This is a genomic window from Salipiger sp. PrR003 (assembly GCF_010500785.1).
Classification (GTDB): domain Bacteria; phylum Pseudomonadota; class Alphaproteobacteria; order Rhodobacterales; family Rhodobacteraceae; genus Salipiger; species Salipiger pacificus_A.
The window spans coordinates 110,383-152,590 of sequence record NZ_JAAGOV010000027.1 but is presented as its reverse complement, the minus strand read 5'-3'; the positions used below and the strand labels follow the sequence as shown (position 1 = coordinate 152,590).

39 protein-coding genes (1 of these 39 cut by a window edge) are annotated in these 42,208 nt (G+C 65.0%); 9 read left to right on the top strand and 30 right to left on the bottom strand.

The features are described 5' to 3' along the window. Positions 1–126 precede the first annotated feature (126 nt). From G0D83_RS05250 to paaN, 11 genes are all read right to left on the bottom strand, one after another. Positions 127–891, bottom strand: coding sequence for an HpcH/HpaI aldolase/citrate lyase family protein (locus G0D83_RS05250; RefSeq protein WP_164190245.1), 765 nt, complete (start codon positions 889–891; stop codon positions 127–129). Between the two features lie 23 nt (positions 892–914). Then, positions 915–2,771 (bottom strand): TRAP transporter permease, encoded by a 1,857-nt coding sequence (locus tag G0D83_RS05245; protein ID WP_370457164.1) that lies wholly within the window; start codon positions 2,769–2,771, stop codon positions 915–917. 146 nt (positions 2,772–2,917) lie between these two features. After that, positions 2,918–3,886, bottom strand: coding sequence for a TAXI family TRAP transporter solute-binding subunit (locus G0D83_RS05240; protein WP_164190240.1), 969 nt, complete (start codon positions 3,884–3,886; stop codon positions 2,918–2,920). A 111-nt stretch (positions 3,887–3,997) separates the two neighbouring features. Continuing rightward, complete coding sequence (locus G0D83_RS05235) at positions 3,998–4,978, bottom strand: LacI family DNA-binding transcriptional regulator (RefSeq protein ID WP_164190238.1); 981 nt, start codon at positions 4,976–4,978, stop codon at positions 3,998–4,000. A gap of 197 nt (positions 4,979–5,175) precedes the next feature. After that, positions 5,176–7,107: a 3-hydroxyacyl-CoA dehydrogenase NAD-binding domain-containing protein gene (locus tag G0D83_RS05230; protein WP_164190235.1), complete on the bottom strand. Its 1,932-nt coding sequence runs from the start codon at positions 7,105–7,107 to the stop codon at positions 5,176–5,178. 3 nt (positions 7,108–7,110) lie between these two features. Further along, positions 7,111–7,812, bottom strand: a complete 702-nt coding sequence (locus G0D83_RS05225; protein ID WP_108970683.1) for an ABC transporter ATP-binding protein — start codon at positions 7,810–7,812, stop codon at positions 7,111–7,113. After that, a complete protein-coding gene (locus G0D83_RS05220) occupies positions 7,799–8,584 on the bottom strand; it encodes an ABC transporter ATP-binding protein (protein ID WP_164190233.1) in 786 nt (261 codons plus the stop codon). Before G0D83_RS05220 ends, G0D83_RS05225 begins: the two co-directional genes overlap by 14 nt. Then, positions 8,581–9,537: a branched-chain amino acid ABC transporter permease gene (locus G0D83_RS05215; RefSeq protein WP_164190231.1), complete on the bottom strand. Its 957-nt coding sequence runs from the start codon at positions 9,535–9,537 to the stop codon at positions 8,581–8,583. Before G0D83_RS05215 ends, G0D83_RS05220 begins: the two co-directional genes overlap by 4 nt. Further along, positions 9,537–10,409 (bottom strand): branched-chain amino acid ABC transporter permease, encoded by an 873-nt coding sequence (locus G0D83_RS05210; RefSeq protein WP_008887693.1) that lies wholly within the window; start codon positions 10,407–10,409, stop codon positions 9,537–9,539. Before G0D83_RS05210 ends, G0D83_RS05215 begins: the two co-directional genes overlap by 1 nt. A gap of 66 nt (positions 10,410–10,475) precedes the next feature. Continuing rightward, the gene (locus tag G0D83_RS05205) at positions 10,476–11,624 is read right to left on the bottom strand and encodes an ABC transporter substrate-binding protein (protein ID WP_164190229.1); all 1,149 of its coding nucleotides are present in this window, start codon (positions 11,622–11,624) and stop codon (positions 10,476–10,478) included. 59 nt (positions 11,625–11,683) lie between these two features. Continuing rightward, entirely contained in the window at positions 11,684–13,330 is a 1,647-nt protein-coding gene (paaN, locus tag G0D83_RS05200) for a phenylacetic acid degradation protein PaaN (RefSeq protein WP_164190227.1), read from the bottom strand. Between the two features lie 97 nt (positions 13,331–13,427). Here paaN and paaG point away from each other — a divergent pair, with 97 nt between their 5' ends. The 4 genes from paaG to G0D83_RS05180 all read left to right on the top strand — a co-directional run bounded on the left by paaG (position 13,428) and on the right by G0D83_RS05180 (position 16,703). Further along, the gene (gene paaG / locus G0D83_RS05195) at positions 13,428–14,222 is read left to right on the top strand and encodes a 2-(1,2-epoxy-1,2-dihydrophenyl)acetyl-CoA isomerase PaaG (RefSeq protein ID WP_164190218.1); all 795 of its coding nucleotides are present in this window, start codon (positions 13,428–13,430) and stop codon (positions 14,220–14,222) included. Positions 14,223–14,243: 21 nt separating this feature from the next. Then, complete coding sequence (gene paaI, locus G0D83_RS05190) at positions 14,244–14,684, top strand: hydroxyphenylacetyl-CoA thioesterase PaaI (RefSeq protein ID WP_108970784.1); 441 nt, start codon at positions 14,244–14,246, stop codon at positions 14,682–14,684. 21 nt (positions 14,685–14,705) lie between these two features. Beyond that, on the top strand, positions 14,706–16,013 hold the full coding sequence (gene paaK, locus G0D83_RS05185; protein ID WP_164190209.1) for a phenylacetate--CoA ligase PaaK: 1,308 nt from the start codon (positions 14,706–14,708) through the stop codon (positions 16,011–16,013). A gap of 90 nt (positions 16,014–16,103) precedes the next feature. Continuing rightward, entirely contained in the window at positions 16,104–16,703 is a 600-nt protein-coding gene (locus tag G0D83_RS05180) for a TetR/AcrR family transcriptional regulator (protein WP_108970691.1), read from the top strand. Here the strand turns inward: G0D83_RS05180 and G0D83_RS05175 are convergent. From G0D83_RS05175 to G0D83_RS05125, 11 genes are all read right to left on the bottom strand, one after another. After that, positions 16,687–17,304 carry a transferase hexapeptide repeat family protein gene (locus G0D83_RS05175; protein WP_164190199.1) on the bottom strand — a complete coding sequence of 206 codons (618 nt, stop codon included), beginning with the start codon at positions 17,302–17,304 and terminating at the stop codon, positions 16,687–16,689. The genes G0D83_RS05180 and G0D83_RS05175 overlap by 17 nt on opposite strands. Before the next feature lie 2 nt (positions 17,305–17,306). Continuing rightward, the gene (gene paaZ / locus G0D83_RS05170; protein WP_164190197.1) at positions 17,307–19,376 is read right to left on the bottom strand and encodes a phenylacetic acid degradation bifunctional protein PaaZ; all 2,070 of its coding nucleotides are present in this window, start codon (positions 19,374–19,376) and stop codon (positions 17,307–17,309) included. A 17-nt stretch (positions 19,377–19,393) separates the two neighbouring features. Further along, positions 19,394–20,146 (bottom strand): Phenylacetic acid catabolic protein, encoded by a 753-nt coding sequence (locus G0D83_RS05165; protein WP_164190188.1) that lies wholly within the window; start codon positions 20,144–20,146, stop codon positions 19,394–19,396. Next, a complete protein-coding gene (gene paaE, locus G0D83_RS05160) occupies positions 20,136–21,212 on the bottom strand; it encodes a 1,2-phenylacetyl-CoA epoxidase subunit PaaE (protein ID WP_164190186.1) in 1,077 nt (358 codons plus the stop codon). Before paaE ends, G0D83_RS05165 begins: the two co-directional genes overlap by 11 nt. A gap of 66 nt (positions 21,213–21,278) precedes the next feature. Continuing rightward, positions 21,279–21,800: a 1,2-phenylacetyl-CoA epoxidase subunit PaaD gene (paaD, locus tag G0D83_RS05155; protein ID WP_164190177.1), complete on the bottom strand. Its 522-nt coding sequence runs from the start codon at positions 21,798–21,800 to the stop codon at positions 21,279–21,281. 4 nt (positions 21,801–21,804) lie between these two features. Next, positions 21,805–22,659, bottom strand: a complete 855-nt coding sequence (gene paaC / locus G0D83_RS05150) for a 1,2-phenylacetyl-CoA epoxidase subunit PaaC (protein ID WP_164190168.1) — start codon at positions 22,657–22,659, stop codon at positions 21,805–21,807. Next, the gene (gene paaB / locus G0D83_RS05145; protein WP_092428283.1) at positions 22,659–22,946 is read right to left on the bottom strand and encodes a 1,2-phenylacetyl-CoA epoxidase subunit PaaB; all 288 of its coding nucleotides are present in this window, start codon (positions 22,944–22,946) and stop codon (positions 22,659–22,661) included. The genes paaC and paaB overlap by 1 nt, the downstream gene beginning before the upstream one ends. 25 nt (positions 22,947–22,971) lie before the next feature. Continuing rightward, complete coding sequence (gene paaA / locus G0D83_RS05140; RefSeq protein WP_164190166.1) at positions 22,972–23,970, bottom strand: 1,2-phenylacetyl-CoA epoxidase subunit PaaA; 999 nt, start codon at positions 23,968–23,970, stop codon at positions 22,972–22,974. 21 nt (positions 23,971–23,991) lie between these two features. Continuing rightward, positions 23,992–25,197 (bottom strand): 3-oxoadipyl-CoA thiolase, encoded by a 1,206-nt coding sequence (gene pcaF / locus G0D83_RS05135; protein ID WP_164190164.1) that lies wholly within the window; start codon positions 25,195–25,197, stop codon positions 23,992–23,994. A gap of 139 nt (positions 25,198–25,336) precedes the next feature. Continuing rightward, on the bottom strand, positions 25,337–26,233 hold the full coding sequence (locus G0D83_RS05130; protein WP_164190161.1) for a PaaX family transcriptional regulator C-terminal domain-containing protein: 897 nt from the start codon (positions 26,231–26,233) through the stop codon (positions 25,337–25,339). Between the two features lie 68 nt (positions 26,234–26,301). Then, entirely contained in the window at positions 26,302–29,763 is a 3,462-nt protein-coding gene (locus tag G0D83_RS05125; RefSeq protein ID WP_164190159.1) for an indolepyruvate ferredoxin oxidoreductase family protein, read from the bottom strand. A 143-nt stretch (positions 29,764–29,906) separates the two neighbouring features. On the opposite strand from G0D83_RS05125, the gene G0D83_RS05120 reads away from it, so the two are divergent. From G0D83_RS05120 to G0D83_RS05100, 5 genes are all read left to right on the top strand, one after another. Beyond that, positions 29,907–30,368: an Lrp/AsnC family transcriptional regulator gene (locus G0D83_RS05120; RefSeq protein ID WP_164190157.1), complete on the top strand. Its 462-nt coding sequence runs from the start codon at positions 29,907–29,909 to the stop codon at positions 30,366–30,368. Positions 30,369–30,728: 360 nt separating this feature from the next. Continuing rightward, positions 30,729–31,052: a PRC-barrel domain-containing protein gene (locus G0D83_RS05115; RefSeq protein WP_164190155.1), complete on the top strand. Its 324-nt coding sequence runs from the start codon at positions 30,729–30,731 to the stop codon at positions 31,050–31,052. A gap of 168 nt (positions 31,053–31,220) precedes the next feature. Then, positions 31,221–31,754 carry a lipocalin family protein gene (locus tag G0D83_RS05110; RefSeq protein WP_203594878.1) on the top strand — a complete coding sequence of 178 codons (534 nt, stop codon included), beginning with the start codon at positions 31,221–31,223 and terminating at the stop codon, positions 31,752–31,754. Between the two features lie 444 nt (positions 31,755–32,198). Next, positions 32,199–32,864, top strand: coding sequence for a TrkA family potassium uptake protein (locus tag G0D83_RS05105; protein WP_164190153.1), 666 nt, complete (start codon positions 32,199–32,201; stop codon positions 32,862–32,864). Positions 32,865–32,903: 39 nt separating this feature from the next. Further along, positions 32,904–34,211, top strand: coding sequence for a TrkH family potassium uptake protein (locus tag G0D83_RS05100; RefSeq protein WP_164190151.1), 1,308 nt, complete (start codon positions 32,904–32,906; stop codon positions 34,209–34,211). A gap of 61 nt (positions 34,212–34,272) precedes the next feature. On the opposite strand, the gene G0D83_RS32450 is transcribed toward G0D83_RS05100, so the two are convergent. The 8 genes from G0D83_RS32450 to G0D83_RS05065 all read right to left on the bottom strand — a co-directional run. Next, positions 34,273–34,407, bottom strand: a complete 135-nt coding sequence (locus G0D83_RS32450) for a hypothetical protein (RefSeq protein WP_255455825.1) — start codon at positions 34,405–34,407, stop codon at positions 34,273–34,275. A gap of 76 nt (positions 34,408–34,483) precedes the next feature. Next, positions 34,484–35,557: an ABC transporter ATP-binding protein gene (locus tag G0D83_RS05095; RefSeq protein ID WP_164190149.1), complete on the bottom strand. Its 1,074-nt coding sequence runs from the start codon at positions 35,555–35,557 to the stop codon at positions 34,484–34,486. Between the two features lie 3 nt (positions 35,558–35,560). Further along, on the bottom strand, positions 35,561–36,403 hold the full coding sequence (locus G0D83_RS05090; protein ID WP_108970708.1) for a carbohydrate ABC transporter permease: 843 nt from the start codon (positions 36,401–36,403) through the stop codon (positions 35,561–35,563). After that, on the bottom strand, positions 36,400–37,293 hold the full coding sequence (locus G0D83_RS05085; RefSeq protein ID WP_108970709.1) for a carbohydrate ABC transporter permease: 894 nt from the start codon (positions 37,291–37,293) through the stop codon (positions 36,400–36,402). Before G0D83_RS05085 ends, G0D83_RS05090 begins: the two co-directional genes overlap by 4 nt. A 67-nt stretch (positions 37,294–37,360) precedes the next feature. Beyond that, entirely contained in the window at positions 37,361–38,620 is a 1,260-nt protein-coding gene (locus tag G0D83_RS05080; RefSeq protein WP_164190147.1) for an extracellular solute-binding protein, read from the bottom strand. A 109-nt stretch (positions 38,621–38,729) separates the two neighbouring features. Further along, positions 38,730–40,238, bottom strand: coding sequence for an alpha-N-arabinofuranosidase (locus G0D83_RS05075; RefSeq protein ID WP_164190144.1), 1,509 nt, complete (start codon positions 40,236–40,238; stop codon positions 38,730–38,732). A gap of 96 nt (positions 40,239–40,334) precedes the next feature. Then, on the bottom strand, positions 40,335–41,255 hold the full coding sequence (locus G0D83_RS05070; RefSeq protein WP_108970712.1) for a transcriptional regulator: 921 nt from the start codon (positions 41,253–41,255) through the stop codon (positions 40,335–40,337). Positions 41,256–41,531: 276 nt separating this feature from the next. Further along, positions 41,532–42,208, bottom strand: the 3' portion of a protein-coding gene (locus G0D83_RS05065) for a LacI family DNA-binding transcriptional regulator (protein ID WP_164190142.1). Its footprint extends 346 nt past the window's final position; the window shows 677 of its 1,023 coding nt (coding positions 347–1,023); its start codon lies beyond the right edge, outside the window; the stop codon is at positions 41,532–41,534.

Below are 42,208 nucleotides of genomic sequence, written 5' to 3'. Positions count from 1 at the left end.
ACGATCGCCCGGGTCTTGGCGTCGTCCTGCCGGCGGTCATCATCGGATTTTCCGCGCTTGAGGTATTCGATGGTCATTGCGGATTGCTCCTGTCGGATGGATTGGGGAGAAAAAGAGCCGGCAAGGTCAGGGCTCGAAGCTCTGACGGAACGCCTTGGTCAGCGCGGCGCCGCCGCCCTGGATGAGGGTGTGCTCGGAGCCCACGACAAAGAACGAGCCGCCTGCGTTTCGGTGGCCCTCCAGATCTTCGCTGGGGGCGCAGTAGAGCCCCGTGGCGGCACCCTCGACCGCGAGGATCCTTCGGGTCATCTCGGCGACCTCCGGGGCAAAGAAATTGTCGAGCCCGTGCGAAACCGCCAGGTCCGCACGACCGATGAACAGGGCATCCACCCCCTCGACCGCGGCAATGCCGGCGTGATTGACCACGCCGTCCGGATCCTCGATCTGGCAGATCAGGGCGAGTTCGTTCCGGGCCTTTCCGAGATGCTCGGCCAACGGCCGCCCGGCATATTCCGCGGCGCGGGTGGTGCCGGCAAAACCGCGCCCACCCGGACCGTAGGCCACCGACTTCGCCAGCGCCTCCGCCTGCTGGACGGTTTCCACATGCGGCACCATCACACCCGCCGCCCCGGCGTCGAGCACGCTGAGCACCCAATCGGGTGTCGCCACTGGCACGCGCACGACGATCGGACATCCGAGAGCCCGGCCGGCCATCACCATCGTGTCGGTGCTGCCCCGATCAAAGGGCGCATGTTCGGCGTCGACCACGAGGAAGTCGAAGCCCGCACGCGCCATGACCTCGATGATGATCGGATGCGGCGTCTTGATGAAAGCACCCACAAGCGGCTCGCGCCCGGTGAGGCGTGCCCTGAAGTCTGCATTGGTCGTCATCGTCTGAACTCCTTTTGCCATGGTCACGCGGGCTGCGGTTCGCCGGTCTCATGCGACAGGGTGATCTTGCGCGAGCTCAGGACCAGCGCGCCAAAGAGCAGTGCGCCACCCAGCGTGGCCCACCAGGGCGACATCAGCGCGAGGATCGCCGGCAGCACCCAGAGCAGACGTGACACTGCACCCCAGGGAAGCCGGGCCCCGCCCAGAAGATGCGCCGTCGACAGGACGAAGACGGCACCCGAGATCACGGCGCGGGCAATGCCTTCGGCCCCGCCGCCGCCCAGCATGCCGGGATAGGCGATGAACAGCATCGGCAAGGCATAGGCGGTGGCGCCGAGCCGCAGCGTCTGGCCGGCGACCTTCATCCAGGGCGCCTGCGCGATTGTGGCGGCGACGAAGACGCCAAGGCAGACCGGCGGGGTGATCACCGACAGCGCCGCGTAGTAGAGGACGAACATGTGCACGACCAGCGGGTCGATCCCCTGCTGGATCAGCGCCGGCGCAAACACCGCGGCGACCATCACGTAGGCGGCGGAGGTCGGAAGCCCCATGCCCGCGATCAAGCAGACCACCGCCATCAGGCCGGCAATCAGCCAGAGCTGCCCCTGCCCGACGCTCAGCACCGCCGCGGTCACCGCGACGCCGAATCCGGTGAGGTTGATCATCGCCACAAAGACCTGCGCGCCGACCAGAAGGATGCCCACGATGACCACGCCCTTGCCGCCAGCTTCCAAGGCGCGAAGGATGATGCCGAGTACGGCACGCGGATCCTCGCCCTTGCTGATGCGTGCCACGAGCACTGCGATCAGCATGGCAATCATCCCGTAACAGGCGGTCAGCTCGACCGAGTTTCCGTTGATCACCCCGAAGGACAGGCCGAGCAGCCCGGCGACGATCGGCGCGAGCCGCGCGAAGCTCATGGCACCGCGCCAGTCCGGAAGCGTGTCGTCGGTGACCGGCCGGAACCCCTGGCGCAGCGCGATGACGTGCACGGTGCTGTAGATGCCGAGGTAGAAGAGCAGCGCCGGCACCACGCCCGCAAGGGCGATCGACCAGTAGTTCAGCCCGACGAGCTCGGCCATGACGAAGGCGGCGGTTCCCATGATCGGCGGCGCAAGCTGGCCGCCCGTGGATGCGATCGCCTCGACCGCACCCGCATAGGCAGGCGGGTATTTCAGGCGCTTCATCAGGGGGATGGTGAAGTTGCCGGTGGTCGCGACATTGGCCACGGTCGATCCGTTGATCGCGCCGAAGAAGCCCGAAGCAAAGGTCGCGATTTTCGCCGCACCGCCCGGCCGCGAGCCGCCGAGGCGTGCGGAGAGGTCGAAGAAGGTCTCGCCCGCGCCGGTGTGAAGCAGGATCGCCCCGAAGAGCACGAAGGCTGCCAGGGTCGTCGACGCCACGTTGACCAGCATGCCCCACAGGCCGCGGTCCGACAGGAAGATGATCTCGGTCAGATAGCCGGTATCGAAACCGCGGTGCCCGAACTGCCCGGGGATGAGATAACCGAAGAACGCATACCCGACCGAGATGAGCACGATCAGCGGAAACACCCAGTTGGAGGTGCGCCGCGCCAGTTCCAGGACGCAGAGCAAGGTGCCGAACCCCATCAGCTTGTCCCAGCTGGTGGCCCAGGGAAGATCGGTCATGATGTCCTGGTAGTTGCCGATGATGTAGCACCCCGAGACGGTGACCACGGCGACGATCGCGGCGTCGATGAACATTCCGAGCGGGCGCCAGCGGCTGCCCTCAAAGAGCGGATGCATCAGCACGGCCAGCGCACTGATCGTCATGACGAAGAGCGCCCTCTGGACCAGAGACTCAAACGGTCCGTTGAACGATGTGTAGAAGACGAACGCACCGAGAAGAACGGCAAGCACGGCAATCGCCGTCTGTCGCAGCCTGGTCGGGAACGGGGGAGCGTCGGAGGGAACGGTCATCGCGGCACCTTCGCGGAATGAGGGGGGGGACCGGGCAGCCTCGAGCTGCACCGGTCACAGGACACATGGTTGCCTCGGGCGAGCCCTTACTTCAGGCGCTCGGGCACGGTCAGGCCGATTTCCTCGTAGTAGCGGATCGCGCCGGGGTGCAGCGGGCTGGTCGCGTATTGGAGCGTCAGCTCCGGCAGATTCAGCCCCTTGACCGCCGGGAAGGCCGCGGCCTGCTCGTCCATGTTCTCCATCACCGCCTTGGTGATGTCATAGGCGGTTTGCTCGTCCATGTCGGGCCGAGCGGAGACGCCGATCATGAACCCCCAGGCCGTGTAGGGCCCGGAGTTTTCCATCTTGCCGCCCGGCATCTCGACGATCGAGAGTTCCGGCAGCGACTCGCGGATCTGGGCTTCTTGTGCGTCGTCGATCCCCAGGACCTGCAGCGGGGTGAAGGCAGCGATATCGGTTGTGAGCGCGTCGAAGCTGGTGCCCACCGCGCTTTTCACGAAGCCCTCCGAACGGTCATCCTTGATGGCATTGGCCTGTTCGCCATTGGTGCCGCGGACCCAATCCGGGGTGATCCCCAAGAGGTCGAACACCTCCTGCGAGGTCGCCTCGGTCGAGGAACCGCGCATGCCCGGGCCGAACTTCTGCCCGTCGAGCCCGGCAAGCTCGGTGATGCCGGAATCGCGGCGGACCACGACATTCTGCGGCGCCAGAGAATAGGCCCAGAGAAGTTTCGACTCGACCGGCCGCCCCTCAAAGGACTTCACACCGTTGTAGGCCTGGTAGAGCGTCGAGGTGGTGATCAAGCCGATGTCGAGCTGCGAGCGGGCCATCCGCTTGAGGTTGTCGACCGTCGCACCTGTCTCGACCACCGAGGCCTGATAGGTGTCAGGGAAGCTGGCGTTCACGATCTGCGACAACGAGGCGAAATAGGCGTAATGCGCGCTTTGCGAATTGGTTGCCCCGAAGGCAAGACGAGTTTCGGCCCAGGCAGGCGCCGTGGTGGTGAGGGCGGACAGCGAAAGGATCGCCGTCGCCGCCAGGCAACGGAATTTCATGGATTCTCCTCCCAAAGAATTCTGAGTCACCCACGAACGGGTGCTGGGAAAGGAGTAGCCACAGAACTGGAACGCTATGCAACTCTTGCCATAAAATATGAAATTATTTCACTATCCGCTTTCGCGCACCTGCAACTCGCCGGGCAGGATTCGGATGTCGCCAATCTCTTCGGACCCATCTGAGGCGAGAATGATGTCCACGGCCTGGTCGAGCATCCTGCGCAGCGGTTGACGCACCGTGGTCAGACGGTAGGATTCCCATGCGGCCATCGGGATATCGTCGAACCCCACCACCGCCAGGTCGTCGGGGACCGAAGCGCCGGCGATCCGTGCAGCGTCGAGCACCGCGATGGCCATGATGTCATTTGCACAGAAGACGGCATCTGGCAGCGGTCGCCGTGCCAGCATTTCCTGCGCCGCAGCATAGGCGCGACGGTAGTCGAACCCCCCGTCCAACTGCTGCGCGAAGACGCGACCTGCATCCTCCAGTCGGTCGCGGAAACCGCGCATTCGTTCGAGATGCGTGGATGTGTCCCGCCGCCCTCCCATGAAGGCGATGCGCTGACGGCCCCCCGTCAGGAAACGCTCCGCGACCTGCTGCGCGCCGCCGTAATTGTCGCAGCAGACCGCCATCATCCGACTGTCCGTTTGGACGCGATTCAGCAGCACCGCTGGAATGCCATTTTGCCGGCAGGCCCGCGCGAGCCCAGACGTCAGGGTCGAATTGGCCAGAATGACGCCCTCGGTCCGAAAGTCGAGAACCTGCCGAATGGCGGTGTCTACATCCTCGGCCGAGGGGACCACATGCACGATCGCTTTCAGCCCGCGTTCGGGCAAGAGCCGCGTCATCTCGTCCACGGCAATCGGGTAGAACGGATTTTGCATCTCGCTCACCACCATGGCGATCGTGTCGGTCGCCTGTGTCGCGCGCACCTGGTCGACCTTGCTGACGTAGCCCAGTCGCGCGGCGACCGCGAAGATTGCCTTGCGCTTGTCCTCGGATATCGGGGCATTGCCCCGATATGCCCGCGACACGGCGGATACGGAAACGCCGGCTTCCGTCGCGACGTCTTTTGCTGTGATCTTTGTCATGCCTGCGGTATAAACATATTTTCACGATAAGTGAAAAAGTTTCACTTTAGACAGACTTCCTTATTCCCCGGATCTGGCCCTTTCTTTCGACAGACAAAAGAGGCGCAGCCCGAGTCCTGCTTCGGCGCAGGCAGTCCCGGAAATCCCAATGCGGTCAAGCCGGCGAGCGCCAAGGACGCGCTACCGCCGGGCATACTCTAAGATGCACCTGTCGCGAACATCGGCCCGCCCTTCCAGCGCGGAAAGCCGTAGCCGTGTACCTCGACCAGGTCGATGTCCTGCGGGGTCTGCGCGATGCCCTCTTGCAGGATCGCCTGGCCTTCCGCCGCCATTGCGCCGACGAGCCGCTCGGCGATCTCGGTACGCGGGAGATCGAGCGATCCAACGGTCCACCCGGAGAGCAGCTCCGTCACCGCGGCGGAGGGCTGCGGTGTCCGGTCACCCTCGGCGTAGTCGTACCAGCCGCCTGCCGTCTTCTGGCCCTTGCGCCCGGCCCGCACGAGTATGTCGCCCAGCGTCTCGGGCACCTCCTGCCCCGCCGCCCGTGCGCCCTCACGCTGCAGGAAGGCGATGTCCAGACCGCCCAGATCCTGCGCCTCGAAAGGCCCCATGCGGAAGCCGTAGTCCCGCATCGCCGCGTCGATCTCGGCGATCGGCACACCCTGGATGACCAGCGCCTCGGCCTCGGCACGGTAGCGCTTGAGAACACGATTGCCGATGAAGCCCTCGCAGATGCCCGCCCGCACCGGCACCTTGTTCAGCGCCCGCCCGAGCGCGAAGCCGGTGGCCACCACGTCGGGCGCGGTGTCCGGCGTCGGCACGATCTCGAGCAGCTTCATGATGTGGGCCGGGCTGAAAAAATGCAGCCCGATGAAGCGCTCGGGGTTCGGCAGCCCCTCGGCGATGGCACGCGGATCGAGGTACGAGGTGTTGGTCGCCAGCACCGCATCGCTCCGGCAGACGCGGCCGAGTTCGGCGAAGACGGCGCGCTTTACGCCGATCTCCTCGAACACCGCCTCGATCACCAGATCGACCTGCGCCAACTCGGCATAGTCGGTGCTGCCGCGAACGCCGGCCATCCGCTCGGCCCGGCCCTCTTCGGTGAGCTTGCCGCGCTTGACCGCGCCGTCGAAAATCTTGCCCACGTTGTCGAGACCCCGCGCCACTGCCTCGGCATCGCGCTCAATGAGGATGATCTCCATCCCCGCCTCGCGGCATGCCCCGGCGATGCCAGCGCCCATGGTGCCGCCGCCAATGACGCCGACCGTCCTGAACGGGCGCGGCTCGACGCCCTTGAGCGCGGCGGGTTTCGGCGCGGCGCGCTCGGCGAAGAAGACATGCCGCAGCGCCGCCGCCTCTTCCGAGCCGCGCAGGTCCAGGAAGGTCTCGCGCTCATGCGCCATGGCCTCGGCGAAGCCGTTCTCGGTGGCGAAGCGTAGGCTGTCCAGCGCGCGCAGCGGCGCTTGATGCCCGGCCTTGGAGGCGGACTTGAGGGCCGCCTGCCAGAATTCTTCCGGCATCTGGTCCAGCGGGCGTTTTGACGCCGGCACCGGCAGGTCCGCCCCCAACGCCTTGCGGGCGAAGGCCACCGCGTCGCTTTCCAGATCGCTCACCACCGCGTCGATGAGCCCCGCCTTCAGCGCCCTGCCGGCGGACATCGGACGCCCGCCCGTCACCAGACCCACCGCCGCCTCGACGCCGGCTAGGCGAGGTGTACGCACCGTGCCCGAAGCGCCGGGTATGACGCCGAGCGTGACTTCGGGCAGCCCCACCTTGGCGCTTTCGACGGCGACACGGAACCGGCAGCCCATGGCGATCTCGAACCCACCGCCGAGCGCCGCGCCGTGGATCGCCGCGACCCAGGGCTTTTCCGCCGCCTCGATCCTGTCCACCACGTCGGGCAGATGCGGCTCGACCGGCGGCTTGCCGAACTCGCGCACGTCCGCCCCGGCGAGGAAGGTCCGCCCGGCGCAGATCAGCACCACGGCCTTCACCTCGGGGTCGGCGTCGAGGTGGCCCACCATCTCGTAGAGCCCCTTGCGCACGGCCTCGGAGATCGCGTTCACCGGCGGGTTGTCGAGGGTGACGACGGCGATCTCGCCGTCGCGGCGGACAGTCAGGAGTGTCATGGTTCAGAGTCCCAGATAGGCTTCACGGATGCGCGGGTCGGCGATGAGATCGGGCGCGGCACCGGTCATGGTGATCCGCCCGGTTTCCATCACGTAGCCGCGGTCGGCGATCTTGAGCGCGCCATAGGCGTTCTGCTCGACCAGCAGCACCGTCACGTCGCGCTCCTTGAGAGATTTCACCACCTCGAAAATCTGCGCCACCAGAAGCGGCGCCAGACCCATCGAGGGCTCGTCGAGCAGCAGGCAATGCGGCCGGCCCATCAGTGCGCGGGCGATGGCCAGCATCTGCTGCTGCCCGCCCGAGAGCCCGCCCGCCGCGAGGTTGCGCTTTTCCTTGAGGATCGGGAACATGGCAAAGGCGTCGGCCATGTCGCGGTCCACCCGCTCGTCGGTGAAGAGGAAGGCGCCGAGGCGCAGGTTCTCCTCGACCGTGAGATTGGTGAAGATCTGCCGGCCCTCGGGCGACTGCGCCAGCCCCCGCTTCAGTCGCTTGTGGGCGGGCACCGAGGCGAAACTCTCGCCGCGGAAGACGATGGAGCCGTCGCTCACCGGCTGGGTGCCCGAGAGGCACTTCAGCAGCGTGGTCTTGCCGGCGCCGTTGGCGCCCACCACGGTCACGATCTCGCCCGAGCTGACCTCGAGGTCGAGCCCGTGCAACACCTCGATGCGCCCGTAGCGCGAGCGCAGCCCCTCAACCGTCAGCATGGGCAGGCTCCTCCTCTTCGGTGCCGAGATAGGCGGCGATCACCGCCGGGTCACGCGACACGGTGGCCGGGTCGCCCTCGGCGATCTTCTCGCCGTGGTCCAGCACCACGATGTGGTTCGAGATCCGCATCACCAGCTTCATGTCGTGCTCGACCAGCAGAATGGCGATGCCCGAGGCCGCGAGCTCGGCGATGAGGTGGTCGATCTCCTCGGTCTCGACGGCGTTGCAGCCTGCCGCCGGTTCATCCAGCAGCAGGATCTTCGGGTTCAGCGCCAGCGCGCGGGCGATCTCCAGCCGCTTCAAAGCGCCGTAGCTGAGGTTTCCGGCGATCTGCTCGGCGGCCTTGTCGAGCCGTACCCGCTCCAGCAGCTTGCGCGCCCCTGCCCGCGCCTGGGCCGCACGCCGCTTCATGCCGGGCAGCGAGAGCAGGTCGGCCCAGACCGAGCCGCGCTCTGAAAGGTGGTACCCCGCCAGCACGTTGTCGAGCACCGTCATCTCCTGGAAGATCTGCAGGTTCTGGAAAGTGCGCGACAGGCCCATCTCGGCCAGCCGGTTGGGGACCACCCCGGTCACCTCGATCCCGTTCAGCGAGACCGAGCCGCGCCCGGGCTGGTAGACGCCCGAGATCATGTTGAAAAGCGTCGTCTTGCCCGCCCCGTTCGGCCCGATGACCGAGACGATCTCGCCGGGCGCGACCTTGAAGCTCACGTCGTTGACCGCCTTCAGCCCGCCGAAGCTGATGCCGAGGCCCTGTACGTCCAGAAGGCTCATTCGTCCCTCCCCTTCAGGCGCCGCGCGATCGAGGGCAGAAGCCCCTGCGGCAGGAAGATCATCACCAGCACCATGACAAGGCCCAGTACCAGCTGCTCGTATTCGGCAAATACCGTCAGCACCTGCGGCAGCAGTGTCAGGATCGCCGCGCCGAAGGTGGCGCCCAGCACCGAGCCGACGCCGCCGAGCACCGCCATGGTGACCATCTCGACCGAGTGCATGAAGCCCGCCACGTCCGGCGTGATGTAGCCGTTCTGCAGGGCCAGCAGCGAGCCCGCGACCGAGGCGTAGACCGCCGAGATCACGAAGGCGCGCAGTTTCTGGCGCGGCACGTCGACGCCGACGGTCGCGGCCGCCACTTCCGAGCCGTGCAGCGCCCGCATGGCGCGGCCCGAGGGGCTGTCGAAGAGGTTCAGCGCCAGCCACGCCCCGACAAGCAGTACCACGCCGCAGACCATGTACCAGAACTCGCCGCCCGAAAGCCGCCAGCCCATGTCGCGCAGCAGGTCGCGCAGACCCAGATCGGCGACATTCATGCCGTCCGGCCCCCCGGTCAGCGCCCGCTCGTTGGTCAGCACCATCGACACGAGGATACCGAAGCCCAGCGTCGCCACCGCAAGGTAGTAGCCCTTGAGCCGCAGGATCGGCTTGCCGATCAGCGCCGCCATCACGCCCGAGACCACCGCGCCCAGCACCAGTGCCAGCGCCGGATGCAGCCCGAGGTGCTCGGGCGCCAGTGCACAGGCATAGGCGCCGATCCCGGCGAAGCCCGCGTGCCCGAGGCTGATCTGCCCTGCATAGCCGATCAGGATCACCAGCCCGACCACCGACAGCGCGTTTACGAAGATCAGCGCACCGACGCGGTAGTAGTAGCCCGAGGGGAAGAACAGCGGCAGCAGCGCGATGAGCAGCGCCAGCACGCCGAGTGAAATCCATTTGTTGCGTCCGGTCATCACACGCGCTCCGTCGATTTGCTGCCGAAGAGGCCCTGCGGCATCACGAAGAGCACACCGAGGATGACGATGAAGGCCACCGCCTCCTTGTACTGCGAACTGAGATAGCCCGCAGTCAGCGCCTCGAAACAGCCGAGCAGCAGCCCGCCCACCAGCGCGCCCTTGGGGTTGCCCATCCCGCCCAGCATGGCGGCGGCAAAGCCCTTGAGCGCCAGCGCGACGCCCACGTCGTAGCCGACCAGCGTGATCGGGGTGACCAGCACGCCCGCGAAGGCACCGATGGCCGCCGAAAGCCCGAACGAGAGCGTCATCACCCAGCCGGTGTTGATCCCGACGAGCTGCGCCGCGACGCGGTTGTTTGCGGTGGCGAGCACCGCCTTGCCGGTCAGCGTGCGGGTGAAGAAGATCCAGAGACCCACGAAGACCGCCAGCGCGCCGCCGATCACCCACAGGCTCTGCGGCAGGATCGTCGCGCCCAGAACGTGGATCGGATCATCGCCAGAGAAGGACGGGAAGCGGTGCAGCTGCTTGTCGAAGACCAGCTGCGTCGCGCCGCGGATCACGATGGACGCGCCGATGGTGATGATGATGAGCGAGACCACGGGCGCGCCGCGCGCCGGCTCGATGGCCAGCTTGTTGAGCGCCACGCCGATGGCCGAGGTCACGAGGATCGCGAGCAGCGCCGCCAGCGGCAGCGGCAGCCCTGCCTCGAAGGCGAAGACGGTGATCATCCCGCCCAGCATGACGAATTCGCCCTGGGCGAAGTTCACCACGTCGGAGGCGTTGTAGATGATGGTGAATCCCAGCGCCACGAGCGCGTAGACGGCGCCCACGGTCAGACCGGAGAACAGGAATTGCAGCAGGGCGTCCATCGGGGCTCCCAAGGCTTTGGCGGATTGGGGTGCGGCTCCGGGCGCGAGGCCCGGAGCCGAAGCGGGTTACTCGACGGGCAGCCAGTCGCCGTCCATGATCTCCAGCATCCGGAAGGCGCTGAGATCGAGGCCGAGGTGATCCTCGGGCGAGAAGCTGTAGGTGCCGGTGGTGCCAACGAGGCCGTCGGTCGCCTCAAGCGCATCGCGGATCGCCTGCGGATCCTCGCTGTCACCGGCGCGGGTGATGGCATCGACGATCAGCGCAAAGGCATCATGCGCATAGCCGCCGAAGGTCGAGACCTCCTGGTCGTACCTGGCCTTGTAGGCCTCGGTGTAGGTGGTCACCACCTCGTATTGCGCGTCATCTTCGGCCAGCTTGTCGGCGATCAGCAGCGCGGTCCCCGGCAGGCGCAGCCCCTCGGCGGCCTCGGCCCCGGCAAGCTCGATGAAGGCGTCAGAGGCAACCCCGTGGCTCTGGTAGAGCGGGATCTCGAAGCCGAGTTGCGCGACGTTGCGGGTGACAATCGCCGGGCCCTGGCCGAAGCCCGGGTTCAGCACCGCCTGCACGCCGCCCGTATTGCGGATGCGAGTGAGCTGCGGAGTCATGTCGGCGTCCTGCGGGCCGTAGGTTTCGTCGGCGAGGATTTCGATGCCGTGCTCGCCCGCGACCTCCTTGCACTGCGCCTGCATCGACGCGCCGAAGCCGTCGGTGCCCGAGATCATGCCGATCTTGGTGATGCCCTGCGCCTGCATGTCGGTGAAGATCTTCTCGCAGGCCATGCGGTCGGTGTGCGGGGTCTTGAAGACATACTCGCGCACCGGGTCGATGATCGAGATCGCGCCGGCCAGCGAGATGAAGGGAATGCCTTCGTCCTCGGCCACCGACAGGATCGACATGGTGGTGCCGGTGGTCGACCCGCCGATGATCGCGACGACCTCGTCATCCTCGACGAGGCGGGTCGCGAAGGTGCGCGCCTTGTTGGGATCGCCGCCGTCGTCGTAGAGCGTGAGGGCGATCTCCTCCCCATTAATCCCCCCTTCCTCGTTCAGCTGCTCGACCAGCATCTCGATGGTCTTGGCCTCGGGGTCGCCGAGGAAGGCCGCGGGGCCGGTGGCCGAGACGCTGACGCCGAGACGGATCTCGGCCTGCGCGGCGCCGGCGAGGACGCCGAGAGCGGCGAAGGTGGCAAGCGCGGTGGTGGTCTTGGACATCATGGTAACTCCTCCCAGATTGGTGTCCGTCGAAAGTCGGGTGCCGGGCTCCGGTCAGGCGCTCAGGCCGCCTTGGGCCAGCGGATCATCACGCGCCGGAAGCGGGGCGCGACGAAGGCGGCGTCGGTCAGGCTGGCATTGCCCGCCGGGTTCGCCCCGGTGACGTGAAAGTCGGAGAAGGCCGCCGACTGGTTCACGTAGATATTGCCGGTGAGATTCACCGAAAGGTTCACGCCGGCCCGTGCAAAGGCCTTCGCCGCCCGTCTGATAAGCGCCTCATCTGTCGCGTAGAGCGCCGCGGTGATCGCGCCCTTGCTGCGGGCGATCCCTGCGGCGCGGGCGATGGCATCCTCGGCGCCATCGCAGGGCACGAGGAACGAGACCGGGCCGAAGCACTCGTCGTTCTGCGGACCCTCGGCGCCTTCGACCGCGACCATGAGTGGTGTGGCGCTGCGGCCATGGCCGGTTTCGGCGCTGTCGCGGATGACCCGGCCTGCGCCGCGGGCGGTCTCGATGCGCTGCAACGTGTTGGGATTGACGATGGTGCCGCAGATCCCGGCGGCGCGCGCCGGATCGGAGAGCAGCGCGTCGATCGCCTGCTTGATCCCCGCGGCGACCTCGTCAAAGCTCTTGAGGCCCTGATCGGTCTCGATCCCGCCGCGCGGAACATAAAGGTTCTGCGGCGAGGTGCACATCTGTCCCGAATAGAGCGACAGCGAGAAGGCGAGGTTGGCGCACATCCCGGAGAAATCATCCGTGCCGGTGATGGTGACCGAGTTGACCCCGGCCTCCTCGGTGAACAGCATCGCTTGGCTGTGCGCGCGGATCCAGTCGGCAAAGGCGGTGGACCCGGTGTAGTCGATCAGCGCCACTTTCTCGTGCGCCGCCAGATCCTTGGTGATCTGGGCCTCCGGCGCGTCGGCGGCCAGCAGCACGGCGTCCTGCGGCAGCCCGATCTCGGCGAAGACCTCGCGCAGCACGCGCACGGTCAGCGCCAGTGGCAGGATGGCACGCGGGTGCGGCTTGACGATCACCGGGTTGCCGGTGGCGAGGCTGGCAAAAATTCCCGGGTAGCCGTTCCAGGTCGGAAAGGTGTTGCAGCCCACGGTGAGCGCGATGCCGCGCGGCACCAGCGACCAGTGCTTCTCGATCACCAGCGGCGCATGCTTGCCCTGCGGCTTTTCCCAGACCGCGTCGCGGGCGCTGCGGGTCAGCTCGGAATAGGCCATTGCCAGCGCCTCGAGCCCGCGATCCTGCGCGTGCGGCCCGCCCGCCTGGAAAGCCATGGCAAAGGCCTGGCCGGTGGTGTGCATGGTGGCGTGGCCGAGCAGGAAGCTCATCTTGTTGAGCCGCACCAAGGCCTCGAGCAGAGCCCCGACCCGCGCCTCGACCGTGGCCTCGGCGAACGCGGGCGCGGCAGCCTCGGCGGCGGCGAGCAGCGCCTCGGGCGCGGCGGCGGGATAGCGGATGCCAAGCTCGGGGCCCCAGGGAGAAACCTCGGACCCGACGCGCCCGTCCTCGGGATGGCCGGGCAGATGGAAGGCGGCGCCCAGCAGGCGAGCATAGGACGATTCGCCCTTTGCCTTCGCGGTTTCGCCGTAGATCTTCCCGCTCGGGACCTCGGGGAACGGGGTCCAGAATTCGCGCGTTTCCAGCGCCTTCAGGGCACTTTCCAGCAGCGGTTTATGGCGGGTGAACAGGTCTGTCATGGCTCCTCCCAAAGCTTGACCAGTATCATTGACCGTCCGGTCGGTTTATGCAACAGTAAATCTCACAGGCCCCGTGGAGGGGGGCTGGGAGGATCACATGACCACATCGCAAACCGTGCTGGCGGAGCTGGAGTCCGGCGTTCTGAAGCTGACGCTCAACCGCCCGGAAAAGCTCAACTCCTTCAACGAGGAGATGCACCTTGCCCTGCGCGCTCAAATCCAGCGGGCGCATGATGACGACGCGATTCGCGCCGTGCTGCTCACCGGTGCAGGGCGCGGCTTCTGCGCCGGGCAGGACCTCGGCGACCGCGACCCGCGCAAGGGCGGCCCCAAGCCGGACCTCGGCCAGACCATCGAGGCCTTCTACAACCCCACCCTCCGGCTCATCCGGGCGCTGGAAAAGCCGGTGATCTGCGCGGTGAACGGCGTGGCGGCGGGCGCCGGGGCCAATATCGCCTTTGCGTGCGACATCGTGCTTGCAGCGAAATCGGCGAAGTTCATTCAGGCCTTTTCCAAGATCGGGCTAATCCCCGACGCGGGCGGCAGCTGGTCGCTGCCCCGCATTCTCGGCGAGCCGCGCGCCAAGGCGCTGACCATGACCGCCGAGCCGCTGATGGCCGAGACCGCCGCCGATTGGGGGCTGATCTGGAAGGCGCTCGACGACGAGGCCCTGATCCCCGAGGCCGAGGCGCTGGCGGCAAAACTGGCCGCCGGGCCGACGCTGGGGCTGGGCCTTACCAAGCGCCTCATCCATGAGGCCGCGACAAACGATCTCGACACGCATCTCGATCGCGAGCGAGACTGTCAGCGAGAGGCAGGCCGGTCCGACGACTACGCCGAGGGCGTCACGGCCTTTCTCGAGAAACGTCCTGCCAGCTTCCGGGGGAAGTGAGCCATGAAGGACATTCAGAGCATGACCCCTCAGGATCTCGCAGAGGCCTGCGCCAAGGAAATGTGGAACGCCGACAGCGCCTCGCAGCGCCTCGGCATGACGCTGGCCCACATCGCGCCCGGCCATGCGACGCTCGAGATGGAGCTGAGCGAGCAGATGACCAACGGCCACGGCAACGCCCACGGCGGTTATCTCTTCACGCTGGCCGACAGCGCCTTTGCCTTCGCCTGCAACACCTACAACGAGATGACCGTCGCGCAGCATTGCTCGGTCACCTACATCACCCCGGGCGCGCTCGGGGATCGGCTCACGGCCACCGCCCGCGAGATCTCGCGCAAGGGCCGCTCGGGCATCTATGACGTGACGATCACCCGGGAGGACGGGACCGTCATCGCAGAATTCCGCGGCCATTCGCGGACGCTCAACCGGCCCCTGCTGCCCGAAGCGCGGGCGGAGGGCTGACCCATGAAGGGAGGAGAGACCATGACAGACATGACCCCGATGAAGGAGATCCTCGACCCGATCGAGATCGCCAGCCGTGACGAAATTTCCGCGCTTCAGCAAAAGCGCATGGCCTGGTCGCTGCGCCACGCCTACGAGAATTCCCCCTTCTATCGCAAACGCTTCGACGAGCACGGCGCGCATCCGGACGACTTCAAGACCCTCGCCGATCTCGCCAAATTCCCCTTCACCATGAAGCAGGATCTGCGCGACACCTACCCATTCGGCATGTTCGCCGTCCCGCGTGAGCAGCTGGTGCGCATCCACGGCTCGTCGGGCACCACCGGCAAGCCCACCGTCGTCGGCTACACACAGAAGGATATCGACATCTGGGCAGACTGCATGGCGCGCTCGATCCGGGCCTCGGGCGGCCGCAAGGGCGATATCTGCCACGTCGCCTATGGCTACGGTCTCTTCACCGGCGGGCTCGGGGCCCACTACGGGGCCGAGCGGCTCGGCTGCACCGTGGTGCCGATCTCCGGCGGCATGACCGAGCGCCAGGTCACCCTGATGCAGGACTTCCAACCCCAGATCATCATGGTCACGCCTTCCTACATGCTCTCGATCCTCGACGAGTTCCGCCGCCAGGGCCTCGACCCGCGGCAGAGCTCGCTCAAGGTCGGCATCTTCGGCGCGGAGCCCTGGACCAACGCCATGCGCGAGGAGATCGAGCAGGCCTTCGACATGCACGCGGTCGACATCTACGGCCTGTCCGAGATCATGGGCCCCGGCGTCGCCAACGAATGCGTCGAGACCAAGGATGGGCTGCACGTCTGGGAAGACCACTTCTACCCCGAGATCATCGATCCCACGACGGGCGATGTGCTGCCCGACGGCGAGATGGGCGAGCTGGTGTTCACCACGCTCACCAAGGAAGGCCTGCCGATGGTGCGCTACCGCACCCGCGACCTCACACGCATCCTGCCCGGCACCGCGCGCTCGATGCGCCGGATCGAGAAGATCACCGGCCGCAGCGACGACATGATCATCCTGCGCGGCGTCAATGTCTTCCCGACCCAGATCGAAGAGCAGATCCTGAAATGCGAGGGCCTCGCCCCGCACTTCCAGATCGAGCTTGGCCGCAAGGACCGCATGGACGTTATGACCGTGCACGTCGAATGCACCCCGGCCCGCTGCGATGCCGATGCCCGAGCCGCCTCGGCGAAGGAGCTGTCGCATCACATCAAATCGGTGGTTGGTGTCTCGACCAAGATCGAGGTGCATGACCCCGAGGGCGTTGCCCGATCCGAAGGCAAAGCCAAGCGCGTCGTCGACAACCGCCCGAAGTAACCTACGGGCAGGCTAGAAAATACCCCGTCCGGCGGCTAAGGACTGGCGCGCCGCCAATCCCCCGCCGGACCAAGAGGAGCATTCGCGCATATGGCAAGAACGCGCGCCAGCGACTTCGAGGAGAAGCAGCACCAGCTACTTCTCACCGCCGCCAACGTCTTTGCGACGCAGGGGATGGAAAAAGCCTCCATGTCCCAGATCGCATCCGAAGCCGGGGTGTCGAAGTCGCTGCTCTACCACTACTACCCGTCGAAGGACGCGCTGATCTTCGCGATCATCGAGACCCATCTCGATGAGCTCGACGCCGCGCTGGTCGAGGCGGACGATCCCGCCCTGCCCCCGCGCGCGCGGCTCGAGCAGCTGGTGATGACCGTGCTCGACGCCTACAAGGGCGCCGACGACCAGCATAAGGTCCAGCTCAACGCCGGTCCCGCGCTGTCGGACGAGCAGAAAGCCGCGATCACCAAGATCGAGCGGCGCATCGTCAAGCACTTCTCCGCCGTGCTGACTGAGATCCACCCGCAGCTCGACACGCCTGAGAGGCCGCTGCTGATGCCCGTCACCATGTCGCTCTTCGGCATGATGAACTGGGTCTACATGTGGTTCCGCGACGGCGGCAAGATCAGCCGCGAGGATTATGCCCGCGTGGCGACGACCCTGATCCTCGAAGGGGTCAAGGGCGTTCGCTGAGCGCCGCGCGCTCGACCATCAGCGGATCATACTCGGGCGCCGTCACGCGGCGGCGCCCCTCTTCCATCTCCGCCAGCGGCTGCGCCGGGGCGAGCTTGGTCTTGGCATCCACCGCGAGCTGGCGGTAGACGTCGGTGCCGCGCGACTTCCAGTCGATTTCCTGCTCGGTCAGCGCGCGCAGCACCTTGGCGGGTGAGCCCACCGCCATGACGTTGGCCGGGATCTCGCTCCCCGCCCGCACGAAGGCCATGGCGCCGAGGATTGTGTTCTCGCCGATCCGCGCCTCGTCCATCACCACGGCATTCATCCCGATCAGCGCATTGCGCCCGATGTGGCAGCCGTGCAGCACCGCGCCGTGACCGACGTGGCCGCGCTCCTCGACCACGACATCCTTGCCGGGAAAGGCATGGGCGACGCAGGTCTCCTGCACATTCGAGCCGGGGTGCAGCGTGATCCGCCCGAAGTCGCCGCGCAGCACCGCGCCGGGGCCGATATAGCAGCCGGCCCCCACGATCACGTCCCCGATGAGCACTGCCTCGGGATGGACAAAGGCCGAGGGGGCCACCACCGGCACCACCCCGTCCCAGGACCAGATCGCCATGTTCAGCCCTCCTGCGGCAGCGGCCAGCTCTTGGCCACCATGGTCAGCACATCATATTCAGCCACCACCTCGTCGCGCTGGTTGGTGACGCGGCAATCCCAGCGCACCTCGCCGTAAACCGTCCCCTCGCGGGGGTTGATCTGCTTGCACGTCAGCTGCACCTGCAGGCTGTCGCCGAAATACACGGGTGTCAGGAAGCGCAGGTTGTCGACGCCGTAGTTGGCCAGCACCGGGCCCGGATCGGGCTGCACGAAGAGCCCCGCCGCGAACGACGCGATGAGGTAGCCATGCGCCACGCGGTCGTCGAAGAACGGGTTGGCTTTCGCCGCGTCGCTGTCCATGTGCGCGTAGAAGGTGTCCCCGGTGAACTGCGCGAAATGCTCCACGTCCTCCTCGGTGATCACCCGTCGTTCCGTGACGAGCTGGTCGCCGATGTTCAGCTCGGCCAGCGACTTGCGGAACGGGTGTGTTCCCTGCTCGGCCGGGGCGCCCGCGACCCATTCGCCAGTCACAGCAGACAGCAGCCTCGGCGTGCCCTGCACGGCGGTGCGCATCATGAAATGCTTCACCCCGCGCATGCCGCCCATCTCCTCGCCGCCACCCGCGCGACCCGGCCCGCCGTGCACCAGCGGCGCCAGCGGTGCGCCGTGGCCGGTCGAGCTCTTGGCGCTGTCGCGGTTGCCAAGCATCACCCGCCCGTGGAAGGGCGCGACGCCCAGCACCAATTCCGACGCCACATCAGCATCATTGGTGAAGACCGACGAGACCAGCGAGCCCTTGCCCTTCATCGCCAGAACGACCGCCTCATCGAGATCTTCGTAGCCCATCACCGTCGCTACCGGGCCAAAGGCCTCGATATCGTGCGGAGCCGTGGCCGTCATCGGGTCAGCGCAGCGCAGCAGAACCGGGTTCATGAACGCGCCTTTCTCGGCATCCCCCGAGACCAGTTCGACCTTTTCCGGATCGCCGAAGACGATCTCCGCCTCGCGAGCGATCTCGGCGATCTTCTCGCGCACGCCGTCGCGATCCCCGAGCGAGGCCAGTGCTCCCATGCGGGCATTGGCATCGTCCGGCAGACCCGCCGGGGTCTGCGCCAACCGCTGCGAAAGCGCCTCGATCACCGCCCGCTCCTGCGCCTTGGGCACCAGGACGCGGCGGATCGCGGTGCATTTCTGCCCCGCCTTGGCGGTCATCTCGCGGTGCACCTCCTTGACGAAAAGATCGAACTCCGGCGTGCCCGGCACGGCGTCGGGGCCGAGGATCGCGGCGTTGAGGCTGTCGGCCTCCATGGTGAAGCGCACCGAGTTCTCGACGATCGCAGGGTGCGACTTCAGTTTGCGCCCGGTGGTGGCCGAGCCGGTGAAGGTGACGATATCCTGCCCGGTCACGTGGTCCAGCAGGTCGCCGACGCCGCCGCAGACAATCTGCAGCGCGCCGTCCGGCAGGATGCCCATCTCAAGGATCCGCCGCACCACCAGCTCGGTGAGATAGGCCGTGGCCGAGGCAGGCTTCACGAGACACGGCATGCCAGCGATCAGCGCGGGGGCGATCTTTTCCAGCATCCCCCAGACCGGGAAGTTGAAGGCGTTGATGTGGATCGCCACGCCGTGCATCGGCACGAGGATGTGCTGGCCGACGAAGCTGCCGTCGCGCGACAGACCCTCGACGGCGCCCTCGGGAACGACCTTTGCATTGGGAAGCTCGCGCCGTGCCTTCGAGGCGAAAGTGAGCATGGTACCGATACCACCATCGATGTCCGGCCAGGCATCGCGAGCCGTGGCGCCGGTGGCGAGGCTCTCGGCGTAGAACTCGTCCTTCATTTCCATCAGCTTGAGGCCGATGGCCTTCAGCATCAGCGCCCGCTCGTGGATGGTGTACTGGCGCAGCGCCTTGCCGCCAACCTCGCGGCCCCAGGCCAGGGCCCCGGCAAAATCGAGCCCCTCCGAGCCGATATAGGCATGGACAGAGCCGGTCCCGGCATTGGCGAGTGGCTTGCCCTCCCCGTCGCCGGCGCGCCAGGCACCCTGCATATAGCTCTCGAGGCGGCGCGCGGTGCGTCCCGTATCCAGCATTTGCTCGTCCTTCCTGTTCAGTTCAGGCCAAGACCGGAAAGCACGCTTTCCGCCTCGGCGCGCCACGCAGCACGCAGCGTCTCGTTGTCGGTGTGGCGCAGGCCCATGGCCTTTTGCTTCTCGAAGCGCTCCGATGTTGCCGGGCCGAAGGTCTCCGCAACGCGCGGCATCCAGTAGGCGACAGAGGCTCTGGCCCCATCCGTCGCCCCGATCCGCTCGAGCCCCTCGAGGCCCAGCTCCATGTGCCGCTTCTCGCGCGGGAGGATGTCGCGCAGCACCTCGGCCAGCGGCTGGTACGAACTGCGCGCCAGCTCGCCCACGGCGTGCTGCGTCGCAAGGCCCATGAGCACGTTCATCACCACCGCGTCGGTCCAGCCGGTCAGCGGGTAGTGGAAGACCGAGAGCCGCATGTCGCCGCCGTGGCGCTTCGCCTCGAGCGTGCTGTCACGGCTCTCGCGCGCGGCCCAGTCGTGGGCCCGCTCGTAGAGCGCCTTGTCGGTGCCGAAGCCCTCCATCAGCTCGAGCACGCGCTCGGCATGGTCGGCCTTCTCCAGCGTGATCCGGCTGGCGGCGATGCGCGCCTTGATCCCCGGCGCCCAGTTGATCGCCCCGGCAAAGCCCGCAGACCCCGCCAATTCACTGTCGACGAAGGAGGACATCAGCCGCAAGAGCTCACCGCGGTAGCGCGGCGGCACGTTCTCGGGAGAGGTCAGCTTGCCGCCCTGCGCGAGATACTCGGCGATGGGCATGGTATCGGTGTCATTCGTCATAGCTGAGCACCACCTTGTCGGAGAGCGGAATGCACTGGCACGACAGCACGTAGCCGGCGCGCACCTCGTAGTCCTCGAGCGCGTGGTTGATCTCCATCTCGACCTCTCCCTCGAGCACCTTGGCGCGGCAGGTCGAACAGACGCCCGCCTTGCACGAATAGGGCGCGTCCATGTTGTTCTCGATGGCGGCGTCCAGCACGGCAGTGCCGTCCTTCGGCATCTGGAAGGTGCGGGTCGCGCCATCGAGCGTGACCGAAACCTCACAGGTGTTCCCCGCGGCGGCGGCCTGCTGCGAGACAGCCCGCGTCTTGGCGCGGCCCGGCTGCGAAGATGCGAAAAGCTCGAACTTGATCTGCGCGTCGGTCAGCCCGGCCTGGCGCAGGCTCTCGGCGATCGTCAGCATCATCGGCTCGGGGCCGCAGATGAAGGCGGTGTCCACGCCCTCGGCGTCGATCCAGAGCCGGAAAAGCATCTCCATCTTCTCGGCGTCGATGCGCCCGGTGAAGAGGTCTATCTCCTGCCCCTCGCTCTCGAGGATGTGGATCACCGAGAAACGCCCGAGATAGGTGTTCTTCAGATCCTCCAGCTCTTCGCGGAACATGATCGAGCCGACCTGGCGGTTGGCGTAGACCAGCGTGAAGGTGGCGTTGGGTTCGCGCGACAGAACGGTCTTGATGATCGACAGCACCGGGGTGATGCCCGAGCCCCCGGCAAAGCCGAGGTAGCTCTTGGCGCTCGACGGATCGAGCACGGTGAAGAACCGCCCCTGCGGCACCATCGCGTCGAGCGTGTCGCCGGGTTTCAGGTTTTCGTTGGCCCAGGTCGAGAAGGCGCCGCCGTCGACGCGCTTGATGCCGACCTTGAGACAGCCCTCGTCGAGACCGGCGCAGATCGAATAAGACCGCCGCAACTCCTCGCCGTCGAACTCGCGGCGGAAGGTCAGGTACTGGCCCTGGGTGAAGCCGAAACTCTCGGCGTCCTCGGCGCGCGGCTTGAGGGTGACCACCACCGCATCGCGGGTCTCGCGGCGGACATCGGTCACTTCGAGGGGATGGAAACGGGGCATGTCAGACCTCCTCCTGTCTGGACAGGGAAATGCGTCGGGGGTGCCCCGCCGGGGCACCGGAATGGCTCAGTGGCACTTGAAGTAGTCGAAGGGCTCGAGGCAGTCGCGGCAGCGGTAGCTGGCCTTGCAGGGGGTCGAGCCGTACTGGCTGACCCGTTCGGTGTGGGACGAGCCGCAGCGCGGGCAGGCGATCACCAGGTTCGACCGCCCCGACAGCCGCGCCGCACGGCCCGCCATCAGACCGTCCGAGGCGGTGCCGTCGACCGGCGGGGCGATGCCGTAGGCGCGCAGCTTGTCGCGCGCCGCCTCGGTCACCCAGTCCGTGGTCCAGGGCGGCGACAGGCGGCGTTCCAGCCGCAGGTCGGTGATGCCTTTCTCGCGCAGCTGGATCTCGATCATCAGGTCGATCACCCCGGTCGCCGGACAGCCGGAATAGGTCGGCGTCACCGCCACAACCAGCGTGTCCCCGTCCCAGCGGACCTCGCGCACGATGCCCAGCTCGGTGACCGAGACCACCGGGATCTCGGGGTCGGGGACCTCGCCCAGCCAGTCCCAGACCTGCTGGGTGGATGGCAGAACCGCGCTCATCGGCTTACCAGCTTGCGCCCGGGTAGGCGCGCTGCAGGAACTGCATTTCGGCAAGGATGTAACCGAGGTGCTCTGTGTGCCGCCCCTGCTTGCCGCCGGTCTGCGCGTCGAAGCGCTGCTCGGGCTGCACCAGCGTTGCCTCGTCCAGCACCTCGCCGACAGTCCGCTGCCAGAGCGGCAGCAGGTCCGCAAGGGCGGGCGCGATGCCGGCCTCGGCCACCGCCTCGTCCACCGCGTCGGCGGCGAACATCTCGCCGGTGTAGGGCCAGAGCTTGTTCAGCGCCGCCTGCATCCGGGCGTGGCTTTCCTCGGTGCCGTCGCCCAGCCTGACCACGAGATCCGACGACCGCTCGAGGTGGTAGGACACCTCCTTGAGTGCCTTGGCGGCGATCTCGGCTACGCGCGGGCTCGACGACTTGGTCAGGGCGGTCAGCAGTTCGTAGTGGAAGGCATCGAAGAGGAACTCGCGCATCAGCGTCACCGCCATGTCGCCGTTCGGCAGCTCGACCAGCTTCAGGTTGCGGAATTTCATCGCGTCGCGCAGGAAGGCCAGGTCATCGGCGCTGCGCCCCGCCCCTTCGACCTCGGCAGCAAGGCCGAGCCACATCTGGGTGTGGCCGATGAGGTCGAGCGCGGTGTTGGCCAGCGCGATGTCCTCTTCCAGCACCGGGCCGTGGCCACACCATTCAGAGATGCGGTGGCCGAGGATGAGCGAATTGTCCCCCATCCGGCAGAGCCAGTCGAAGAAGGCGGGCTTCAGCGCCACATCGTCGACGTGCGGATCATGCGTCTGCGCGGCAGCGGCACGCTCGGCGAGCCGGGCCACATCCGGCGTTGCGGCATCGGGAAGCGAAGGCATCACATGTGCCCCACTTCGTCGGGGATGTCGAAGAAGGTCGGGTGGCGGTAGACCTTGCTCTCCGCCGGATCGAAGAGCGGGCCCTTCTCGGAGGGCGCCGAAGCGGTGATCGCCGCCGAGGGCACCACCCAGATCGACACGCCTTCCTTGCGGCGGGTGTAGACGTCGCGGGCGTTCTTGATCGCCATCTCGGCGTCCGGTGCGTGCAGGCTGCCGACGTGGCGGTGGTTCAGCCCGTGCTGGCCCCGGATGAAGATCTCCCAGAGCGGCCATTCTTTCTTGGTCATGTCACATCCTCCTCAATGCGAGCGCTTACTCGGCGGCCACGTTCGATGCCGCGCGGCGCGCGGCGGCCTTCTCGGCATAGGCGGTCAGCCCGTCGCGGAACCACGCGCCCTTGTCCCAGGCCTCGCGGCGGGCGCCGAGACGCTCCTCGTTGCAGGGGCCGTTGCCCTTGATCACCTCGAAGAACTCGTTCCAGTCGGGCTCGGCGAAATCGTAATGACCGCGCTCCTCGTTCCACTTGAGGGTCTCGTCGGGGACGGTGAGGCCAAGGTACTCGGCCTGCGGCACCGTCTCGTCGACGAATTTCTGGCGCAGCTCGTCGTTGGTGTTCATCTTGATCTTCCACGCCATCGACTGCGCGGAGTGCACCGAGTCCTTGTCGGACGGGCCGAACATCATCAGCGAGGGGTACCAGAAGCGGTTGAGCGCATCCTGCGCCATTTCCTTCTGCTCGGGCGTGCCCTGCGCCATCTTCATCATGATCGCGTAGCCCTGCCGCTGGTGGAAGCTCTCTTCCTTGCAGATGCGGATCATCGCGCGGCTGTAGGGGCCGTAGGAGGTGCGCTGCAGCGGCACCTGGTTCATGATCGCCGCGCCGTCGACCAGCCAGCCCACCGCGCCCATGTCGGCCCAGGTCAGCGTGGGATAGTTGAAGATCGAGCTGTATTTCATCGCGCCCGAGTGCAGCTTTTCGAAGAGCTCGTCGCGCGACACGCCCAGCGTCTCGGCGGCGGAATAGAGGTAGAGCCCGTGCCCGGCCTCATCCTGCACCTTGGCCAGCAGGATCGCCTTGCGCTCGAGCGTCGGCGCACGGGTGATCCAGTTTCCCTCGGGCAGCTGACCGACGATTTCCGAGTGCGCATGCTGACCGATCTGGCGGATCAGCGTCTTGCGGTAGCCCTCGGGCATCCACTCCTTGGGTTCGATCTTCTCGCCGCGGTCGACCCGCTCCTGAAAGGCGCGCTCCTCGGGAGTCATCTCCTCGAGCGACTTCATGCCTTCCGATTTCACCATCTGTGCATACATGGTCGTGCCTCCTCCTGAGGGTCAGATACGTTCGAGGATCATCGCGATCCCCTGCCCCACGCCCACGCACATGGTGCAAAGGGCGTAGCGGCCGCCGGTGCGGTGGAGCTGCCGGGTGGCGGTCAGGACCAGCCGCGCACCGGACATGCCGAGCGGGTGGCCCATGGCGATGGCGCCGCCGTTGGCATTCACATGGGGGGCGTCATCCGGCAGGCCAAGCTCGCGCAGCACCGCGAGCCCCTGCGCCGCAAAGGCCTCATTGAGCTCGATGACATCCATCTGGTCGAGCGTCAGGCCGGCGCGGGCGAGCACCTTGCGGGTCGCGGGGACCGGACCGATGCCCATCACGCGGGGCGCGACGCCTGCCGCCGCCATGGCGAGGATGCGCGCCTGCGGCGTCAGGCCATTCTTGGCCGCCGCCGCCTCGGAGGCGACGATCACCCCCGCCGCGCCGTCGTTCACGCCCGAGGCATTGCCGGCGGTGACGCTGAGGTCCGGGCCATTCACGCCACGCAGCTTGGCCAGCTTGTCGACCGTCGTGCCGGGGCGCGGATGCTCGTCGGTGTCCACCACCAGCGGATCGCCCTTGCGCTGCGGGATCGTCACCGGAACGATCTCCTCGGCGAAGACGCCGGCCTTCTGAGCCGCTTCCCAACGATCTTGAGAGCGCACGGCAAAGGCGTCCTGGTCAGCACGGCTGACACCGTAGTCTTCGGCCACGTTGTCGGCGGTCTCGGGCATCGAATGTGTGCCGAACGCCTTGTCGAGCTTGGGGTTCTTGAAGCGCCAACCGATGGTGGTGTCGTACATCTCGGCATTCCGCGAGAAAGCCGAGCTCGCCTTGCCCACCACGAAGGGCGCACGGCTCATGCTCTCGACGCCGCCCGCCAGCAGAAGGTCGCCATCGCCGGCGCTGATGGTGCGCGCGGCGAGGCCGATCGCATCCATGCCAGAGCCGCAGAGGCGATTGACCGTGGTGCCCGGCACCTCGATCGGCAGGCCCGCCAGCAGCCCGGCCATGCGCGCGACGTTGCGGTTGTCTTCGCCAGCCTGGTTGGCGCAGCCGAGAATAATGTCATCGACGCTGGCCCAGTCGACCGAGGCATTGCGCGCCATCAGGGCGGCCAGCGGTACGGCCGCCAGATCGTCGGCGCGGACAGCCGAAAGCGCCCCGCCATAGCGGCCGACGGGTGTGCGTATCGCGTCGCAGATGAATGCCTCGGACATCCGTATCCTCCTCCCTCGAGAATCGAGGTCGACCATCAATGATCGACCGATCGGTCAAACAACTAGCACGACATACGGCACATGTTAAGCGTCAATTGAGTTTCTGCGTGATGTATCGACAGACCCCCTGCCCCGCGGATCACGCAGCTGCTTCGCGCCGCAGCTGGAACAGCCGGCGTTCGGTTTCCTCATTGCAGGGCGCAAGATGTCCCTCGGGGCTGAGAAACCTCGCGCTTACATGGCTTTCCGCGTGCTTCGACAATCCGACATAGGCCGCAACAAAAAGCCTGCGGGCTTCGTCGGCGGGCCAGTCGTGAGGATAGGCCGCACGTGGCAGACGCGGGTCGCTGAGTGCCGCATGGCGGTAGTCATGCACCAGTCGCAAACGCAGGGCGAGCGCGTCCTCCGGCGAAAGCGGGACAGTTGCGGACAGCAGATCGCGCAACGCACCATGGCGGGCGAGGAAGCTGGCATAGGCCTCGGCAACCCCGGGCAGGCCCCAGCGTTCCGAAGCGAGCTGGCCAAGATCGCCATGCCCCTCAAGTTGCTTCGCGCGCAGCAGGACACCCGCCACCGGCGCAATGTCCTCGCGATTGGGCGCCAGCGCGACGGTGGGTGCAAGCCGGGCCCAGGGCAGCGGCAGATCGACGTCGCGCAGCGCGTCCGACAGGCACAGCAGCCAGTCTTCGGGCTCGGGCGGCGGTGCAAACAGCAGACGGGCCGCCTCGCGGAACTCGGCCCGCGCGGGTTCTGACAAGCGGTAAAAGCTGCGCCGCCCGATCCGCACACCCTCGAGCCGCCCGGCCCCCACGAGGCGAGAGACCGCGGTGCGGACGAGGCTTTCGTTCAACCCGTGGCGCGCGCAACACTCGATCAGCGTGCCCATCCAGAGCATGCCGCCACGCGGCTCGACCACGTCGCCGTAGATCGTAACGATGAAAGCCGGGGCGCGCGGGGCATCTGTGGCCGCCAGTTCGGCAAGCGCCAGCGGATCAGCGGTCAGATCGCGCACCTCTGATATCACGGCCTTGTTCATTAAACGCCCTCCTGCGGCGGCGCCCGATGCGGCGCACGACCCCAGTCTACGCCAGCCTCCGCGATATGTCACATGATTGCAGCGCTTCTGTCACTTTGCGTGCCGTTATTAGCGGAGATCTCGGCCATTTGCGCCCTGACCCCCATCGCCGCGGCCCGTTTCACCGGGCCGAAGCCGCGAATGTCCATCACCAGCGCCGCCTTTGCGGCGCGATCATCGCGGTTCTTGAAGGTCAGCCCGGCGGTCAGGCGGTCCAACAAGGCGCGGTACTCGGCGATCAGAGCGCGCTCCATCTTTCGCTCGACACTGTAGCCGAAGGGATCGAGCGCGGTGCCGCGCAGCGGTTTCATCTTCGCGAGAAGGCGCATCGCGGGGCGTATCCAGGGGCCGAAAGCGCGCTTGAGGGGCCGCCCGCGCGCATCCCGTCCCCCGGCGAGAACCGGCGGTGCCATGTGGTGGACCAGCTTAAACGGCCCGTCGAAACGCGCGGCAAGGTCGTCTTGGAAGCCGGTCTGCGTATGCAGCCGCGCCACTTCATATTCGTCCTTGTAGGACATGAGCTTGAAGAGTCCCTTGGCCGCTGCCTCGGTCAGTGCCCCGACTGCGCCGGTGGCGGCGGTCTCGGCCTTGCGGACCTTGCCGATCTCGCGCAGGTACTCCTGCGCCCAGGCGGCATTCTGGTAGCCCGTCAGGAACTCGGCCCGCCGCGCGATCATCTCGTCCAGCGTCAGAACCGGGCTGGCGGGCAGTTGGGCGACGCGCTCGACCGCCCCACGGTCATGCACCAGCACCCGCCCCCAGGTGAAGGCGTCCTTGTTCTGCGCCGGCTTCACGCCGTTGAGTTCGATCGCCCGCATCAAGGCCTCGAGTCCCAGCGGCACCAGCCCGGCCTGCCAGGCCGCGCCAAGGATCATCACGTTGGCAAAGACGCTGTCGCCGAGCAGCGCTTCGGCCAGCGTGTTGGCGTCGAAGCTCTGCAGCGACGCCGCATCGACGGTGGCGCGGATCGCCTCCAGCCGCGCGCCCGCGTTGAGATCGGCGTCGCGGTTCTGCACCAGATCGCCGGTGGGCATGATGGCGGTATTGATCACCGCCCGCGTCTCGCCCTTGCGATAGGTGGCAGAGGCCTTTGGCGAGGAGCTGACCACCAGATCGCAGCCAATCAGCGCATGGGCCGAGCTCGGCTCGATCTTCACCTGGTTCAGCACCGCTTCGGAGGCCGCCACGCGCAGGTAGCTCAGCACCGGGCCGAACTTCTGGGCGAACCCCATGAAGTCGAGCACCGAGGCCCCCTTTTGCTCAAGGTTCGCCGCCATTGCGATGAGCTGGCCGACGGTGACCACCCCTGTGCCGCCGACCCCGGTGACGAGAATGTCCCAAGGCTGGGAGAGAGAGGGCAGGTCAGGCTCCGGCAGGGCCGCCTGCAGCGGGGCGAGTGCTTCCTTCCCGGCCGCATCGGTTTTTTTCAGCGTCGCCCCCTCGACGGTCACGAAGCTCGGGCAGAAGCCGTTGAGACAGGTGAAATCCTTGTTGCAGGTGTTGAGATTGATCTTCCGCTTGCGGCCGAACTCGGTCTCCAATGGCTCGACGCTCAGGCAGTTGGATTCCACCGAGCAATCGCCACAGCCCTCGCAGACCAGCGGGTTGATCACCGCGAATTTCTTCGGATCCTCCATCTTGCCGCGCTTGCGCAGCCGGCGCTTCTCGGTGGCGCAGGTCTGCTGGTAGATGAGCACGGTGGTACCGGGGATGTCGCGCAACTCGCGCTGCACCCGGTCAAGATCGCGGCGGTGCTCGATCGGCACGCCCGCCGGCAGTCCCTCGCGGCGCAGCGCCTCGGGGTCGTCCGAGACCACGACCACCTTCCTCGCGCCTTCAGACACCATCGACTGCGCGATGGACGCGACGCTGAGCGGGCCATCGACGTGCTGCCCGCCGGTCATCGCCACGGCGTCGTTGTAGAGGATCTTGTAGGTGATGTTGGTCCCTGCGGCGATCGCCTGCCGGACAGCCAGAGAGCCGGAATGGTAATAGGTGCCGTCGCCGAGGTTTTGGAAGACGTGCTTGTTGCCGTTGAACCTAGAGCGGGAGACCCAGTTCACCCCTTCGCCGCCCATCTGGATCAGCGAGGTCGTGTTGCGGTTCATCCAGCTGGCCATGAAGTGGCAGCCGATCCCGGCCAGCGCCTGACTGCCCTCGGGCACCTTGGTCGAGGTGTTGTGCGGGCATCCCGAGCAGAAGTAGGGCGTGCGGGCGGCCCCCTCTACGAGGATTGGCGCGGGCGCGGGTACCGCGTGCGCGGCCTTGCTCACAAGGTCAAGGTCGGGAAAGTTGCGCTCCAGCCGCGCCGCGATGTGCCGGGCGAGCATGACCGCGCCGAGTTCGTGCGTCCAGGGGATGAGACGGTTGCCCGCCTCGTCGCGCTTGCCGACCATCCGCTTCGGCTTCTGTCCCGGGAAGTCGTAGAAATACTCCTTGAGCTGGCTTTCGATGATGCCCCGTTTCTCTTCGATGACCAGCAACTCGCGCTTGTCCTTTGCAAAGGCCAAGGCGCCGAGGTGCTCCAGAGGCCAGACCATGCCGACCTTGTAGATGTCGAGGCCGATCTCGGCGGCGCGCGCCGCGTCGATGCCCAGCAGCCGCAGCGCCTCAAGCACGTCGAGATGCGACTTGCCGGTGGTGACGATGCCGAAATGCGCCTCATGCCCCCATTCGCTGCGATCGATCGGATTGGCGCGCGCAAAGGCAAGGACCGCTGCCTTCTTGGCTTCCATCCGCTCCTCGATCTGCGGGCCGGGAAGGTCCGGCCATCGGTAGTGCAATCCGCTCTTGGGCGGCTCGTAGTCGGGCGCCACAAAAGAGCGGGGCTTTGGCAGCTCGAAGGACATGCCCGACTCGACGGTCTCCGAGATTGCCTTGAACCCCACCCACATGCCCGAGAAGCGCGACAGCGCGTAACCCCATTCGGCGAAGCTCAGGAACTCGGCCACGTTGGCCGGATTGATCGTCGGCATGAAGAAATTCATGAAGGCGACGTCGGACTGGTGCGGCATCGAGGACGAGACGCAGCCATGGTCGTCCCCCGCCACCACCAGCACCCCGCCATGCGGCGAGGACCCGTAGGCGTTGCCGTGCTTGAGCGCATCTGCGGCCCGGTCGACCCCGGGTCCCTTGCCGTACCACAGGCCGAAGACCCCGGCACATGTGCGGTCCGGATCCGTTTCGACCTGCTGCGTGCCAATGATCTGAGTGGCTGCGAGTTCCTCGTTGACGGCGGGCACGAAGCCGATCCCCTCGGCATCCACCAGTGCGCGGTTCCGCGCCACCTCGAGGTCGATCCCGCCGACCGGCGAGCCGCGGTAGCCCGAGATGAAGCCGCGCGTGTCGAGGCCTGCGGCCTTGTCGCGACGAGCCTGGTCGAGTGCGATGCGCAGGATCGCCTGCGTGCCGGTCAGAAAGACTCGGCCCTCGGTGCGGGTGTAGCGGTCCGACAGTTCGTAGTCGCGCAGAATGGGTGTCTGATCGGTCATCGGCTCCTCCCAAAGCTCGTCGCGGCCGGGCCGCGTCCTCCGCGCATAGAATAGGCCTTGCCGGTGAAACCCCATCTCTAATAGGATCAAGTTCACGTACTTCTTGAAACGCTTGTTTCAGAATCCCCATAATTGCGAACGCCATGACAAAGATATCGCCGCTCGAAGCCCGAATGCTTGCCATCCTGCAATCCGACGCCTCGATCAGCATGAGCGAGCTCGCGCGACAGACCAACAGCTCCAGCGCCACCTGCTGGCGGCGCCTGCGTGAACTGGAAGAGGCCGGCGTGGTCAGTACGCCGGTGCGCCTGGTCGATCCGGCCAAGGTCGGGCGGGGCATGGACGCCTTCTGCCAGGTGCGGATGAAGGCGCAGGACGCCGACGCGCGCTCAGCCTTCCAAAGGGCGATGGACCTTGAGCCCGCGATCGTCGAGGTCTACTCGATCTCGGGCGACTGGGATTACCTGCTGCATATCGTGGTGAAGGATATCCCCGATCTCGAGAATATCCTGATGACCCGCATCCACGAACTGGATTGCGTTGCCACTGCCTCGACCATGTTCGTGCTACGCCGCGTGAAGCACACCACGCGCATCCCGGTCTGAACCTCGAACAGTCGCTTCGGTGGCACCTCGGATCGCTCCCCAAACGCGACAAGGCGTCACCGTTCTCTCGTAGCCCCAGCCAGCGTGCCTAGACTCAGATGGTGTATTCGGCTTGCGCCCCACTTTCAGCTTCGGTCTCGGCGGTGTCGCGCACGCGGCCGGCGCTTTTCGTTAAAGCTCCTCGGTGAGGTTCAGTGCTGTGCTGTCTCGGACGTCCAGCGATTTCGCTTCTCCCTACCTTCGGGTGGCCTTCTTGTCACAGCAGATGCTCCGGCCCCTGGGGCGCCTTCCAGCTTTTGGAATGGAACCTCAAGGATCGACGAACATTGTCGGTGTGAACCGCAATAAATCGGAGGCATCATGCGCCACATCACTTTGCCCGCTCTTTCGCTCATCCTCATGGCCGGCGCAGCATCGGCACAAACGATGGACGTGTCCTCGCTTCACAGCATCGACGACGCCGACATCATGGGGGCAGATGGCAAAAAGATCGGTGAAATTGAGGAGATCTTGGTCAACGATTCCGGCGAGCCCGTCGCAGCTGTCGTCGAAGCCGGAGGCTTTCTGAATATTGGCGACGACGATATTGTTGTCTCGCTCGACGACCTCACCTTCGATAACGGTGATTTCACCACCTCCATGACCGAGGAGGAATTGAAGAACCTTCCCAAGTGGGAGGATTGATCGCCTCGTAGCTTGTAGAACAGTTTCGTGGCGGCGCGCGCAGGCCGTGCGCCGCCTTGCGCTTTGATAGCACCATGCGGCCCAGATACGTTCGGCAAGAAACGCACAGTCGGAATATGACCCAATTGACGAACGTTGCAGAGCGGCGTTGAAGGAAAGCTAGTTTGAATGAAGAAACAGATGCTAACCGCAGCCGTCGTTGCACTGCTCCTCGCCGGATGTGCTGCGATCCAGCGCCCAGAAGTCGCCAACTCGCACGTGCCGGAGCCGAAGCAATCGGTCGAGCTGAGCAGGTACCTCGGCGTTTGGCACGAACAGGCGCGCTTCGACCATTCCTTTGAACGTGACTGCATGAACGTCACCGCGAAATACGAACTGCGAGATGACGGGTTGATCGGGGTTACAAATCGATGCCAAAGAAACGGAAAGACATCGACTACTAAAGGAACCGCTTCGATCGCAGGGGACCCCGCGAAACTCGAAGTGACCTTCTTCTGGCCATTCAAAGGTGACTATTGGATCCTGGATCACTCGGACGACTACTCTTGGTCGATTGTCGGTGAGCCGAGTGGCCGTTATCTATGGTTTCTTACGCGCAAGAAGCTGGTGGATGATCAGACAATTGACATGCTCAAAGGCAAGGCGCGTGAAATGGGGTACGATTTAACGGGCCTCATCCGGGTTAGCCAGACTGAAGAGTGATTAAGCTCGCCCTCCAACGCCTCGTCGGGGGGCTTCCTGTTCAGGCTTTCCTCAGCACGCCGGCAAAAAAGTACCAGAGTGTTTGTCTCCGACCGGGCCAGCTCGGGCGGGGCGGCTATTTGCTGCTATTTGCTCAAGCGAACCTGAGGGTTCGCCATGGACAGGGACCTCACATGGCAAAGGCACGATTGGCGGGTACCCTTCCATGACGTGGCCCGCCCAATGCGGACCTTGGCCTGCCTGGCGATGCTTCACGATGCCATGAATGAGCGTCTCGAGGAAGCAGCGCGGCAGCGACGCGCTGTTCCATCAGCGGCAGGTCCGGTCCGCGACCCGCGGTCCCCTTGTCGATGATACTGATTTTAAAGGCTGGCTCGCGGCTGGCCTGCCAATTGACAGTTCTGATGCCCGGCTCTACCTCCTGATTTCTGCAAGGAGGCCATCATGCCCAAACCGAAGTCTCGCAGTTTCGCCGTCATCGGCCTTGGAACCTTCGGCACAACCGTCGCGTCTGAGCTGGCCCGGTTCGGCAACCACGTGCTTGGGATCGACCTGCAGGAACGCAACGTCTCACGCGTCGCCGACACGATTGCCGAAGCGGTGATCGCCGACGGTCGCGACGACCAGGCTCTGCGCGAGGTCGGAGTGGGCAGCTACGATGTTGCCGTCGTCGCCATCGGCGAAGAGCTCGACGCCAACATCCTTTGCACCATGAACGTCAAGATGCTTGGCGTGCCCACGGTCTGGGTGAAGGCGATGAACCGTACGCATCATCGGATCCTGTCCAAGCTTGGTGCCGACCGGGTGATCCTGCCCGAGCAGGAGATCGGTCGCCATATCGCCCAGATGCTGCACAACCCGCTGGTCCGCGACTACGTGAGCCTCGGCAACGGCTTCCACGTGGTGGACTTCCGCGTACCCCAAAGTCTCGACGGTACGCCCATCGACAAGATCGGCCTGCCCGAGAAGTTCGAGCTTCGGACCTTGGGGCTCATGCGCGGCAGCGACTATGTGGACTGCCGGGCCGGGGCGACCGAACTCAAGGCGGACGACAAGCTGCTGCTCCTCGGACGCAGGGAAAACCTGCGCCGCTTCGCGGACGGGCTCTGAGCGCCGATGCGGCCCGTATGGTCCAAGGGGGTATGGCGCATGCAGCTCCCCCCGCCCGCGATCCTCGCCGGTCTCTATGCGGTGCTGATCGTCCTGGGTGGCGCTCTGCTGATGGTGCCCGCAGCGACGGCGATGCCGATAACCTGGTCGGACGCGATCTTCACCGCCGCCTCGGCCGTGACGGTGACTGGTCTCGTGGTCTCGGACACCGGCAGCCAGTTCACCCTCTTCGGTCAGGGGGTCATCATGGTGCTGATCCAGCTGGGTGGGCTGGGGTTGATGACCTTTGCCGTGCTGTTGCTGTCGATGCTGGGTCTTCCGGTGACGATCTCGCAGCGCATCTTCCTGCGCGAGGATCTCAACCAGACTTCGATCAGCGACCTGCTGGTCCTCGTTCGTGGGATCCTCAAGACCGTGCTGGCCTGCGAACTCTTGGGCGTCGCGCTGCTGTCCGGCGTCTTCGTGCCGGAATTCGGCTGGGGCGAGGGGCTGTGGCAGGCGCTTTTCCATACCGTCTCGGCGTTCAACAACGCGGGCTTTGCGCTCTTTCCCGACAGTTTGTCGCGCTATGTGGGCAACCCTGTCGTGAACCTCACGATCCCGGCGCTGTTCATCTTCGGCGGGCTGGGGTTCATCGTGGTGACCGAGGCCTACGGCAAGCGCCGCTGGCAAGCGTTCTCGCTGCACACAAAGCTCATGTTGGTCGGCACTCTGGCTCTGATCGTTTGGTCGGTGCTGACCTTCGCTGCACTGGAATGGACCAACCCTGCGACGCTCGGAGGGCTTGCCAGTACCGGTGACAGGCTGTGGGCAAGCTGGTTCCAAGGGGTGACGACCCGCACCGCTGGCTTCAACACCGTCGACATCGGCGGCATCCATGACAGCACCTCCATGATGTTCATGTCCCTCATGGTGATCGGTGGAGGCAGCACCTCGACGGCCGGAGGCATCAAGGTGACAACCTTTATCGTCCTTCTGCTTGCGACCGTCGCCTTCTTCCGGCGTAGTCAGCAGCTGCACGTCTTCGGGCGGAGTATCGGTGCCGAAGAGATCATGAAGGTTCTGGCGCTGACCATGGTAAGCCTGCTGACGGTTCTGGTCGCGATCTTCCTCGTGACCCTGTCCCACGATGGGGACTTCATCGATCTTGCATTCGAGGTCACCTCGGCCTTCGGTACGGTCGGATTGTCACGGGGGACCACCGGAGAGCTGGACGGCTTCGGTCGCGCGGTGATCATCGCCGTCATGTTTGTCGGCAGGGTTGGACCACTGACCCTGGGCTTTTTCCTTGCAACACGATCCAAGCCCCGGGTTGGGTACCCTGCGAGCAAAGTTTATCTCGGGTAGCCCTGTTCGAGAGCTTGCTCACACTGACCCTAACCGAGCCGCTTCATGGTCGCGACTGCGATCACTCGGGCCTCTTGACGAACGGCGAGAGGTTGACGCCTTGGGACGTCGCCTGCACCTGCTCCGGCAGCACCTTCTTCAGCTCCGCAGTCTCGGTCACGGGCGTTTTCAGCCGCTTGGTCTCGGACACTTCCATGGCGCCATACTTTCACCGCCACTTTGCAGAACGTGGCAGCGCTCATTCCGTGATGCCGCATAGAAGCGGGTGCCCGTCAATCTGCGTGATGGGCGCGACCGGCGGAATCGAAAAGATGCAACTGGCTGGTGTCGAATCGCAGCGCCACGTTGTCCCCTGGCGCGACCTGCGAGCGTCCGCCGTCGAGCGCGATGACCGAGGTGCCGTCGCTGAGCCGGGTATGAACCAGCGTCCTGTCCCCTAGGTGCTCCACCACAGTGGCCTCACCCTTCGTATCGCCCTCGCCTGTTGTGACGTGCACCGCTTCGGGGCGGATCCCCAGCTCGTAGGCGCCGCCATCCGGGATCGAAATGTTCATCGTCACGCGCGATCCGTCGCCGAGGACGGCAAGCGCCTCTCTGCCGGAAATCGCCACGTCCGCTTTCATGAAGTTCATGCCCGGACTTCCGACAAAACCGGCGACAAAGCGCGAGGCAGGATAAGTGTAGACCTCCATCGGTGTGCCGATCTGCTCGATCCGGCAATTGTTGAGGATGACAATCCGGTCAGCGAGCGTCATGGCCTCGGTCTGGTCGTGGGTGACATAGATCATCGTGGCCGCGATGCGCTGGTGCAGCTGCGCGAGCTCGACCCGCGTGCGCACCCGGAGCGCAGCGTCGAGATTTGACAGCGGTTCGTCGAAGAGAAACGCCGCGGGCTCCTTGACGATCGCCCTGCCGATGGCCACCCGCTGGCGCTGCCCGCCCGACAGCTGGCTCGGGCGGCGGTCGAGAAGCGACTCCATCTCGAGGATACGCCCGGCATCCGCGACCCGGGCGGCGATGTCGTTCTCCTTCATCCCGATATTGCGCAGGCCAAAGGCCATGTTGTCGCGCACGGTCATGTGGGGATAAAGGGCGTAGTTCTGGAAGACCATCGCCACGTTTCGTTGGCCCGGGGCGAGAGCCTGGCACTCTCGACCGCCGATCAGGAGCTCGCCGCGGTCGATGGACTCGAGACCAGCGATCATGCGCAGGAGGGTGGACTTTCCCGAACCAGACGGCCCGAGAAAGGCCATGAATTCTCCCTGCTTCACCTCGAGACTGATGTCCTTGATGACCTCGACGGCGCCGAAGCTCTTCGAGACGTTCTGCAGTGCGATATCTGCCATATCTTACCCCTTGATCCCCGCACTGAGCGTGATGGCCTGCGTTACCCGCCGCTGGAAGAGCAGGTAAGCGAGCGCGACAGGGAAACCGGCGAGCACGGCCGAGGCCAGCTGCCGCGCGTAATAGACGCCGAAGGCGTCACTAACTTGGGTGATGCCGACCGTGATGGTCATCATCTCGGTCCGCGTGACCGCCAGAAACGGCCACAGGAAGGCGTTCCAGGCCCAGATGAAGGTGACGATGGAAAGCGCCGTGGTCACGCCCCAGTTCATCGGAATGTAGACCTTGGTCAGGATCCGGAACTCAGAGGCGTTGTCCATCACGGCCGCCTCGCGAAATTCTTTCGGGACTTGGTCGAAGAACTGCTTGTAGACGATGATGATCACCGGGTGGATGAGTTGCGGCAGGATGATCCCCGCCCAGGTGTTCAACAGGCCCATATTCGCGATCAGCACGAAATGGTTGATGATAAGAACCTGCGTGGGGACCATGAAGCTGGCCAGGATCAGCCACCACAGCAGGCTCCGACCGGGAAACCGGAGCTGACTGATGGCATAGCCCACCAAGAGCGAGGTGGAGACGGTCAGCACCGTCACCCCGAGGGCCGTGGCCACCGAATTCATGTACCAGCTGCCAATCTGCGTCTCGGTCAAGGCGAACCAGTAATGCCGTAAAGTTGGGTTCTCGGGCCAGAGTTCGATATAGGGGCGCACGACCTCGTCCTCGAGCTTGAAGGACGAGACGATGCCCCAGTAAATCGGGAAGGCCCAGATGATCGCGGCGATCACCGTCAGGATCGTGATGATCGCTCCGGCGATGTTGTAGCGTCGCGTCGTGGTCGGGGTCATGTCTTGCGCTCCGCGAGGCGCAGAAGCTGGAAGTTCAGCACGGAAACCACGATGACGACCAGGAAGAGCACCACCGCGATGGCTGCAGCGCGCCCGCCGTCGTCGCTCTGGAACGCACGCTGGTAGATGTAGTAAACCATCACCAGATTGTCGTTCGGTCGCCCGCCTATGGAAAACAGGTACACTTGGTCGAAGATCTTGAGCTGAAGGATCAGCTGGATCGTCAGGACCAGCGCCGTGACGGGCCACAACAGCGGCCACGTCAGTTTCCGGAAAACGGTCCAGCGTCCGGCATTATCCAGTTCCGCCGCCTCGTAGATTTCGGTCGGGATCGCCCTCAGACCCGCGAGAAACAGCAAGATGGAGAAGCCGCAGGTCCACCAGATCGTCACGAAGGCCACGGCCGGCATGAACCAGGTCGAGGTCTTGAAGATCGGCACGCGATCGATGCCCAAGGCATCGAACAGATGCATGGCGATGCCGAATTGGAAGTTCAGCGTCCAGTCCCAGATCCGGTAGACCACAGAAACCGGCAGGATGTAGGGCAGGAAGAACAAGGCCAGCACGAGTGCTTGAAGACGCCCCGAGAGCCGCGTGATGCCCAAGGCGATGGCAAGCGCCACGAGCGTCCCCGGAACCACGCTGAGCAGCACGAAATAGGCCGTGTTCCAAAAGGCCGTGTCGAAGCGCCGGTCATCTGGCAGACGGGTATAGTTGTCGAGACCGGTCCATTCCGCGGTCTGCGGCCCGAAGCTGATCAGCGGCGCATCCTGAAAGGACAGGATGAACATGTCGATCGTCGGGTAGACGAAGATCAGCCCGTAGATCGCCACGAAGGGTGCGATCAGGACATAGGCGATCAGCGTGTCTTTTCTCGCGTTGCGGATCACGCCGGGTCCTCCAATTCGAACCTTTGGTCAGACGAAAGGAGGGGCACGCGCGCCCCTCCCGGAATCATTACATGTCGTTGAGTTCGTACTGGATTTCCTCGACCGCCTCGGCCGGATCCATCTCTCCGTTCAGCGTCGGAACAAAGTAGGTGGACATCACGTCGAACATCGGACCAGCGACGCCCGCGAATGTGCTCTGAGGGTCGAATATCATGTTCTTGGTCAGCGAGGAGTAGGTCGCATTCGGCTCCATCTGGGAATATTCCTCGGATGCCGTCACGTTCGAATTGGCCGGAATGTGGCCCGCGGTGGCCCAGAACAGCGAATTCTTCGACATCCAGGACATGACTTCCAGCACCGCGTCGCGCTTGGCGGTGCCATCATCCACGCCGTTGTTGGCCGGGATCGCAAAGGCATGGCTATCGGCGTAGGTTGAGGGATGGGCGAAGATCACCGGCAGTTCGACCGCGCCCCAGTCGAAGAGCCTGCCTTCGTCGCTCAGATCCTTCATCGTCGGGACTTCCCAAACGCCGTTGATCATCATCCCCGCTTCGCCCGAGGTGAAAAGCGCAACCGTCGCGGGATAGTCGGTATAGGTCGACTGCCACTTTTTGTTGGTCCAATCCTGCAGCACGGACAGTGCATTCTGCAGTTTCTCAGCGTTATCACCCGCCAGGAACTCGCCGTCGGTCAGAAGTTCGCCGTCTTGCTGGCCCATGAGCGAGTATATGGTGCGGTACATGAAGTTGCCGTCGGCTGTCACCGAGGCCAGCGGATACTCGACGCCCGCATCCTTGAGCGCGGCAAGGGTTTCCTCGAAGCCCTCGCGACTGTCGAGCCCCATGGGCGTGCCATCCTCGTTGAGGCGGCCGGCTTGCTTGAGAAGGTCTCGGTTGTAGTAGAGCACGATGGGATGCGTATCGAGCGGCACGGCGTATTGCTTGCCGTCGACCGTCACCGCGTTCCAGGTGGACTCTGCGAAATCCTCCTGGCTCAGTCCCATCTTCTCCCAGTCCGCATCAGTGATCGGCTGCAGCAAACCCTGGCTTACGGCGAGCGGGATGCGGCTGGCGTGGTAGGCCATGATGTCGGGGGCTTCGCCCACGGCGACCGATGTCTGAACTTTCGTGTAGAAGGGCACGCCCCATTCGAGCGTGGTCGCATCGATGGCGATCTCGCCCTCGTGTGCCGTGTTGAAGTCCTCGATCATCGACTTCAACCGCACGCCGTCGCCGCCACTCAGGAAATCCCACCAGACGACGGTCTCCTGCGCCTGGGCAGAAGTCGCAAGCGTGGCCCCGAGGACCATACTCAACACTTGTTTCATTTTTCTCCTCCCAAAGAAAGACCGGACCCCGGCCGCAGATTGACTCTACACTACTGCCGGTTCCTATCAACGATTTTGGCGGTATATACCCGATATTCCGATACAGTCGTCACAGCGTGACCCGGATCACAGAATAGCTGTAGGGCGGCAGGGCCAGGCTGAGAGTGTTTCTATCTATCTTGGCACCGCTACCCTCTTGCGGCACCACCGTGTCGGGCGCCTCCATCGTGTTCCGCGCCTCCAGATCGTCGTGGTGGATCAGGGTATGGCTTGCGGTCTTCGGTGTGCCGAACCTCTCGAGCGACACCTCTACCTCCATCGGCTCGCTCCCGTTCCGGTTGACGGCGAAGAAGGTCACGCTGCCCACATCGGCGTCGTGCACGCCGGCAATATCAAGGTAGCTGACCCCTGCTGCCATATCCGCGTCATAGGTCGGACAATCGACATCCAATTGCAGCGCGGTGCCGCGACCGTGGTGCGAGGCGAGCTTTAACGGATAGTAGATCGTCTGACGCCAGGCCGGACCGCCCGGGCTGGTCATGATGGGAGCGATCACGTTCACGAGCTGTGCGATGCAGGCGATGCGCACCCGATCAGAACGGCGGATGAAGGTGTTCAGGATGCAGCCCACTTGAAGCACATCCTCGAAATTGTACACATCCTCCAGGATCGGCGGCCAGTACTTCCAATCCTTGCCTTGCAGGTAGAGCTGATCCTGCTTTCGGGTGTGATACCAGACGTTCCATTCATCGAACGAGATCGTCACATCCTTCTTCGACCGCTTCTTGCCCTTCACGAAGTCGATCACGCCGCTCACCGTGCCGATATAGCGATCCAGCTTTTCCGGCAAAGCTAGGAAGTTCGCCGTGTTCTTCTCGTAGTTCTCGAAATACATGTGCAGCGAAATGTGGTCGATATTGTCGTAGGTCTCCTCGAGCACCGTGGCCTCCCATTGCGGGTAGGTCGGCATGTCGGAGTGGGAAGATCCGCAAACCACCAGTTCGAGATCGCTGTCGAAGGCCCGTAGCGCTTTGGCCGTTTCATTGGCAAGTTGGCCGTATTGGCGGGCCGTCTTGTGGCCGACCTGCCAGGGCCCGTCCATCTCGTTCCCCAGACACCAGGTTTTCACCGCCCAAGGCTCTGCCCGCCCGTTCTTGCGACGCAGGTCAGACCAGTAGCTGCCGCCGGGGTGGTTCACGTATTCGACGAAGCTCCGGGCCTCGTCGAGGCCGCGCGAGCCAAGATTGACGGCAAGCATCATCTCGATGTTGGACTTCTCGGCCCAGTCGGCATATTCGTGAATGCCCACATGGTTGTTCTCGAGCGTCTTCCACGCGAGATCGAGCCGGGTCGGCCGATCCTCCTTCGGGCCGATACCATCCTCCCAGTTGTAGGCAGAGACAAAGTTGCCCCCCGGATAGCGGCAAATCGGCGTGTCGAGTTCGCGGACGAGGTCGATCACGTCCTGCCGCATCCCGCTGGCATCGGCGCTGGGGTGATCGGGTTCATATATGCCGGTATACACGGCCCGACCCAGATGCTCGAGGAAAGAGCCGTAAAGCCGTTTGTCGATATCCGCGATGGTGTAGCGCGCATGCGCGGTGACACGAGCCCTCATGCGATCCCTCCCTAATGTACCCTATCTTCCGGTTTGTACCGTGTATGCCGATATGGTTGCGAGGGACGGCGGCTCAGTCAAGTGTTTTCTCGGGGCTCACCGCAGGCGCATGGTGATGTCCTGATCATAGTTTCCGAAACCGCGCCCGAAGATGTTCAACCCTCCGGGATGCTCGGCATCATCTCGCACGCCGATGCGGACCCGGATCGAACGGTGCCTGTCGACCTCCAGATCCGTCAACGTCACATCCGAAACCCGCAAGCCGTCTACGTAGGTGCCTTCGCCGTTGATACGCCACGTCTTCAGCTTGCCGTATTGAGACCCCGCCAGTTTCCACCAGGCGGGTGTGAAAACCCCCCGCTTGTCGCCGAAATCGCCGGGTGACGTCCAGGTGGCGACATGAGTCCCGTTCACACTCAGCGAGATGTCGGAGGGCCAGTCGGCGGAGGTGCCAGGCACTTCGGAGCTCAGCTCCATGGAGAACTCGAGTGACTGAACCGGCTTGTTCAACAGTTTGGCATTGTTGGGAAACTGATACTCAACAAAGCCCCTGGTGAACCAGAGGAGCCCTGCCCTCATGCGTTCGGGATCGAGAAAGGTATCGGGCACGTCGAGCAGGCCGATCACCCCCTCGGCAGAGCACAGCCCGCAGGGAGCGGTCACTTCGACTTGCGAATAGAGACCGAGCGGCATGGATACTTCGATCTCGTCGTCGCGCACCTCCGGTCTCTGGTCGCCAAGAGCCACGAGGATCTCGGTATAGACTGGCTGACAGACCTTCTGGTTGCCCTTGCGGGCCTTCTGGATGTCGGTGGCGACAAGGCCCACGCTCTCGAGAATCTGCATGTTCGAAGAAATCGTGGACTGCGGGAGAGAGAGTTCGGCCGCGACCTGATTGACGTTCATTGGGCCGGTCTTCGCCAGAAGTTTCAGGATCGAGATACGTACCTCGCTCGCCAGACCTTTCAGAACATCGAACTGAGCGATCGGATCGACGACGAGCAGCTTGTTGGTCATCTGGATGGCCTTTTCCGGCGAACACTGGTCATATATATCCGAAGATCGGGTATAAAAAAAGAGCCAATCCACCTTGCTGCTTCATGAGCAGGGCATGTCCGCATGGCTTGGCCTATCAGCGCGCCTCGATTCAGACGCCCGGCCGCAGAGATCTCCATACCGGGAGATCGCAGGACGATGATGGGTCAGCGATCAACTTGGGCCGATCGGTGGGGGCAGATCAACGGCCACGCTGCACGACGAGGCGATCGGCGCAGACCATGCACGGCTCAGAGGTCAGCGGCCGGTTTCTCGTGAACCGCCTGCCGAGGATTGAACAGAGTTCCGCTCGATCAGCGGGCATTCCACCTTGATCTGGTCATGCCTGTTGGGCATCCCCCCAGCCATGTCCAGAAGCATCTCTGCCGCGATCGCCCCCATTTCCGCGTGGGGCAGGACCAATGTGGTCAGCGGCGGCCGCATGAACTGGGCGATCTCTCGGTCGTCGAAGCCCACTACGGCGACGTCTTCAGGAACCCGCAATCCCAACTCGCGAAGCGCGTCATAGCAGCCGAGGGCCATCATGTCGTTGGCACAGAAAATCCCGTCGGGAGGCGTGTCCGACGCGAACAGCGCCATCGTCCCATCGTATCCAGCCGAGGGCTCCCAGTTGCCCGGAACGACGAGCCTGGGATCGAAGGGAAGATCGTTGCTCGACAATGCCTGCCGGTAGCCGCGGAGCCGGTCGCGGGACGCGTCGATACCCTCCTCGCCATTGATAAACGCGATCTGCCGGCAGCCTGCCTCGATCAACCGCTGGGTCGCTGTCCGCCCGCCGACGAGGTCGCCCGGCAAGACAGAGGGCAGTTTGCGCTTCGGATCATAGCAATTGACCAGCACAGTCGGCGTGTTGAAGAAGACCTTGGGCGGGCTGATCTGCCGCGTCAGGATGGTGCCGTATAAAAAACCCAAGA

Excerpts from the sequence above, each read along its gene's own strand:
- G0D83_RS05250 (WP_164190245.1), bottom strand. The coding sequence starts at position 891 with ATGACGACCAATGCAGACTTCAGGGCACGCCTCACCGGGCGCGAGCCG.
- G0D83_RS05240 (WP_164190240.1), bottom strand. The coding sequence starts at position 3,886 with ATGAAATTCCGTTGCCTGGCGGCGACGGCGATCCTTTCGCTGTCCGCC.
- G0D83_RS05235 (WP_164190238.1), bottom strand. The coding sequence starts at position 4,978 with ATGACAAAGATCACAGCAAAAGACGTCGCGACGGAAGCCGGCGTTTCC.
- G0D83_RS05230 (WP_164190235.1), bottom strand. The coding sequence starts at position 7,107 with ATGACACTCCTGACTGTCCGCCGCGACGGCGAGATCGCCGTCGTCACC.
- G0D83_RS05225 (WP_108970683.1), bottom strand. The coding sequence starts at position 7,812 with ATGCTGACGGTTGAGGGGCTGCGCTCGCGCTACGGGCGCATCGAGGTG.
- G0D83_RS05220 (WP_164190233.1), bottom strand. The coding sequence starts at position 8,584 with ATGAGCCTTCTGGACGTACAGGGCCTCGGCATCAGCTTCGGCGGGCTG.
- G0D83_RS05215 (WP_164190231.1), bottom strand. The coding sequence starts at position 9,537 with ATGACCGGACGCAACAAATGGATTTCACTCGGCGTGCTGGCGCTGCTC.
- G0D83_RS05210 (WP_008887693.1), bottom strand. The coding sequence starts at position 10,409 with ATGGACGCCCTGCTGCAATTCCTGTTCTCCGGTCTGACCGTGGGCGCC.
- G0D83_RS05205 (WP_164190229.1), bottom strand. The coding sequence starts at position 11,624 with ATGATGTCCAAGACCACCACCGCGCTTGCCACCTTCGCCGCTCTCGGC.
- paaN (WP_164190227.1), bottom strand. The coding sequence starts at position 13,330 with ATGACAGACCTGTTCACCCGCCATAAACCGCTGCTGGAAAGTGCCCTG.
- paaG (WP_164190218.1), top strand. The coding sequence starts at position 13,428 with ATGACCACATCGCAAACCGTGCTGGCGGAGCTGGAGTCCGGCGTTCTG.
- paaI (WP_108970784.1), top strand. The coding sequence starts at position 14,244 with ATGACCCCTCAGGATCTCGCAGAGGCCTGCGCCAAGGAAATGTGGAAC.
- paaK (WP_164190209.1), top strand. The coding sequence starts at position 14,706 with ATGACAGACATGACCCCGATGAAGGAGATCCTCGACCCGATCGAGATC.
- G0D83_RS05180 (WP_108970691.1), top strand. The coding sequence starts at position 16,104 with ATGGCAAGAACGCGCGCCAGCGACTTCGAGGAGAAGCAGCACCAGCTA.
- G0D83_RS05175 (WP_164190199.1), bottom strand. The coding sequence starts at position 17,304 with ATGGCGATCTGGTCCTGGGACGGGGTGGTGCCGGTGGTGGCCCCCTCG.
- paaZ (WP_164190197.1), bottom strand. The coding sequence starts at position 19,376 with ATGCTGGATACGGGACGCACCGCGCGCCGCCTCGAGAGCTATATGCAG.
- G0D83_RS05165 (WP_164190188.1), bottom strand. The coding sequence starts at position 20,146 with ATGACGAATGACACCGATACCATGCCCATCGCCGAGTATCTCGCGCAG.
- paaE (WP_164190186.1), bottom strand. The coding sequence starts at position 21,212 with ATGCCCCGTTTCCATCCCCTCGAAGTGACCGATGTCCGCCGCGAGACC.
- paaD (WP_164190177.1), bottom strand. The coding sequence starts at position 21,800 with ATGAGCGCGGTTCTGCCATCCACCCAGCAGGTCTGGGACTGGCTGGGC.
- paaC (WP_164190168.1), bottom strand. The coding sequence starts at position 22,659 with ATGCCTTCGCTTCCCGATGCCGCAACGCCGGATGTGGCCCGGCTCGCC.
- paaB (WP_092428283.1), bottom strand. The coding sequence starts at position 22,946 with ATGACCAAGAAAGAATGGCCGCTCTGGGAGATCTTCATCCGGGGCCAG.
- paaA (WP_164190166.1), bottom strand. The coding sequence starts at position 23,970 with ATGTATGCACAGATGGTGAAATCGGAAGGCATGAAGTCGCTCGAGGAG.
- pcaF (WP_164190164.1), bottom strand. The coding sequence starts at position 25,197 with ATGTCCGAGGCATTCATCTGCGACGCGATACGCACACCCGTCGGCCGC.
- G0D83_RS05130 (WP_164190161.1), bottom strand. The coding sequence starts at position 26,233 with ATGAACAAGGCCGTGATATCAGAGGTGCGCGATCTGACCGCTGATCCG.
- G0D83_RS05125 (WP_164190159.1), bottom strand. The coding sequence starts at position 29,763 with ATGACCGATCAGACACCCATTCTGCGCGACTACGAACTGTCGGACCGC.
- G0D83_RS05120 (WP_164190157.1), top strand. The coding sequence starts at position 29,907 with ATGACAAAGATATCGCCGCTCGAAGCCCGAATGCTTGCCATCCTGCAA.
- G0D83_RS05115 (WP_164190155.1), top strand. The coding sequence starts at position 30,729 with ATGCGCCACATCACTTTGCCCGCTCTTTCGCTCATCCTCATGGCCGGC.
- G0D83_RS05110 (WP_203594878.1), top strand. The coding sequence starts at position 31,221 with ATGAAGAAACAGATGCTAACCGCAGCCGTCGTTGCACTGCTCCTCGCC.
- G0D83_RS05105 (WP_164190153.1), top strand. The coding sequence starts at position 32,199 with ATGCCCAAACCGAAGTCTCGCAGTTTCGCCGTCATCGGCCTTGGAACC.
- G0D83_RS05100 (WP_164190151.1), top strand. The coding sequence starts at position 32,904 with ATGCAGCTCCCCCCGCCCGCGATCCTCGCCGGTCTCTATGCGGTGCTG.
- G0D83_RS32450 (WP_255455825.1), bottom strand. The coding sequence starts at position 34,407 with ATGGAAGTGTCCGAGACCAAGCGGCTGAAAACGCCCGTGACCGAGACT.
- G0D83_RS05095 (WP_164190149.1), bottom strand. The coding sequence starts at position 35,557 with ATGGCAGATATCGCACTGCAGAACGTCTCGAAGAGCTTCGGCGCCGTC.
- G0D83_RS05090 (WP_108970708.1), bottom strand. The coding sequence starts at position 36,403 with ATGACCCCGACCACGACGCGACGCTACAACATCGCCGGAGCGATCATC.
- G0D83_RS05080 (WP_164190147.1), bottom strand. The coding sequence starts at position 38,620 with ATGAAACAAGTGTTGAGTATGGTCCTCGGGGCCACGCTTGCGACTTCT.
- G0D83_RS05075 (WP_164190144.1), bottom strand. The coding sequence starts at position 40,238 with ATGAGGGCTCGTGTCACCGCGCATGCGCGCTACACCATCGCGGATATC.
- G0D83_RS05070 (WP_108970712.1), bottom strand. The coding sequence starts at position 41,255 with ATGACCAACAAGCTGCTCGTCGTCGATCCGATCGCTCAGTTCGATGTT.